The organism is Kitasatospora sp. NPDC048407 (genome assembly GCF_043200475.1).
Classification (GTDB): domain Bacteria; phylum Actinomycetota; class Actinomycetes; order Streptomycetales; family Streptomycetaceae; genus Kitasatospora.
This window is the reverse complement of record NZ_JBICXW010000027.1, coordinates 1-57,013: the sequence shown is the minus strand read 5'-3', so window position 1 is coordinate 57,013 and position 57,013 is coordinate 1. Positions and strand designations below refer to the sequence as shown.

Genomic DNA, 57,013 nt, shown 5'->3' with positions numbered 1-57,013 from the left:
GCGGCGTCGGCGTCCTGCACCGCAACCTGTCGATCGAGGACCAGGTCAACCAGGTCGACCTGGTGAAGCGCTCCGAGTCCGGCATGGTGACCGACCCGATCACGGTCGGCCCGGAGGCCACGCTGGCCGAGGCCGACGCGCTGTGCGCCCGGTTCCGGATCTCCGGCGTGCCGGTCGCGGGCCCGGACGGCAAGCTGCTGGGCATCGTCACCAACCGTGACATGGCCTTCGAGACCGACCGCAGCCGCAAGGTCGCCGAGATCATGACGCCGATGCCGCTGATCACCGGCAAGGTCGGCATCTCCGGCGAGGACGCGATCGCGCTGCTGCGCCGCCACAAGATCGAGAAGCTGCCGCTGGTCGACGACGAGGGCCGGATCAAGGGCCTGATCACCGTCAAGGACTTCGTCAAGGCGGAGAAGTACCCGAACGCCGCGAAGGACGCCGAGGGCCGGCTGCTGGTCGGTGCCGCGGTCGGTGCGTCCGCCGAGGCGTTCGACCGCGCCCAGGCGCTGGTCGGCGCGGGCGTGGACTTCCTGGTGGTGGACACCTCGCACGGTCACTCGCACAACGCGCTGTCCTGGATCTCGAAGATCAAGTCCGCCGTGTCGGTCGACGTGGTCGGCGGCAACGTCGCCACCCGGGACGGCGCGCAGGCGCTGATCGACGCGGGCGTGGACGGCGTGAAGGTCGGCGTGGGCCCCGGCTCGATCTGCACCACCCGCGTGGTGGCCGGCGTCGGCGTGCCGCAGGTGACGGCGATCTGGGAGGCCGCGCAGGCCTGCCAGGACGCGGGCGTCCCGATCATCGGCGACGGCGGCCTGCAGTACTCCGGTGACATCGGCAAGGCGCTGTGCGCCGGCGCCGACACCGTGATGCTGGGCTCGCTGCTGGCCGGCTGCGAGGAGTCGCCGGGCGAGCTGCTGTTCATCAACGGCAAGCAGTTCAAGTCCTACCGCGGCATGGGCTCGCTGGGCGCGATGCAGACCCGCGGCCAGGCCAAGTCCTTCTCCAAGGACCGCTACTTCCAGGCCGAGGTCTCCTCGGACGAGAAGCTGATCGCCGAGGGCATCGAGGGCCAGGTGCCCTACCGCGGCCCGCTGTCCGCGGTGCTGTTCCAGCTGGTCGGCGGCCTGCGCCAGACCATGGGCTACGTCGGTGCCGGGTCGGTCGAGGAGATGCAGACCAAGGGCCGGTTCGTCCGGATCACCTCGGCGGGCCTCAAGGAGAGCCACCCGCACGACATCCAGATGACGGTCGAGGCGCCGAACTACAACGCGCGCTGACCCGAGTCCCACCGGAGCCGCCCGGCCCGCAGTTCACCCTGCGGGCCGGGCGGCTCCGGTGTTCGGTGCGCCCCTGTCGGGGGGCAAAGGGGTCGTACGGGATACTTGGGGGGCGACCGGGGTGACCCGGTCGGGAGATGGAAAGCAGCAGAAGGGCTCGAAGTGACTGAGATCGAGATCGGGCGAGGCAAGCGCGGCCGCCGGGCGTACTCCTTCGACGACATCGCCGTCGTCCCCAGCCGCCGTACGCGTGACCCGAAGGAGGTCTCGATCGCTTGGCAGATCGACGCCTACCGGTTCGAACTGCCGTTCCTGGCGGCGCCGATGGACAGCGTGGTGTCGCCCCAGCAGGCGATCGCGATCGGGCAGCTGGGCGGCCTGGGCGTGCTGAACCTGGAAGGCCTGTGGACGCGGTACGAGGACCCGCAGCCGCTGCTGGAGGAGATCGCGTCGATCGCCGACGAGGCGGACGCGACCCGGCGCCTGCAGGAGGTGTACTCCGCGCCGATCAAGGCCGAGCTGATCAAGCAGCGGATCAAGGAGGTCCGTGACTCGGGTGTGGTCACCGCCGCGGCGCTCTCGCCGCAGCGCACCGCCGAGTTCTCCAAGGCCGTGGTCGACGCCGGCGTCGACGTCTTCGTGATCCGCGGCACCACGGTCTCCGCCGAGCACGTGTCGGGTGCGGCCGAGCCGCTGAACCTGAAGCAGTTCATCTACGAGCTGGACGTCCCGGTGATCGTCGGCGGCTGCGCCACCTACACCGCCGCGCTGCACCTGATGCGCACCGGCGCGGCCGGCGTGCTGGTCGGCTTCGGCGGCGGCGCCGCGCACACCACCCGCAACGTGCTGGGCATCCAGGTGCCGATGGCGACCGCCGTGGCGGACGTCGCGGCGGCCCGTCGCGACTACATGGACGAGTCCGGCGGCCGCTACGTGCACGTGATCGCGGACGGCGGCGTCGGCTACAGCGGCGACATCCCGAAGGCCGTCGCATGCGGCGCGGACGCGGTGATGATCGGTGCCGCGCTGGCCCGCGCCACCGACGCGCCCGGCCAGGGCTACCACTGGGGCATGGAGGCCGTCCACGAGGAGCTGCCGCGCGGCAAGCGGGTCCACCTGGGCACCGTCGGCTCCACCGAGCAGATCCTGGCCGGCCCGTCGCACACCCCCGACGGCACCATGAACCTGTTCGGCGCGCTGCGCCGGGCGATGGCCACCACCGGCTACACCGAGCTCAAGGAGTTCCAGCGGGTCGAGGTCACGGTCAACTCCGGCCACTGATCGCTCCGCTGACTCCGCTGATACGGAAAAGGGCCCCCGCCATACGGCGGGGGCCATTTTTCGATGTGGCGTCAGGACTTGCCGGACTTCACGGTCATGCTGACGCCCAGGAACGCGCCGAGCACGATGAACAGCACCGAGAAGAGGTCGAAGGCTTCCTTCCAGACGTCGACCAGCAGGGAGAAGTGGTCGAAGAGCAGGGTCGTCACCGACATGCTGGTGTGCTCGTGGGCGATCAGGGCGATGCCGAAGATCTCGCCGAAGAACAGGCCGACCACGGTGAGCAGCCCACCGAGCGGCGGCAGCAGCGGGTGCTTGCCGCCGACCTTGCCGAGGGTGGTGCCGATGGCGGCGGCCATGCCGAGCACCAGCCAGACGAACTCGCGGTCGGTGGCCTTGGCGATGAAGCCGTACAGCAGGCCGCAGGCCAGCGTGACGCCGACGCCGGCCAGCAGCGCGAGCGGCACGTTCTTCGGGCCGGCGTTGGCGCCGGCCACCGGGACGCCCGCGCCCCAGGGCTGGCCCTCGGCCGGGGCGGACTGGTCGGCCTGGCCGGGCTGGCCGTATGGGGCCTGGCCGTACGGGGCCGGGGGCTGGCCGGGCTGGCCGTACGGGGCCTGCGGCGGGGCGGCCTGGGCGTAGGGGGCCTGCGGGGGCTGGCCGTACGGAGTCTGGGGTGCGCCGAACTGGCCGGGCGGGGCCTGCGGCGGCTGGCCGTACGGGGCCGGGGGCGGGGTGGCCTGGCCGTAGGGGGCCTGCGGCGGCTGGGCGTAGGGGTTGGTCGGATCGGGCGTGGTCATTTCGGATCCCCCCGTTGTGATGGCATGAAGAGCGCGCAGAGGTTAGCAGGCGCACGGAGCGCTTGGACAGGGGTGCGGCAGGCTTCGGACGATCACCGGTGACGGACCGGTCGGGACCGGTCGTTTTCGGTCGCCGGAGTGGTGCGGAAGAGACACAGGGGGCGCACGGGGCGCGACGCGGGTGGGGGTGGGTGGTCGGGCGGGGCGGCGACAGGGGATGATGGTGCCCCGGCGTGCGACCGCCGCCCGCAGTGGTCCGACAAGCCGTCAGGTCCCGGCCGGGCGACCGGCGAGGGCCGCAACACCATGGGGAGAGCGCACCGATGACGCAGCCGCAGGAACCGACCGGCCGCCTGCTGGCGGACCGTTACCGGCTCGGCGAGGTGCTCGGCCGTGGCGGTATGGGCACCGTGTGGCGGGCCGAGGACGAGATGCTCGGCCGGGTCGTCGCGGTGAAGGAGCTCCGGATGACCGGGGCCGTCGACGAGGCCGAGAAGCGCCGGCTGATCGTCCGCACCCTGCGCGAGGCCAAGGCCACCGCCCGGATCCGGCACACCGCCGCCGTCACCGTCTTCGACGTGGTCGAGGAGGACGGGCGGCCGTGGATCGTGATGGAACTCGTCGACGGCCGCTCGCTGGCCGACGTGGTCCGCGAGGACGGCGCGCTGACGCCGGAGCGGGCCGCCGCGATCGGGCTCGACCTGCTCGGGGTGCTCGGCGCCGCGCACAGCCAGGGCGTGCTGCACCGTGACGTGAAGCCGTCCAACGTGCTGATCGGTGAGGACGGGCGGACCGTGCTCACCGACTTCGGCATCGCCAGCGTCGAGGGCGACACCTCGATCACCTCCACCGGCATGCTGGTCGGCGCGCCCTCCTACATCGCGCCCGAGCGGGCCCGCGGGCAGCGGCCCGGCCCGCCGTCCGACCTGTGGTCGCTCGGCGGCACGCTGTACGCGATGGTCGAGGGCGTCCCGCCGTACGACCGGGGCTCCGCGCTGGCCACGCTGACCGCCGTGATGACCGAGGAACTGCCGCCGCCCCCGCACGCCGGGCCGCTGCTGCCGGTCATCGAGGGGCTGCTGGAGAAGGACCCCGCGAAGCGGATGGACGCGGACACCGCCCGCGAGATGCTGCAGCGGATCGTCGCCGGGGAGGCGCTGCCCGAGCCGAAGCGCGCCGCCGCCGCGAAGCCGGCCGAGCCCGTCGCCGCCGAGACCGCGACCCGGGCGCTGCCCGCCGACCCCGCCGCCGGCGCGGAGACCGCGGTGGTGGCGCGCGGCGGGGATTCCCGCCGGCGCACGCTGCTGGCCGTCGCCGCGGTGGCCGCGGTGCTGGCGCTGGTCGCCGCGCTGGTGGTGCTGTGGCCCGCCGAGAAGGGCGGCGGGGCGAGCGCCCAGGACAGCGGCGGGAACACCGTCGCACCCGTGCAGCCCTCCGAGACCGCGAGCAGCTCGCCGTCCGCGAGCCCGAGTGCCAGTGCGTCGGCGGAGCCGAGCGAGTCGCCCGGGCCGACGCTGAGCCCGGGTCAGGTCCCGGACGGGTACCGGGTCTACAAGGACCCGTCCGGTTTCAGCATCACGCTGCCGGAATGGATGGCCGACAAGGGCGCGGACTACCGCTCCACCAGCCGGCAGTTCGAGGGCAACGGGCTGCGGCTGGTGGTCGACTGGCAGTCGCCCGCCGGGGACAGCGCGCTCAAGGACTGGCAGGCGTCCGACAAGTCCGCGACCATGAAGGACTACCGCCGGATCCGGGTCGAATCGGTGGCCTACCGGGGCTGGAGCAACGCCGCCGACTGGGAGTGGACCTACACCGGCAAGAGCGGCACCCTGCTGCACTCGCTGAACCGCGGCTTCGTCACCGGCAACGGCAAGTACGGCTACGCGATCTACTGGACCATGCCGGAATCCGTGTGGTCCGCGCCGGACGGCTCGCTGGCCCGGCGGATCTCCTTCGAGAGTTTCCAGCCGGCGCCGTGAACCGGACGGAGCGTCTCCGGCGGGTGGACGCAAGGGAGTTGAAAGACCGCACCGGGAGGTGGCGGGTGCGGCCCGGGGCCGTAGGCTGGCGGGACTACGGCGTGAGGAACAGGCATGCGAACGGCCCCGGGGCAGGTGGTGGCCGGGCGGTACCGGGTGACGGACCGTCCGGACGATGAGGTCGGCGTGCCCGCGGTGGACGGGCCCAGCGGCGCCCGGGTGCGGCTGTTCGCCCTGGAACTGCCCGAGTCGCGGGTGCTCGGCGGGACGGCGCCCGCCTACGGGCCGCAGCTGACCGCCCGGGTCGCGCAGGTCGCGGCCGCCGCACCCACCCACCCGCGGCTGCTGCGCGGACTCGCCGCCGGACCCGAGAGTGAACTGCTGTGGGTCGCCGAGGAATCGGTGGCCGGAGCGCCGCTGGAGCGGCTGATGGGCGACGGGCCGCTGTCGCCGTACCGGGTCGCGGAGATCGGCGCCGACCTGGCCGGGGCGCTGCGGGCCGTGCACGGCACCGGACTCACCCACGGCAACGTCACCGCCCGCACCGTGCTGATCTGCGAGGACGGCGCGGCGATGCTCGGCGGCCTGCTGCTCGGCGCCGCCGAAGAAGAACTGTGCGCGGCGCTCGGCGGCGAAGTGCCGCGCCGGGTGTACGAGACGCGCGCGCTCATGCTCGGACCGCTCGCCGAGCGCTGGGCGATCGACGCGGGCGCACCCGCCGACACCTGGGCCCTCGGCGTGCTGCTCTACCGCCTGCTCACCGGCCACGGCCCGTACCCCGAGCACGACCTGCCGACCCTGCTGGCCGCCGTCCGCGACGGCCGCCACCACCCCGCCGACGGGTGCGGCCCGCTGCGGTCGCTGGTCGAGCGGCTGCTGCGCCCGGACGCCGCCGCGCGGCCCGACGCGTTCGCCGTCCAGCAGGAGCTGCGCGAGCTGCTGGTGTTCGCACCCGAGCCGTACCCGGACGGCCCGCCCGCTCCGCCGGTGCCCGCGCCCCGCACCAAGAGCGCTCCGCCGGCGGCCCGGCGGCCGCGCGGCGCCCGCCCGAAGAAGCGGCCGCCGACGGCCAGTCAAGGTGCCGCGCCCGCCGGGCGTCCGCCGCGGATACCCGCGCGACTGCTCGGGCCGCTGGTGGTGGTGGCGGTGCTGGTGCTGATGGTCGCGGCACTCGCCGGGATCGTTCTGGTCGCAGGCTGAAAGCGGTCGGTCACCGTGCGATTCGCAAGCCGGGGTGTGATTCCCGCGCGGCGCCGCGCAGCCTAGGCTTGCCTTCGAACCGTCGGTGCGAGCAGGCACACGAGGTGCCACGACCTCGTCCGACCGACGGTGGGGGGTCATCGAAGGGGGGACGGTCATGGGCGCACAGGACCAGTCGACCGACCGTCTGCTGGCCGGGCGGTACGCGCTCGGCGAGCGCCTGGGACGCGGCGGGATGGGGACCGTCTGGCGGGCCAGGGACGAAATGCTGGACCGGGAGGTCGCCGTCAAGGAATTGACGGTCAGTCACCTCTCGGAAGAGGACCTGGAAATGCTTCAGTCCCGGATGAAGCGTGAGGCCCGGGCCGCCGCCCGGATCAAGCACCCGGGCGTCATCACCATCCACGACGTGCTCGAACAGGACGGCCGGCCGTGGATCGTGATGGAACTCGTCGACGGCCGTGCGCTGTCCGAAGTGATCAGCCAGGACGGCACCCTGAGCCCGCGTGAGGCCGCCGAGGTCGGCCTCCAGCTGGTCGCCGCACTGCACCGCGGCCACCAGCTCGGGGTGCTGCACCGGGACGTCAAGCCCGCCAACGTGCTGATCGAACACGGCACCGGACGCGTCGTGCTGCTCGACTTCGGCATCGCCAAGTTCGAGGGCGCGATGGAGATCACCCGCCCCGGCGACCTGGTCGGCTCACCCGACTACCTGGCCCCCGAACGGGCCCAGGGCCAGCGGCCCGGACCGGCCTCCGACCTGTGGGCGCTCGGCGCGACGCTGTTCCACGCCGTCGAGGGCCAGTCGCCGTTCCGCCGCGACAGCCCGCTCGGCACCCTCACCGCCGTCGTCGACGAGCCGCTCCCCGAATCCCGGCGGGCCGCCGCACTCGGGCCGGTGCTGGCCGCGCTGATGGCCAAGGACCCGGCGGAACGGCCCGGCGCCGACGAAGCCACCAAGATGCTCCGCGAGGTCGCCGCCGGACAGACCGTCAGCATCCGCGTGCCGGCCCAGGCCGGCGAGGAACGGCAGCCCACGCAGGCGGTGCCGCTGGGCGACCGGGTCGAACCTGCCGGGGCGGCTGCCGGGGCGGCCGCCGGGGCCGAGACGGTGACGCCGGGGCGGGTGCCGGTGCAGGGCGGGGCGACGGAGACGGTGGCGCCGGCTGCGGCTGCGGCGCCGGCGCCGGCTCCGGCGGTTCGGGGCGGTCGGAAGCGGCGGATGCTGATGGTGCTGGCCGCCGTGCTGGCGCTGGCCGTCGTGGGTGGAGGCGGGTTCTACTACCTGGACCACCGGCACGAGGGCCGGGGCGGAGAGGTTTCGCCCGGCGTCGTCGACCCCGCGCTGTCGCCTCCTCCCACCGGCTACACCTGGCAGGAGGACCCGGCCGGATTCCGCTTCCCGCTGCCCAGCGACGGCAAGTGGGTGCGCAGCGAGGAGGGCACCCAGATCTACTACTCGCCCGACGGCCGCGACCACTACCTGCAGTTCGCGGTGACGGTCGGTCAGCCGCTCTCGCCGCAGGAGCACCTGCTGCAGCTGGAGGCCTCGCTCAGCAAGAGCCAGCGGGATTTCCAGACCAGCAGCCTGGCCGCCGCGAAGATCAACGACCAGGAAGGCGCGGTGTGGGAGTTCAGCTTCACCACGCCGAGCGGCGTCCGCCGGCACGCGAAGGAGGCGGAGTTCCGGCGCAGTGACGGGACGTCGTACTCGGTGTACGTGTCGGGGCCGGAGAAGGACTGGACGCAGAGCCTGCGGCGCTTCACGACGGTGCTCAACAAGTTCACGCCGACGAAGTGAGACGGCGGCGGGCCGCGACCTGACAGCGGGGGTCGCGGCCACGTGCAGGTCAGTGGCCGTGGCGCGATCTCGCCGACGGGAGTCTTCCGCTTCGCGCCGTTCTCTCCCAGCCCCTGGGGGCTGGGGGAGGTGCCCCGACGTGCCCCTGGCTCGAATGAGTGTTACCGGCGGGTACACAAGCGGGCGTCGAGCGCCTAGGCTGCCCGCATGACGGAGAGCACGAGCCAGGTTCGGCGCAATCCTGTGGCCACGGGTGCGGCGCGTACGGTTGCTTCGGCGGTGCCGGCGGCGGTGGTGGCGCGGTTGGTGAAGGGTGTGACGGCGTCCGGGGAGGGCGTCGCGGAGACCCTGGCGCCGTTGACCGGGGAGGTGCTGGCGGCGCTGCCGGTGTCGGGGACGGCGGATGTGGACCGGGCGTTCACGGAGGCCCGGCGGGCGCAGCCCGCGTGGGCGGCGCTGTCGGTGCGGCACCGGGCGGGGGTGCTGCTGCGGTTCCACGATCTGTTGCTGCGGCGGCAGGACGAGGTGCTGGACCTCATTCAGGCGGAGACCGGGAAGGCCCGGCTGCACGCCTTCGAGGAGGTCATGGCGGTCGCGTCGGCGGCCCGGCACTACGGGCGGACGGCGTCCTCGTACCTGAAGGACCGCCGTCGTGGCGGTGCGGTGCCGGGGCTGACGAGTGCGGTGGAGGCGCGGCGGCCCAAGGGTGTGGTCGGGCAGATCTCGCCGTGGAACTACCCGTTGGAGCTGTCCGTCGGTGACGCGCTGCCGGCGCTGGTCGCGGGCAACGCGGTGGTGAACAAGCCGGACACCCAGACGGCGCTGACCGCGTTGTGGGCGCGGGAGTTGTTCGTCGAGGCGGGGCTGCCGCCGCAGGTGTGGCAGATCGTGCTGGGTGACGGCCCGGTGGTGGGGCCGGAGGTGGTGGAGCGCGCGGACTACGTGGCGTTCACCGGTTCGACCCGTACCGGCCGGGACGTGGCCCGGCGGGCTGCCGAGCGGCTGGTCGGGGCCTCGCTGGAGCTGGGCGGCAAGAACGCCATGCTGGTGCTCTCCGACGCCGACCTGGACAAGGCCGCGGCGGGTGCGGTGCGGGCGTGCTTCTCCTCCGCCGGGCAGCTGTGCATCTCGATCGAGCGGCTGTACGTGCACCGGTCGGTGGCGGACGCGTTCCTGGCGAAGTTCGCGGAGCGGACGTCCGCGCTGCGCCTGGGCGGCGGTCTGGCGTACGGCGCGGACATGGGCTCGCTGGTGTCGGGCCGTCAGCTGGAGACCGTGACCAGGCACGTCGAGGAGGCGGTGAAGGCCGGGGCGACGGTGGTGGCCGGCGGGCAGGCCCGGCCGGACCTCGGGCCGCTGTTCTTCGAGCCGACCATCCTGGACGGCGTCACCCCCGAGATGGCGGTGTGCGCGGAGGAGACCTTCGGCCCGGTGGTGTCGATCTACCGGTTCGACACCGAGGACGAGGCGGTCGCCGCCGCCAACGCCACCCCGTACGGCCTGAACTCCAGCGTGTGGACCAGGGACACCGGCCGGGGCCGCAAGGTCGCGGCCCGGCTGCGCACCGGCACCGTCAACGTGAACGAGGCGTACGCCGCCGCGTACGGGTCGGTGGCGTCGCCGATGGGTGGCATGGGCGACTCGGGGCTCGGCCGGCGGCACGGTGCGGAAGGCATTCTGCGGTACACCGAGGCGCAGACCATCGCCGTGCAGCGGCTGCTGCCGATCGGCCCGTCGATGGGTATGGACGACCAGAAGTTCGCCGAGTTCTTCACCACCGGCCTGAAGGTCATGAAGGCGTTCCGCCTGAAGTAGCAGGGCAGTTGCCGTCGCTTGCCGAGGAGGGGCAGTGTCGTTCGACTACGACGTCGTGGTGGTCGGTTCGGGCTTCGGTGGTTCGGTCGCCGCGCTGCGGCTGACCGAGAAGGGGTACCGGGTCGCCGTCCTGGAGGCCGGGCGCAGGTTCGGCCGCGACGAGCTGCCCGCCACGTCCTGGGACACCCGCGACTACCTGTGGGCGCCCGCCGTCGGCCTGTACGGCATCCAGCGCATCCACCTGCTGCGCAATGTGCTCATTCTGGCCGGGGCGGGCGTCGGCGGCGGTTCGCTGAACTACGCCAACACGCTGTACGTGCCGCCGAAGCCGTTCTTCGAGGACCGGCAGTGGCGGCACATCACCGACTGGCAGGCCGAACTCGCCCCGTTCTACGACCAGGCGCAGCGGATGCTCGGTGTTCGGCTCAACCCGACGATGACGCCCTCGGACGTGCACCTGAAGGCCGCCGCCGAGGCGATGGGCTGCGGCGACACCTTCCACCTGGCCCCCGTCGGGGTGTTCTTCGGCGACGGGCAGGACGGCACCGGCGAGGCCAAGGCCGCGCCCGGCAGCGAGGTCGACGACCCGTACTTCGGCGGGGCCGGCCCGAAGCGCAAGGCGTGCACCGAGTGTGGGGAGTGCATGACGGGCTGCCGGCACGGCGCGAAGAACATGCTCACCGAGAACTACCTGTACCTGGCGGAGCGGGCCGGCGCCGAGATCCTGCCGCTGACCACCGTGAAGCGGCTGCGCCCGCACGGCGACGGCTACGCGGTGGACGTGCTGCCCACCGACGCCCGCACCCGGCGGGCGAAGAAGGCCGGCGCCCGCACCATCACCGCCGAGCGGGTGGTGGTCGCGGCCGGTACGTACGGCACCCAGACGCTGCTGCACCGGATGCGCGAGCGCGGGCTGCTGCCCCGGATCTCCGCCAAGCTGGGCCACCTCACCCGCACCAACTCCGAGGCGCTGGTGGGCGCGCAGACCTCCGACCGGCGTTACGGGGAGCGGCCCGACTTCACCCGCGGCGTGGCCATCACCTCGTCCGTGCACCCCGACGAGAACACCCACATCGAGCCGGTTCGCTACGGCCGCGGTTCGAACGCGATGGGCGCGCTGTCCATCCAGCAGGTCAGCGGGACGGGGCGCGGGCCGCGCTGGCTGCGCTACCTCGGGTCGGTCGGCCGGCATCCGTGGATCTTCGCGCAGTCGATGAACCAGCACCGCTGGTCGGAGAAGACCATCATCGGCCTGGTGATGCAGTCGCTGGACAACTCGCTGACGGTGTCCCTGAAGAACGGCAAGCTGACCTCCCGCCAGGGTCACGGCGCGCCCAACCCGAACTACATCCCGGCGGCGGAGGAGGGGGCGCGGGCGCTGGCCGCGTCGATCAACGGTTTCCCCGGCTCCACCGTCGGCGAGATCTTCGACATCCCGCTGACCGCGCACTTCCTCGGCGGCTGCCCGATCGGCGACAGCGCCGAGACCGGTGTGGTCGACCCGTACCACCGGCTGTACGGCTACCCGGGGATCAGCGTGGTCGACGGCTCCGCGGTCTCCGCCAACCTCGGCGTCAACCCGTCGCTGACGATCACCGCGCAGGCCGAGCGCGCCATGTCGATGTGGCCCAACCGCGGCGAGGCCGACCCGCGCCCCGAACAGGGCGCCGACTACCGGCCCGTCCGGGCGGTGACCCCGGCTCAGCCCGCCGTGCCCGAAGGGGCGTTCGGGGCGTTGCGGCTGCCGCTGCTGGCCGTGCCGAAGGTGCCGCGCAGGGCAACTGACGCCGATTGACATCGCCGGACGGCCGATGGGATAAACGGGCACCCGATCGAACCACCCCCGGGGGGACCGTCATGCCCATCTGCCCGTCCTGCGGAGCGGCTGTCGCCGGTGCCGTGGCGACCTGCGCGAACTGCGGACACCCCACCGGGCCCGCCGTCGTGCCGCCGCCCGCGATCGGGGAAGTGGTGGTGGACGAGACCGCCGCGCCCGGTCCCTCCCCGTGGGGCTCCGGCCGGATACACCAGGACCGGCAGTGGCCGACACCGTCCCGGGGCTGGCTGACCGCCGGCCGGGTGCTGCTCGCCCCGACCGCGCTGCTGGTGGTGCTGGCCACGCTCGGCAGCACCATCGCGGGCCGCGGCGGCAGCGGCGTGGACGACGACCCGGCGGTGCGCTGGACCGTCCACACCTTCCAGATGTGGCTGCAGCTGACGCTGACCGCGTTCGGCACGCCCTGGCGGAACAGCAACTCCAGCAGCTTCGGCTCCTCCACCTCCGGCATCCACGTGCTGCCGTACGCGGTGGCGTTCGGCTGGCTGGCGCTGCTCTGGCTCGGCCAGCGGCTGACCGCCCGGGCCCGCGCCGCGGCCGGCGCCGCCGAGCCGACCGGGCCGGCGGCCGGCGCGCAGGCGCTGCGCACCGGCGCGCTGTCGGCGGTCGCGGTGCTGCTGCTGGGCTGGCTCTCCACCGGCAGTTCGCACGTCGACGAGGATTCGCTCTCGCTGAGCATGCAGGTCACCACCGGTCCGGCGATGCTGCCGCTCGGGCTGTCCGGGTTCCTGGCCGCGGCCGCGGTGGTGCTGGCCGTGGACGGGCAGGGCGCGCTGCGTGCCGAGGCCGCGCGGCGCCGGTGGCTGGGCGGCTGGCTGCTGGCGTGGCAGCACGCGGCGCGGGTGGTCGGGGCGCTGCTGGTGCTGCTCACCCTGGTGTCGGTGGTGATGCAGGTGCTGGTCGACCAGCCGTTCCCGCAGTCCACGTTCCGGGCGCTGACCGTCAACGGCGGCGTGTACCTGTTCGGTGTCGGCAGCGGCGCCCGGGCCGGGGTGGGCGGCCTGCGCGGCGGGCACGAGGGCACCTTCGCGCTGTACGACCTGGGCGCGCACGGCGGGCAGTGGTGGCTGACGGTGGTTCCGGTGCTGCTGGCGGCGCTGGCGCTCGGCTGGTCCGCGCACCGGGGGCGGCTGACCCAGCTGGACCGGGCCCGGCTGGCCGTGCTGTACGCGGTGCTGACGGCGGCGCTGGTGCTCGGCACCTCGATCTGGCTGAGCGAGAGCAGCACCATCAAGGGACAGGTCCACGAGGCCCGGATCGAACTGCTCGGCTGGTCGGTGACCTCGGTGGTGGTCGCGGCCGCGGCCTGGGCGGTGTTCGGCGCGCTGGTGGTGCCGGCCGCGCTCGACGCGGTGCGGCGCACGCCGGTGCCGGTGAGCGTGCCGCTGCCCGCGCAGGCGGCGGACGAGCCGGACGGCATCGTCGGGACGGTCGAACTGGTCGCCGAGGAGCGGCCGCTGGTCGGACAGGTCGACGTACTGGACTCGCACGCTGCCTACCGGCGGCCCGACGCGAGCTGAGCCCGGACCGGGCAGGACGCCGGGCGAGCCCGGACAGGGCAAAGGGCCCCGCGGGGGAACGGGGCCCTTTGTCGGTCAGCACTCGGCGTCAGGGCCGCGCCGGGTGCTGGGTGACGGCGCCGGGGGAGGAGCGCCGTCGGGGAAATGGTTCTGAGCGCGCCCGAGGCCGATGGGCCTCACGGAGCGTGAGAGTCGGGCCGTTCGCGCCAACGGTCCGAGAGTGCGGCGGGGTGTGTGGTGGCCCCCGTCCTGCAGTCATCGTCCTGGACGAGGGCCGTGCCGTGCAACCGATTCGACGCAAATTCGGCCGAGTCCGGTACCGGACACGGCGCCGGGGGACGCCGAAACCGACCGGCCGGGGTGGTAACTGTCCGTGATAGTGGCTTGCGGGGCGCACCGGGGCGTACGCCGGAGCGGTTGGTTGACCCGTGTGCGGCGGCCGGCACCGGTACCGGCCGCCACACCCCGGGTCCGCCCGGTCGCGGACGGGTTCGCTGTCCCCTGCTGACCCGACCGCGGCACCGGGGCGCGGTCCCACGGCGGGCCCGTGCCCGCCACGCGCACCGGTGGACCGGAGAAGAAGATCCACGCGTGGTCCGCCGTACGTGCCGCCCGCACCTGGAGGGTGCCGGCGTCCCGCACGGTCTCCCGGTGCAACGATTCGCCACCCTGCGCGGTCACGGGCGGCTCGGCTGGCAGTCGGGTGAAACGCTCCCGGTAGACTCGGTGGCGACACCCCTTTTGTACCGCCGCCGGAAGGCCGTCCGTGTCCTCTGTACACCCCCAGTCCCCGCCCGAGAACGACACCGTCCTGGTCGTCGACTTCGGCGCCCAGTACGCCCAGCTCATCGCCCGTCGGGTGCGTGAGGCGCGGGTTTACAGCGAGATCGTGCCGAGCTCCATGCCGGTCGCCGAGATGCTCGCCAAGAACCCGAAGGCGATCATCCTCTCCGGCGGTCCGTCGTCGGTGTACGAGGAGGGCGCTCCGCAGCTCGACCGTGCGATCTTCGAGGCCGGTGTTCCGGTGTTCGGCATGTGCTACGGCTTCCAGCTGATGGCCACCGTCCTCGGTGGCACCGTCGACAACAGCGGCGCCCGCGAGTACGGCCGCACCCCGCTGACCGTCACCCGCTCGGGCTCGACGCTGTTCGAGGGCACCCCGGACAAGCACTCGGTGTGGATGTCGCACGGCGACGCCTGCTCGGCCGCGCCGGAGGGCTTCACCGTCACCGCGTCGACCGACGTGGTGCCGGTCGCCGCGTTCGAGAATGACGAGCGCAAGCTGTACGGCGTGCAGTACCACCCCGAGGTGATGCACTCCGAGCACGGCCAGCAGGTGCTGGAGCACTTCCTGTACCGCGGCGCCGGCATCGCCCCGAACTGGACCACCACCAACGTGGTCGAGGAGCAGGTCGCGCTGATCCGTGAGCAGGTCGGCGACAAGCGCGCCATCTGCGGCCTGTCCGGTGGCGTGGACTCCGCCGTCGCCGCCGCCCTGGTGCAGCGCGCCATCGGCGACCGCCTGACCTGCGTCTACGTCGACCACGGCCTGATGCGCAAGGGCGAGACCGAGCAGGTCGAGAAGGACTTCGTCGCGGCCACCGGCGTCAAGCTGATCGTGGTCGACGCCGAGGAGCGCTTCCTGACCGCGCTGAAGGGCGTCTCCGACCCCGAGACCAAGCGCAAGATCATCGGCCGCGAGTTCATCCGGGTCTTCGAGCAGGCCCAGGCCGACATCATCGCCGACGAGGGCCCCGCCGTGGAGTTCCTGGTCCAGGGCACCCTGTACCCGGACGTGGTGGAGTCCGGCGGCGGCACCGGCACCGCCAACATCAAGTCCCACCACAACGTCGGCGGCCTCCCCGAGGACCTCGAGTTCCAGCTCGTCGAGCCGCTGCGCAAGCTGTTCAAGGACGAGGTCCGGATGGTCGGCCAGGAGCTCGGCCTGCCCGCCGAGATCGTCCAGCGCCAGCCGTTCCCCGGCCCCGGCCTCGGCATCCGCATCGTCGGCGAGGTCACCAAGGAACGCCTGGACCTGCTCCGCGACGCCGACGCCATCGCCCGCGAGGAACTGACCCTCGCCGGTCTCGACTCCGAGATCTGGCAGTGCCCCGTCGTGCTGCTCGCCGACGTCCGCTCGGTCGGCGTCCAGGGCGACGGCCGCACCTACGGCCACCCGATCGTGCTGCGCCCGGTCTCCTCCGAGGACGCCATGACCGCCGACTGGTCGCGCCTGCCCTACGAGGTGCTGGCGAAGATCTCCACCCGGATCACCAACGAGGTCAAGGACGTCAACCGCGTCGTCCTGGACGTCACCTCCAAGCCGCCGGGCACCATCGAGTGGGAGTGATCCCACCCCCGGCAACCGTGTGACCGCGCCGCCGCTCCCCGACCGAGGGAGTGGCGGCGCCGTCATGTCCGGGCGGCACCCGGCACAATCGGACCCGGTCCTGTCGGCGGTCGGCGGGCGGCGCGAGGAGAGGGCAACAGCGATGGCGACGGGCACGGGCACAGGCCTGCACGAAGGCCGGAGCACGGAGACACAGACCTGGCAGTGGAAGGCGACGGCCTCCCGCCTCGCCCTGCTGCCGCTGCGGCTGTTCCTGGGGGCGACCTTCGTCTACGCCGCCTTCGACAAGCTCTCCGACGCGCACTACCTGGCCGGCCCCGGCGACGCCGCCTCCTTCTACGCGCAGACGCAGGCCGCCAAGGCCGGCAGCCCGCTCGGCTGGGCGCTCGCCCCCGCCCTGGACTCGCCCACCTTCTTCGGCCTGCTGATCGCCTTCGGCGAGCTCGCGGTGGGCCTGGGCACCCTGTTCGGCCTGTGGGGACGGGTCGCCGCCCTCGGAGGCGCGCTGCTCAGCGCCACCCTCTGGCTGACCGTCAGCTTCCACACCACCCCGTACTACCTGGGCAACGACCTCGCCTACCTGATGGCCTGGACACCGCTGCTGCTGGCCGGCACCCCCTACCTGTCGGTGGACGGCTACCTCGCCGCCCGGGCCGCCCGGGACCGCGCCCGCGGCCTCGCCGAGGACGCGGTGCGCCGCCGCGCCCTGCTGGACGGCGGCATCGCGGCCGTCGCGCTCGGCGGCGCAGGCCTGCTGTCCGGCTCGCTCACCGCCGCCTTCGGCCGCGACGGGATCGCGCCCGCCGCCGCCCCCGGCACCACCGGCGCGGCCCCGCAGTCCGCGGCGCCGGCGGTGGGCGTCCCCGCCGCGCAGGTCCCGGTCGGCGGCTCCGCCACCGTCAAGGACCCCACCAGCGGCGACGCCGTGTACATCGTCCAGCCGTCCGCCGGGAAGTACGCCGGCCTGTCCTCGGTGTGCACCCACTCCGGCTGCGCCGTCAACCCACCCAAGGACGGCCAGCTGTACTGCCCCTGCCACGGCTCCAAGTTCGACGCCGCCACCGGCGCGGTGATCAACGGGCCGGCCACCAAGCCGCTGCCCACCTACGCCGTCACCAAGAACGGCGAGCAGCTCGAACTCGGGCCGCAGCAGGGCGCCTAGGGTCTGTCCTAGTCCAGCGTGTGATTGTCGTCGCGGGCCCCGCCCCGGCCGCGCCTGGAGACCGCCACCAGCGCGCCGCCGAGGCCGCCCGCGCCGAGCACGATCAGCGCCAGCGGCAGCACGAACCGGCTGTTCACCTCCTGGTCGTTCACCGACGCCACCAGGTACAGCACCGCCAGCGCCGTGAACAGTCCGCCCGCGACCAGCGCGTACAGATCGAACTGATGCTTCCTCATCACCGCTCCACCCTGATGTCACCGATGCCCATGGTCACCGTCAGCTCCAGCGCCCCCTTGGACGGCTGCCCCTCCGGGACCTCGATCACCACGTTCTCGTTGGTCGCCGGGCCGCTGTACTCCTGACCGTCCGGCAGGCTCACCGAGCCCACCCCGTCGCGCAGCTTCAGCCGCAGCTCCACACCGTCCGGCACCCGCACCACCGCGTTGCCCATGCCGACCCGCAGCTGGGTGTCGAGGACGCCGCCCTTCGGGTCCAGCGCCGACAGGTCGAGCCGGACGTCGCCGACGCCCGCCGTGTACCGCGAGTGCAGGTTGTCCGCGCTCGCCGTCCACTGACGGTCGCCGACGGTGTCCGCGACCGTCACCGAGGTACCGCCCGCGACCACCAGGCCCGCCGTCAGCAGCAGCGACAGGAAGGTCAGCCCGCGGGTGCGCCCCCAGCGGGCGCTGAGCACCATCGCCAGGCCCAGCGGCAGCAGCGCCACCGCCAGCACCGACGACCAGCGGTGGCTGCCGTGGTCGCTCACCGCCACCGCCCAGGCCGCGCCCAGCGACAGCAGCACCGCCGATGCCCCCAGGCCCGACCGCCCGCGCTCCGCGCGCCGCTTGGCCTTCCACTCGCGGTGGCGCGCCATGTTCTCCCGGTGCCGCTCCATCGCCTCCCGCTGCGCCAGGTGGCGCTGCTCGGCACGCTCCCGGTACTGCGCCATGCTCTGTTCCATGCGCTCCTGGTAGCCCGACGGCGCGGCGGGCTCCTTGCGCAGCGGGTCGCCCTCCGGCAGGTCGGTGCGCTGCCACCAGGGCCGGGCGGGCGCGCCGGGCGGCGGCGTCGCGCCGTACGGGTTGCGCTCCGGGTGCCGCGGGTCCCACAGGTAACCGGACGGGCCGGCCGGGGGCGTGTCCCCGGGGACGGCGCCCGCCGCGTGCTCCTCGTTCCGGGTGGCGATCCGTTCGTGGAGGTCGGCGGTGCGGGCCTGCCACTCGCCGCGCAGGTCGCGGCTCATCGCCTCGCCCCAGGTCTTCCAGTCCGCGAAGGTGCCGGACGGGTCCAGCCGGTCGTACGGGCCGCCGGCCGGCTTGGGGCCCGCGGTCTCGTCGCCGCTGAACCGGCGGCGGCGCTCCGGGTCGTGGCGCAGCGCCAGGAACACCAGCGCGGCCAGCATCAGCACCGGGAACAGCTGGTCGCCGTCGTTCATCGAGGAGAAGAACACCCCGGTGCCGATCACCGTCAGCAGCACCGCGCCGATCGACTGGCCGTCCACCCGGCCGGTCAGCACGCGCTGGAGTTCGGTGCGGCCGCCCTCGCCGTCGGTGGCCTCGCGCGGCACCACCAGCCAGGCCAGGCCGTACAGGAACAACCCGAGCCCGCCGGTCAGGCCGAGCACCGCGATCACCACCCGGAACACCACCGGGTCGATGTCCAGGTAGCGGCCGAGCCCGCCGCACACGCCCGCCACCACCCGGTGCCGGGAGGAGCGGGTCAGCGCCGGGCGCGGTTCGGTGGGGGCGCCCGGTGCGTCTCCCGGGATCTGGTCGTCCGTCATACCCCCCATCCTTCCGGGCCGCCGGGCCCCGCCCAACCGTCCGGAGCCCCGGAGCGACCCTGAACTGTCCCTGAGGCGGGCTCCGGGCCGAACCCTGATGCGCCGCCGACCGGGCACCTGCGACCATCGGTGCCGTGGCAGCACCCGACACCAGAACCACCGAGACCGCCCCGACCGACACGCCGGCCGGTGCGCCGCCCTACCGGCGGCTCTACCGCAGCCCGCACGGCCGGATCCTCGGCGGCGTCTGCCAGGGACTGTCGGTGCACCTCGGGGTGCCCGTCACCTGGGTGCGGGTGGCGTTCATCGTGCTGTTCTTCTCCCAGGGCATCGGCACGCTGCTGTACGCCGCGTTCTGGGTGGTGGTGCCGCTCGGCATCGGCGAGGCCGCCCCCGGCGCCCCCACCCGCACCGGGCCGCCCGCCGCCGGCGCCGGCCGCGTCGGGCGGCTGCGCGGCCTGCTGGAGCGCACCTTCCACGGCGAGGACGGCGCCCCCGGCACCTTCCCCGCCGACCTGCAGGCCGGCCCCGCCTCCGCCCCGGCCACCCCGGCGGCCGCCGGGCAGCGCGGCGGCAGCCTCGGCCAGCTGTTCGCGCTGATCGGCCTGGTCATCGGCGTGATGGCGCTGCTGTCCGCGCTCGGCATCCAGACCGCCAAGCCGTACGTGTGGCCGCTGCTCGCGGTCGGCGTCGGTGTCGCCCTGGTGTGGCGGCAGGCCGACGACTCGCGCTGGCAGAACTGGTTCGGCCTGGAGCCCGGCAGCCGCAAGGGCGCCTATCTGCGGGTCGCCGCCGGTGTGCTGCTGGTGGTGGCCGGCATCATCGGCTACTTCGTGACGCAGGGCGTCGACTCGCCGATCGCCCTGGTGATCGAGTCCTCGCTGGCCGTGGTGGCGGGCGTGCTGGTGCTGGCCGGCCCGTCGATGCTGCGGATGTGGCAGGACCTCGGAGCCGAGCGCACCGCCCGCATCCGCGCCCAGGAGCGCGCCGAGATCGCCGCCCACATCCACGACTCGGTGCTGCACACGCTGACGCTGATCCAGCGCCGGGCCGAGGACCCCAAGGAGGTGCTGCGGCTGGCCCGCGCCCAGGAACGCGAACTGCGCCTGTGGCTGTACCGCCCCGAGGCCGCCGCCGAGGCCGCGCCCGATACCCTCGCCGAACACCTGCGGGCGATCGTCGCCGAGGTCGAGGACCGGCACGGCGTCCACATCGAGCTGGTCTGCGTCGGCGACTGCCCGATGGACGAGAAGATCGCCTCGCAGATGCAGGCAGCCAGGGAAGCCATGGTGAACGCCGCCAAGTACGGTGGCGGGGGACCGGTCCAGGTCTACGCGGAGGTGGAGGGGAGGACGGTGTCGGTGTTCGTTCGCGACCACGGCCCCGGCTTCGACCCCGACGACCTGCCCGAGGACCGGATGGGCGTACGCGAATCGATCATCGGCCGGATGCGGCGCAACGGCGGCACCGCACGGGTGCGGCCCGCGCCGGACGGCGGGACCGAGGTCGAGCTGGAGATGGAGAGGGCGGCAGATGACTGAGATAGCGGCACCCGAGAGGCGTGCCCGGGTGGTCCTGGTGGACGACCACCGGATGTTCCGTACCGGTGTGCGCGCCGAGATCGGGCGCACCGAGGAGACCGGCATCGACGTGGTCGGCGAGGCCGACGACGTGGAGTCGGCGGTCCGGGTGGTCGCCGAGACCCGGCCCGACGTGGTGCTGCTCGACGTCCACCTGCCCGGCGGCGGCGGTGTCGAGGTGCTGCGCCGCTCGGCGGGTGTGGAGGGGGTGCGCTTCCTCGCGCTGTCGGTCTCCGACGCCGCCGAGGACGTCATCGGCGTGATCCGCGGTGGCGCCCGCGGCTACGTCACCAAGACCATCACCGGTACCGACCTGGTCAAGGCGATCTTCCGGATCTCCGACGGCGACGCGGTGTTCTCGCCGCGGCTGGCCGGCTTCGTGCTCGACGCCTTCGCCGCCACCGACACCCCGCCGGTCGACGAGGACCTCGACCGCCTCACCCAGCGCGAGCGCGAGGTGCTGCGGCTGATCGCCCGCGGCTACGCGTACAAGGAGATCGCCAAGCAGCTGTTCATCTCGGTGAAGACGGTGGAGAGCCACGTCTCCGCGGTGCTGCGCAAGCTGCAGCTGTCGAACCGGCACGAACTGACCCGCTGGGCCACGGCCCGCCGGCTGATCTGAGTCGCCCGGGCCACGGGCCGGTCCGGGCCCGTGCCCGCCCTGTGGTGGGCGTCTCAGGCCCTCGATATTCGTGTGATATTTGTACGGATGCGTTCGAGCCGAGCGTGGCGATCGTCCGAACAAGGGGACCAGGGTGGGAATCAAGAAGGCGTCCGCGTCGGACATCGGTCCGTGGCTGCGGACGAGGGCGCCGATACCGGTCCTCGTGGCCGCCGTGCTCATGTACTTCTTCACCGTCTACAACGCGCGCCACAGCGGGATAAACATGATGGACAACACGTTCATCGTGAAGGCCGCGCAGACCTTCGTGGACGGGGGCTCGCCGTACGAGGACAAGCGGTTCCTGTACTTCCCCAGCGCCGTCCTGGTCGCCGCCCCGATGACCTTCGTCCCCCCGTACTGGCTGGGCTGGCTGGTGCCGGCGCTGACCACGGGCATGGTGATGCTCGGCTGGTTCTTCGCGGTGCGGATCTTCCGGGTGTCGGTGTTCAGCCGGCTGTCGGTGTTCGGCGTGCTGTTCCTCTGCTTCTTCGGCCCGTTCCGGAACCTGGCGCAGCTGGGCAACTGGACGGCCTACTCGGCGCTGGCGCTGCCGGCGGCCCTGCTGCTGGCCAGCCGGGCGCGCTGGGTGTGGGCGGGCGTGGTGGTCGGCCTGGCGATAGCGACCAAGCCGATGCTGGTGCCGTTCGCGCTGATCTTCCTGATCGCCCGCCGGCCCAAGGCGTTCGCGGTGGCCGCCGCCGTCCCGCTGGCCCTCTGCGGCGTGGCCGCGGCGATAATGCCGCAGCCCGGCCTGTTCTTCACGAAGACACTGCCGTTCCTGCTGCACGGGCAGGACGAGTTCGCCAGGCCGTACGACGCCTCGCTGGGCACCCTGCTGGCGCGGGTGCACTTCCCGAGCGTGGTGGCGTCGGGCGTGGCGGCGCTGCTGGCGCTGGCGCTGCTGGTCGGCGCGTGGCGGCGCTGGAACCGGGGCGACGCGGAGGACATCCGGCTGGTCGAGACCGGCGTCATGCTGATGGTGGCGGCCAACATCGTCCTCAAGCCGGCCTTCGACCACTACCTGCTGGTGACGCTCCCGGTGCTGCTCGCCTCGGTGATCCGGTCCGGCTCGGTGGCCCGTTCGTCGTGGCTGTGGGTCGCGCTGATCCCCCGGATGGCCGGGTTCACCCTGCCCTGGTTCGACGTGGTCGAGCACTGGGCGTACTCGGTGGCCGCGGTGAACGTGACCGTCGCGCTGCTCCTGCTCGACCGGGCGTTCCGGCCGGCCGCGGTGAAGAGCGCCGAGGTGCCGGACGGGCCGGCCGCGATGGACCCCGCCGTCCCTTCCCTCGGCGAGGAGATGCTTTCCGCCACGGCACAGCCGGTGCGTTGAGCACGGTGTGACCGTGATGTATCCGGTATGGAGGGATGCCGATCTTTGCCCGCCTGTGGGTGTTTTTGGGGTGACAGGAGCGCGTAAGGTCTGCTGAGGTCGGCCGGTCCGCAGTGCGGGTCGGCCTTGGCCCTTTCGCATTCCCTCGCGTCGAGAGTCCGTCATGCCTGCTGTGCCCATGCCGTCCCTCCCGGCTATAGCCGAGCCCGCTCCGATCGAGACCCCCGCGGTCAGACCGCGCCTGTACGTCCTGGACGGGCTGCGGCTGATCGCCTCGCTCGGAGTGGTCGCCTTCCACTGGACGGGTGTCGACATCCACCCGAACGTCTGGGCGGGAACCCCGCGCGCGCTGATGCCGACCATCCACTCGATCGGCTCCTACGGGTGGCTGGGTGTCCAGCTGTTCTTCCTGATCAGCGGCTTCGTCATCTGCATGTCCTGCTGGGGCAAGTCGCCGCGGGCGTACTTCAGCTCCCGGGTGGTGCGACTCTTCCCGGCGTACTGGATCGGCGTCCTGCTGACCACCGCCGTGGTCAACTACTGGCCGACCGCGCGCACGGACCGCAAGCCGATGAGCGTCAGCGACGTGCTGACCAACCTCACCATGCTGGAGCGCCCGCTCGGCGTCACCGAGGCGGACGGCGTCTACTGGACGCTCTGGATCGAGCTGCGGTTCTACATCGTGTTCGCGATCATGGTCGTGCTGGGTCTGACGTACCGCCGCCTGGTGGCGTTCTGCATGATCTGGACCACACTCGTGGTGATCTCCGCGAACGTCGACAGCCCGCTGTTCGGCTACCTGGTCCAGCCCCAGGACGCCCCTTACTTCATCGCCGGCATCGTGCTGTACCTGATCTACCGGTTCGGGGCGAACCCGCTGCTGCTCGGCATGGTGGTGTTCGAGTGGCTGATAGCCCAGAACCGGCTCCACATCACCCAGGGCGGCTACGAGTACGAGGTGCACCACGCGCTCTCCTGGCCCGTCATGGCCACCCTGTCCGGCGCCGCGTTCCTGGTGATGCTCGGGGTGGCGATGGGCGCCTTCAACTCGATCCGCTGGAAGTGGCTGACCGTGGCCGGCGCCCTGACCTACCCGGTCTACCTGCTGCACCAGGAGATCGGCTGGGCGATGATCCGGCTGGCCCGTCACCAGGGCATCGGCCACAAGACGACACTGCTGCTCTGCCTGATCTTCATCCTGGCCCTGTCCTGGGTGGTGCACCGCTACGGAGAGCGGCCGCTGTCCAAGCTCCTCAAACGGCTGATGGACGCGAAGACGCTCTCCCTCCCGAAGGCGGACCCGCCCGTCAAGCGGCGCGAACAGGCCCCCGAAGCGGCCGCGGACGACCAGGTGCTGGCCTCGCATTCATAAGCGGAGCCCGATGGCAACTAGGGTGTGGCGGGTATCGACCGCCGCCCGAAAGCCAGAGGAAGTACGTATGGGTAGTAGCACGGTGACACATGGCGCCACGGAGGCGCCGGGGGAAGTGCACCGCAGCCCGCTCCGGCAGCGCGGGGACGCCGGGGCAGCCCTGCTCCGGCGCACCTTCTGGCTCTGGCCGGCCCTGCTCACCCTCGGGCTGGGCGTCCACGGCAGCTGGCGGCCGGAACTGTGGCGTGACGAGCTGGCGACCTGGAGCGCCGCCACCCGCAGCACCGGCGAGCTGTTCGCCCTGCTGGGCAACGTGGACGCGGTGTCGGGGCTGTACTACCTGCTGATGCACTTCTGGGTGTCGGCGTTCGGCGACTCGGCCACGGTGCTCCGGCTGCCCTCCGCGCTGGCCATGTCCGGCGCCGCGGTGTTCGTCGCGCTGACCGGCCGCAAGCAGTTCGACACCAGGACCGGCCTGGTCGCCGGCCTGCTGTTCGCCGTCCTCCCCAGCGTGTCGCGGTACTCCCAGGAGGCCCGCTCCTACGCCTTCGCGGTGCTCGCGGTCGCCGCCGCGACCTGGTTGCTGCTGCGCGCCCTGGAACTCCCGACCTGGCGGCGCTGGCTGCCGTACTCGGTGGCCGTCGCCCTCGCCGGACTGTTCCACATGATCGCGCTGTGCGTGCTCGCCCCGCACGCCGTCGTGGTGCTGCTGCGCTGGTGGCGGGAGCGCGGCCGGGCGCTGCTGATCGGGTTCCCGGTGGCGGTGCTGGTCGCGCTGCTGCCGGTGGTACCGCTGGTGCTGCTCGGCCGCCGCCAGGTGGGCAGGCAGATCTCCTGGCTGCACGCGCCCACGCTGCAGGACTTCACCAACATGTGGCACGGCCTGTTCCAGTCGCCGCTGGTCAGCGGCTGCGTGCTGGCACTGGCCGTGCTGCCCGCGGCCTGGCCGAAGGGCCGCCGTCGGGCGTTCGAGATCGGCCTGATCGCGGCACTGCCGATCGTGGTGATCTGGTTCGTCTCGCAGGGGCAGACCGCCTACTTCCTCGACCGCTACCTGCTGTTCACCGTCCCCGCCTGGGTGGTGCTGGCCGCCGCCGGCCTGACCGCCCTGCGCCCTCGGGTACTGATCGCGATCGGCCTGATCGGCACGGCGCTGCTCGGCGTCCAGGACCAGCGGAACACCCGGATGCGGACCGCGCACGAGTGGGCCGACGAGCAGGGCGCCGCGAAGATCATCGCCGCGGGCTACCGGCCCGGCGACGGTGTCGCCCCGGTGCGCGGCAGCGACGCGTTCATGATGCTCGACTTCGCCCTCGACTACTACCTGCCCGAACGGGTGAAGCCGAAGGACGTGTTCATCACCGAGAGCCCGGTGCAGCACAAGGACCTGTACTCGGTCGCCTGCAAGGACCCGGCGGCCTGCGCCGCGGGCGTCGACCGCATCTGGGTGGTCACCTACGGCTCCCCCGAGGACCCGTACAAGAACATGTCCGAGGGCGAGGTCAAGGTGCTCTCCGGCGAGTACAAAACGATCCAGACCAAGCAGGTGAAGGGGATCACCGTAACCCTGGTCGAGCGCAGCAAAGCCGTGCAGTGAACGGTTTCTGACGGATCGTCCGCTGCATTTGTCAGTTCGTCGCGAACCGAGGAGGATCGGCGCAGCCGCGGGCAACGGCCCGCCTGCGACCGGTCTCGGAGGACTCTTCGGTGAGCACTGACCTCTCCCGTGCCGACGGCCGGACGGCGGATTCCGGCAGGGGCGCGCCGCGGCGATCCGCGCTGCGGGGGCGGGTCGGGCTGAGGGCCGCCGCCCCCGCGCTGCTGGGGTACATCGCGGTGCGGGCGGTCGGCGTGCTGGTGCTGGTCGCGTGGGGAGCGCGCCGGAACGTGGGTGCGTTAACCCGACTGAGTGAACTCTGGGACGCGCTGTTCTACCAGCAGATCGCCGAGCACTGGTACGCCGGGGTGGCCCCGGTGCCCGGACCGTACGGCCCGTACGAGGCGTACGCGTTCTTCCCCGGCTACCCCGCGGCGATCCGCGCCGTCGCCTGGGCGACCCCGCTGTCCTACAGCCAGGCGGCGCTGGCGGTGGCCTGGCTGTCCTCGGTGGTCGCCGCCTGGGGGATCTTCGCGGTGGGCACGCGGATCTACAACCGCAAGGTCGGCGTGCTGGCGGCCGTGCTGTGGGGCGTGCTGCCGGTCGCGGTGGTCGAGAGCATGGCCTACTCGGAGCTGATGTTCACCGCCTTCGCCGTCTGGGCGGTGTACGCGGCGATGACCCGCAGCTGGATCGTCGCGGGAACGCTGTCGCTGCTGGCCGGCCTGTGCCGCCCGACCGGGATCGCGGTGGCGGCGGCGATCGGCTGCGCGGCCCTGTGGGAACTGGTCACCCGCCGGGGCCCGGACGCGCCCGCCTGGTGGCGGCCGGTGCTCGGCGGGCTGATCGCCCCGCTGGGGTTCGTCGGCCACGTCGCCTGGGTCGGCTGGGTCAAGGGCAGCTGGGACGGCTACTTCAAGGTCCAGGAGGCCTGGCAGTCGAAGTTCGACTTCGGCCGCAGCACCGCGCACTCCTTCATCAGGCTGCTCGGCCGGGTCGAGACCGTGTGGTTGCCGCAGGTCGTGGTGGCGGTGGTGCTGGGCGTGGCCGTGCTGCTGTTCGGGATCTCGGTGATCCAGCGGCAGCCGCTCGTCGTGGTGCTGCTGAGTGCGTTCACCCTGCTGCTGGCGCTCGGGGACGCCGCGTACTTCACCTCCCGGGCCCGGTTCCTGCTGCCCGCCATCGGCCTGCTGCTGCCGCTCGCCACGGCGCTGTCCCGGGTCCGGACCAGGGCGACCCTGCTGCTGCTGCTCGCCGGCGCCGCACTCGGCTCGGCCGCGTACGGCGGGTTCCTGGTGTTCATCTACCCGGACGCCCCGTAGCGGGCCGGTCCGCCGGGTCGGTTTCTCGCGACCGGCCGGGGATGTCGGCGGGTAGCCATAGACTCGAAGGGCCATGACTAGCCTCTTCGATGACCTCCCGCTCCCCGGCTTCGAGCGTCCTGCCGTCGGGTCGAGCCGCCGCCCCGAAGCGGCGCAGCAGCCGCCCCTGACGCTGTGGTCGGACGAGGAGGCGCCGCCCGCGGACGAGCCGTACGACGAGCCGTACGAGCCGCCGTACGACCCCGGGTACGGCGCGGAGGAGAGCATCCCCGACGGGCTGTTCGAAACCGACCACGCCGCCGAGAGCGCGCGCGACGCCTGGCACCGCAACGGCGCGGAGCGCACCGTGGTCGACCCGGCGCAGCTGCTGGAAGGCATGAACGACCCGCAGCGCGAGGCGGTGCTGCACCACGGCTCGCCGCTGCTGATCGTGGCCGGCGCCGGCTCCGGCAAGACCCGGGTGCTGACCCACCGGATCGCCCACCTGCTGGCCGCCCGCGGCGTCCAGCCCGGCGAGATCCTGGCGATCACCTTCACCAACAAGGCCGCCGGCGAGATGCGCGAGCGGGTCGAGGCACTGGTCGGCCCGCGCGCCAAGGCGATGTGGGTGTCGACGTTCCACAGCGCGTGCGTCCGCATCCTGCGCCGCGAGGCGAAGCTGCTGAACATGAGCTCCAGCTTCTCGATCTACGACTCGGCGGACTCGCAGCGCCTGATGTCGCTGGTCTGCCGTGACCTGGACCTCGACCCGAAGCAGTTCCCGCCGAAGTCGTTCACCGCGAAGGTGAGCAACCTCAAGAACGAGCTGATCGACGAGGAGACGTACGCCGACCAGGCGGCGAACCCGATGGAGAAGAAGCTCGCCGAGGCGTACTTCCTCTACCAGCGGCGTCTGCGCGAGGCCAACGCGCTGGACTTCGACGACATCATCATGACCACCGTCAACCTGCTGCAGGCGTTCCCGGACGTCTCCGAGCACTACCGGCGCAGGTTCAGGCACATCCTGGTCGACGAGTACCAGGACACCAACCACGCCCAGTACACGCTGGTGCGGGAGTTGTCCGGCGGCTCGGCCGCGCACGCCCCGCGGATGACCGCGGACGGCGACTTCGTCGACCCGGCGGAGGCCCGGCTGGCGCAGATCGCGCCCGCCGAGCTGTGCGTGGTCGGTGACGCCGACCAGTCGATCTACGCCTTCCGCGGCGCCACGATCCGCAACATCCTGGCGTTCGAGGAGGACTACCCGAACGCGACGACGATCCTGCTGGAGCAGAACTACCGCTCCACGCAGACCATCCTGACCGCCGCCAACTCGGTGATCGAACGCAACACCAACCGCCGCAAGAAGAACCTGTGGACGGCCGGCGACCAGGGCGAGCAGGTGGTCGGCTACGTCGCCGACGACGAGCACGGCGAGGCCCAGTTCATCGCCGACGAGATCGACCGGCTCACCGACGCCGGCCACGCCCGCCCCGGTGACGTGGCGATCTTCTACCGCACCAACGCACAGTCCCGGGTGTTCGAGGAGGTGTTCATCCGGGTCGGCCTGCCGTACAAGGTGGTCGGCGGGGTGCGCTTCTACGAGCGCAAGGAGGTCAAGGACGTCCTCGCGTACCTGCGGGTGCTGTCCAACCCGGAGGACACCGTGCCGCTGCGCCGGATCCTCAACGTGCCCAAGCGCGGCATCGGCGAACGCGCCGAGGCGATGATCGACGCGCTCGCCGCCCGCGAACGGATCTCCTTCGCTCAGGCGCTGGGGCGGGTCGACGAGGCGTACGGAATAGCGGCACGCTCCGCCAACGCGGTGAAGAAGTTCAACGACCTGCTGGCCGGGCTGCGCCAGGTCGTCGAGTCCGGGGCCGGGCCGGCCGCGGTGCTGGAGGCCGTCCTGGAGGAGACCGGGTACCTGGCCGAACTCCAGGCGTCCACCGACCCGCAGGACGAGACCCGGGTGGAGAACCTCCAGGAACTCGCCTCCGTGGCCCTCGAGTACGAGAAGGACCCGGGGGAGCGGCCCGAGGGCGACGAGGGCCCGCCGGTCGGCTCGCTCGCCGACTTCCTGGAGCGGGTGGCGCTGGTCGCCGACTCCGACCAGATCCCCGACGACGAGGACGGTGCCGGGGTGATCACGATGATGACCCTGCACACCGCCAAGGGCCTGGAGTTCCCGGTGGTGTTCCTCACCGGCATGGAGGACGGGATCTTCCCGCACATGCGGGCGCTGAACCAGGTCAAGGAACTGGAGGAGGAGCGGCGGCTCGCGTACGTCGGCCTCACCCGGGCCCGGCAGCGGCTCTACCTGACCAGGTCGGTGCTGCGCAGCGCCTGGGGGCAGCCGTCGTACAACCCGGCGTCCCGGTTCCTGGAGGAGATCCCGGAGAACCTGATCCAGTGGAAGCGCACCGGCGCGGCGGCCGTGCCCGCCTCCCGCTTCTCCTCGTCCAGCTCGTCCAGCTCTTCCGGTTCTTCCGGCGGACGTAGCAGCAGCTTCTCGGCGAGTGCCTCGCCGAAGGCCGGCTGGGGCAAGTCGGCGCGCACCATGGTGGACCGGGAGGTGGTGGCGCTCACCGTCGGCGACCGGGTCAGCCACGACAGCTTCGGTCTGGGCACCGTGGTCGCCACCCAGGGCGTCGGCGACAAGGCCCGAGCCACCGTCGACTTCGGCACCGCCGGGCGCAAGGAACTGCTGCTGCGCTACGCCCCGGTCGAGAAGCTCTGACGGGAAGCGCTGAAAGGCGGTCAGCGCGGGTCGAGCCCGTGGGCGAGCAGCCACGGCACCGGGTCGACGGGGACGTCGCCGTCGGGCCGCACCTCGAAGTGCAGGTGCGGCCCGGTGCTGTTGCCGGTGTTGCCCGACCAGCCGATCACGTCACCGGCCCGGACCGGGCCGTGCAGGATCCGGTAGGAGCGCAGGTGCCCGTACACGGTGCGGGTGCCGTCGGGGGCGGTGACCGTCGCCATCCGGCCGTACGCCGGGTGCCAGCGGGTGCTGACGGTGCCGTCGGTGACCGCCAGCACCGGGGTGCCGGACGGGACGGGGAAGTCGATGCCGGTGTGCCGCGCCGCCCAGTGCGCGCCGGGCTGGCCGAACACCGCGCTCAGGCCGCGCAGCGCCACCGGCAGCGAGAAACGCCGCTCCTCCGCCTGACGTGACGCCAACCCGGCGACCTCGTTCGAGGGCTGGCGTTCCGCGCGGTCGGCGCGGTCGGTGTGCTCCGGCCCGGGACGCGGGGCGCCCTGCCTGGTCGGATCGCCGGGCCGCGGGACGGCGCCCGCCAGGCGCTGCTGCGGCGGGTGCGCCGAGACGACGGCGGCCGCGAACACACCCAGCGCCGCCACCGAGGGCAGCGCCACCGCCAGCACCGCCGTCCTGGTGGCGCTGCGGGCCCGCGCCCGGCGGTGGGCACGGGCGGCGGCACGGCTGCTGGGGACCACGGCTGTCACACCTCGCGGTGGCTCGGGGACGTACGGCAAGAACCGGTCGAGACTGTAGCGGTGCGGCGACAGAGCGGACAAAGCGTGCATTTCAGCGGGCGTGGCGCATCGGCGGCCGGGGCTCGCAGAGCGTGTGGGCTGTGATTTTCCCCTCCTCTGGAGGGGCGGGAAAGGACGGCAGCCCCGCCGGGCCGCTACCCTCCCCTCAGATCTGTTAAAAGTGGTTAACACGCCCCCGCGACGAGGTCGGCCGGGTGGTGGACGACGTGGTCCAGGAGGCAGTGATGGTTGTGTCAGGGCCGATCCGAGTGGTGGTCGCCAAGCCCGGTCTCGACGGGCACGACCGGGGCGCCAAGGTGATCGCGCGGGCGCTGCGCGACGCCGGCATGGAGGTCATCTACACCGGCCTCCACCAGACCCCCGAGCAGATCGTCGACACGGCGATCCAGGAGGACGCGGACGGCATCGGCCTGTCCATCCTGTCCGGCGCGCACATGACGCTCTGCGCCAAGGTGATAGAGCTGCTGAAGGAGCGCGACGCGGCCGACATCAAGGTGTTCTGCGGCGGGATCATCCCGGACGCCGACATCGCCGAGCTGAAGACCCTCGGCGTCGCCGACATCTTCACCCCCGGCACCCCCACCCAGGACGTGGTGAGCTGGGTCGAGGCGAACCTGCGCACCGCCAGCTGAACCCGCCGCAGCGGCCCCGGGCGACAACTCGCCCGGGGCCGCTGTGTTCTACCGGGTCAGTCGGTCAGCTCGGCGAGCATCGCCTGGCGGAAGCGCAGGGTGCCGGCGAGCCGGGTGAAGGTGTCGGACCAGGCGGTGTCGGGCGAGGTGTCGGCGGCCAGCGCCTCGACCGCCGGGGCGGTCTCCGGGGCGAGCGCACGCTCGGTCATGCCGAGGACGCCGCTGTGGCTCCACGGGTACGAGCCGAGTTCCGCGGCCCGCTTGAGGGCGGCGACCACGGCGGTGGACAGCGGCGGCGTCCACGGGGTGGCGCAGGCACCGAGCAGCTGGAAGGCGTCGCCGAGGCCGTGGGTCTGCACGAACGCGGCCGTCCAGGAGGCGCGTTCGGCGGGCGACAGGACGGCCAGCAGCTTCGCGGGCGCGCCCGGGGTGCGGCCCTCGCGGCCGGGGCGGGGCGGGGCGCCGAGCAGCGCCCGGGCCCAGCCGGCGTCCTGCTGGCGGACGGCGGCGCGGGCCCAGGCCTCGCGCAGGTCCTCCGCCCACTCGGCGCCGCCATCGCTGTCCGTGTCCCGGGTGGGTACGGCGAGCAGCTGTTCGGGGGTCAGGCCGGTGTCGGCGGTCCACAGCGCGAGCGGGGCGGCGGCCGCGACCTCGCCGAACCACCAGGCCCGTTCGCCGCGCCCGGTGGGCGACTTGACGGGTATGCCGTCGCGCTGCATGGCCGGGTCGCAGGCGGCGGGCGGCGTGATGTACAGCCACCCGTCCTCGTACCGGACGGCCTCCCGGGCGCGGGCGGCCATCCGGGCGGCGAGCGCCGAACCGGGCAGCGTGGAGAGCAGCTCGGCGGCGGTGGCGCGGACGTTCTTGGAGCGGTCGCCGAGCGCGGCCTCCAGGAACTCCTCGTCGGAGGCGGACAGCCCGTCCTGCAGCGCGTCGAGGAACAGCACCCGGTCCTCGGCCCGCTCGGTGGACCAGGTGGAGACGAGCAGGGCCAGGCCGGCCGCCGGGTCGGTCCGGCGCAGCCGGGTCAGGTGGGTGACGCGTTCGGCGAACAGGCCCTCCTGCCAGAGGCGTTCGCCGGGCTCTCCGGTGGTGTCGTGGTCGGCGGCGGTGCGGGTGACGTACCGCCAGTCGGGGTTCTGCGGGGCCAGCCAGCGGCCGAGCGGGCCGGCCAGCGTGACGGCGTCGGCACGCAGTTCGGAGCGGGCCCGGGCGGAGTCCAGCAGCGCCGGGACGAGCGCGGGCGGCAGTCGGTAGCCGTGCGCGCGGGCCGCGGCGAGCCACTGCGGGAGCAGCTCGGCCAGGTTGGCGGTGGAGCCGTGGCCGCCGCGGGTGCCGAGCAGCACGGCGAGCCGGCGGGCGGCGGGTTCGGGCAGCGCCGGGCGGGTGTCCTCCGGGGCGGGCGCGGGGGTGTCGACGGCGGGCCCGGGCAGCGCGCCGGCCCGGCGGCGGACCGCCGCGAGGGCGGCCAGGTCGAGCAGCGCGGTGGCCGGCTCGGCGCGGTCCACGGACCCGGCGAGCGGCGTGCCGGGCTCGGGCAGCGGGCGGCGGTCGGTGCCGAGCAGGGCCGCGCCCTGTAGCTCGGCCCACTGGTCGGCGGCGACGGCGGGGGCGGTCATGCGCGGCCTCCGGCCGGACGGGCGGTGGTGCGGTGACGGCGGCCCCAGCCGCTGGCGGTGGCGGCGCGGCGGGCGGCGTGGTGCAGGCAGATGCGTCGGACGGCGGCGCGCTGGCGGGTGCGGGTGCAGGACATGTGGTTCCTCCGGTTGACGGGCCGTCGGGAACGCCGGGGAGCGCCGATGGGCCGGTCGGTCGGGTGTGGTGGCTTTGCGTTCGGCCGGCATCGGGGCGCGGCCGGGCACGCCGAAGCCGTGACGTGGCGTCAGGGTGGTTCGGCGGCGGTGATGGGAGTGTCAGCCGAGGCCGACGGGGCGGCGCTCGGCGTCCCAGGCGGTGACCGGTGTGAAGCCGGCGTGACCGCACTCGCCGAACAGGGTGACGGGGTGGCCGGCGGAGACCGCGGCGAGGCGCCACAGCGCGGCGTCGGCGAGCGCGCCGCGGCGCACCGGCAGGGTGTGCCGGCCGTCGGTGAGCTGCCAGCCTTCCGCGGTGAGGACGGGCACGACGTCGGTGAGGACGGCGGGCCAGCTGTCCAGCCACGGATCCTCGGCGACGGCGGTGCCGTACGCGGCCAGCGCCTCCGCCGGGGACAGCCCGGCGGGCACGGCGGCCGGGGCCGGCTCGGGGCTGCCGTAGCGGGTGCCGAGGACGGCACGCAGCGGGCGGGCGCCCGGGTGGAAGGCCAGGTCGGCCTCCAGCAGGCGGCCGGTGGGCAGTGCCAGGTCCGGCGCCTGGCCGGGGCGGCCGAAGGCCAGCAGCAGGGCGTCGCGGCCGGTCTTCGCGCCGCGCAGCCACACCCGGCGGGTGGTGAGCCGCTCGTCGGCGGTGTCGCGGCTGCCCAGCACCTGCCAGCGGTCGCGGACGGTCGGCCCGGCGAGCAGTTCGGCGGTGTCGGTGGTGAAGCCGATTCGGGTGCGGACGGTGGCGGCGAGCGCCTCCGGCAGGGTGTCGATCCGGCCGTACGCGCCGGCCAGCAGGTGCAGCATCGCGTACTCCTCCAGCAGGGCGTCCTGCGGGGTGTCGGCCAGCGCCCGGACCCGGCCGGCCAGGCCCGGGGCCTGCGCGTCGACCATCCGGGCGGCGACCTCGTCCCACGCGCCGGCCGGCGGCGGGTCGGCGAGGCCCCGGCGGACCCCGTCGGCCAGCCGCAGCCGCAGGTCGAGCGCGCCCGCGGCGACCCGCGCGGAGCGCTTGGCGGCCCGCTTGCGGGCGGCCTCCGGGTCGGCGTCGGCGGCCTTCGCCTGCTGCTTGGCCGCCTTCTCGGCGGCGGCCTCGCTGCGGCCGTTCAGCCACTCCGACACCCAGTCCGGCGGCTCGGCGGCCGCCGTGACGGCCTCCGGCCCGGCCGCCCACAGCAGCAGCAGGCCCAGGGCGTGCTTGCACGGGAACTTCCGGCTCGGACAGCTGCACTTGTAGGCGGGGGTGCCGAGCTCCACCGCCGTCCGGTACGGCGTGCTGCCGCTGCCCTTGCACAGGCCCCACAGCGCGCCCTGCCCGGTGCCGGTACCGCTCCACGGGGCGGGCCCGGAGAGCTTGCCCGCGGCTTTCAGGGACGCCGGGTCGGGGGCCAGGGAAAGGACGTGTTCGGTGCTCCAGCGTTCCTCCATGCCCACGACGCTAGGCGGTGCCACTGACAGTTGAGGGTCGGTCAGGGCGCGCCCGGCGGTCCGACCTTCTCCGGACGGGGACTCGTCAGGCCGGCGCCAGCGGGCAGCCCGAGTCGACGCGTTCGACCAGGTCGGCGCGGAGCGCGGCGAGTTCGGCGGTGCGGGCGTCGATCAGTGCGATCTTCTGCCGCAGCAGCTCGGAGAGCCGCTCGGCGGCGTCCGGCGCGCCGTCCAGCTCGGCGCCGGTGCGGGCGATCTCGGCGAGCGTGAAGCCGAGCGCCTGCGCGGTGCGGACGTACCGCAGCCAGGGCACCGCCTCCGGCGGGAAGTCGCGGTAGCCGTTCGGCAGCCGGCGGGCCGTCAGCAGGCCCGTGCGCTCGTAGAAGCGCACCGCGTCCCGGCTCAGCCCGGCCTGCTCGGCGAGTTCCCCGATCCTCATGTCCCTGCCCCCGTCGGCGACTTGACCTTGGACAGTACTCCAGGGTCGAGCCTGGGGCGGTCCGCGCCGAAGAAGGAGACCGCCCGATGACGCCCCTCCGTACGGTCCGTGCCAGCGCCTGGTACGACCTGCTGGTCACCGCCCCGTTCGCCACCCCCTGGACCTTCGCCCTCGCGCACCGGGCGCTGTCCACCGCCGGGCGGGCCCTCGGGCTCGGCGAACTGCCGCCGCCGGAGCCCGTACTGACGCTGTTCGCCAACCTGATGGGCTCGCTGGTGGTGGTGTGGGCGCTGCTGCGGCTGCTGCGCCCGCTGCCGGTGCACGGGCTGTACGACGGTGCGGCCAGGGTGCTGTTCGCCTGCTGGCAGGCCTGGGCGCTGGCGCACGGCGCGACCGGACTGCTCTGGGGCTTCCTCGCCGTCGAGGTGGCGTTCGGCGCGGCCCAGCTCTGGCCGTTCGTCGCCAACCGTGCTGCCGCAGTGCGGAGTTGAGTCAGGCGGTGGCGCGGCCCGCGGCTTGCAGCAGCCGCCACCAGTCGTCCCATTCGAGGTCGTCCACGGCGGCCTCGACCAGCTCGGGGAAGCGGGGCCCGGCCGCCCACTCGGACACGAACACCTCGAGGCTGTCGGCGATCCGTTCCAGGCGGCACCCCTGGTACCAGAGGCCGCCGTCGTCGCGGACCGCCCAGACGCCGCCGTCCGCCGTGTCGAGCAGCAGCGGGGCCTCGTTGACGAAGCCGATGTTCAGGTAGTGCCCGGCGTCCGGGATCCCGGCGGCCAGAGCCAGCACCTCCAGGCCCTGGAAGAACCCGATCCGCCCGGCGGAGTGCAGGGACGCCCGCACGCCGAAGCAGGGCCCGTCGCTCAGTGCCAGCAGCCGGCGCAGGTCCGCCGGCAGTTCGTCGGACAGCTCCTCGGCAGGAGCGCCCGCGGGGAGGCCGACCGCCGCGAGGTCGAAGTTCTCCCGCCGGGCCCGCGTCAGTGTCGCGAAGAGCTGTTCCATGGTCCGGTCCCTCGCGTCGTGCGGCATTCGCGGATTCTTCCACGGCGTGGCCGACGTGCCGTCAGGAGCCGGTCCGGTTGTCAGTGGCAGACGGCAAAGTAGTGGTTGCACGGGGCGAACGGGAGTTCGTTCTCCCAGGTCAGCGCCGTGCCATTCCTTCTTCGCGCCCTTTCTGCGCAGTGTTCTGACGTCCCGTGAGATCGGAGCAGTCGATGACCACCGAGACGACCAGCGAGGTCCTGCGGCAGCACGCCGAGGACGCGTTCGCCGAGGAGCTGGCCGCCCTCGCCCGGCACGACGACCGGGCCCGGCCGGAGCGCTGGCGGCTGTCGCCGTGGGCGGTCGCCACCTATCTGCTGGGCGGCGAGCTCGCCGACGGCACCGTGATCACGCCCAAGTACATCGGCCCGCGCCGGGTGATCGAGGTCGCCGTCACCACGCTGGCCACCGACCGGGCGCTGCTGCTGCTCGGCGTGCCCGGCACCGCCAAGACCTGGGTGTCCGAGCACCTGGCCGCCGCGATCTCCGGCGACTCCACGCTGCTCGTCCAGGGCACCGCCGGCACCCCCGAGGAGGCCGTCCGCTACGGCTGGAACTACGCGCAGCTGCTCGCCCACGGGCCCAGCGAGGACGCCCTGGTGCCGTCCCCGCTGATGCGCGCCATGCGGGACGGGCAGATCGCCCGGGTCGAGGAGCTCACCCGCATCCCCGCCGACGTGCAGGACAGTCTGATCACCATCCTGTCCGAGAAGACCCTGCCGGTGCCCGAACTCGGCACCGAGGTCCAGGCGGTGCGCGGCTTCAACGTGATCGCCACCGCCAACGACCGCGACCGCGGCGTCAACGAGCTCTCCTCCGCGCTGCGCCGCCGCTTCAACACCGTGGTGCTGCCGCTGCCCGCCACCCTCGAGGAGGAGGTGGAGATCGTCACCCGCCGGGTCGGCCAGCTCGGCCGCTCCCTCGACCTGCCCGAACTGCCGGGCGGCGCCGAGGAGATCCGCCGGGTGGTCACCGTCTTCCGCGAGCTGCGGGCCGGCCTGACCGCCGACGGCCGCACCAAGGTGAAGACCCCCAGCGGCACGCTGTCCACCGCCGAGGCGATCTCGGTGGTCACCAACGGGCTCGCGCTGGCCACCCACTTCGGCGACGGCGTGCTGCGGGCCGGCGACGTCACGGACGGCATCGTCGGCGCCGTGGTCCGCGACCCGGTCGCCGACCGCCAGGTGTGGCGCGAGTACGTGGAAGGCGTGGTCCGCGACCGCGACGGCTGGAAGGACTTCTACCGGGCCGCTCGGGAGGTCTCCGCGTGAGTGCCCAGGTGACGCTGCTCGGGGTGCGCCACCACGGCCCCGGCTCGGCCCGCGCGGTCGCCGCCGCGCTGGCCGCCCTGCAGCCCGACGCGGTGCTGATCGAGGGCCCGCCGGAGGCCGACGAACTGACCGGGCTGGCCGCCGAGAAGGACATGGTGCCGCCGGTCGCCCTGCTCGCCCACGTCAGCGACGACCCGGCGCGGGCCGCGTTCTGGCCGGTCGCCGAGTTCTCCCCCGAATGGGTGGCGCTGCGGTACGCCGCGGACGCCGGGGTGCCGGTCCGCTTCATCGACCTGCCCGCCGGGCAGAGCCTCGCGCTCGGCCCGCGCGGATCGAACCCGGATGCGACAAACGAGGCCGACGGCGCGTCAGAAGGAGTGGAGGAGGGGTCGGGAGTGCCGGGGGGCACTTCCGGGCCCGCCCCCGCCGCTGTCCCCGTCGACCCGATCGCCGAACTCGCCGCCGCCGCCGGGCACCCCGACCCGGAGGCCTGGTGGGAGGACGTGATCGAGCACCGCACCCCGGGCGACAATGCGCTCGAACCGTTCGCGGCCGTCGCCGAGGCGATGACCGCGCTGCGTGAGCACCACCCCGTCGAGCGGCGCGACGAGATCCGCGAGGCCGCCATGCGGCAGCAGATCCGGGCCGCCCGCCGGGCCGGGCACCGCACCATCGCGGTGGTCTGCGGCGCCTGGCACGTCCCCGCGCTGGCCGTCATGCCGACCGTCGCGCACGACCGGGCGCTGCTCGCCGAACTCCCCAAGAAGCTGAAGACCGAAGTCACCTGGGTGCCGTGGACCCACCGCCGGCTGTCCCAGCACACCGGCTACGGCGCCGGCATCGACTCGCCCGGCTGGTACCAGCACCTGTACACCACGCCCGAACAGCCGCTCGCCCGCTGGATGACCAAGGTCGCCGAACTGCTGCGCGCCGAGGACCACCCGGTCTCCTCCGCGCACGTCATCGAGGCGATCCGGCTCGCCGACACCCTCGCCGCGATGCGCGGCCGCCCGCTGCCCGGCCTCACCGAGACCCTGGACGCGGTGCGCGCCGTCATGTGCGACGGCTCCGACCTCGCCCTCGCGCTGGTCCACGACAAGCTGGTGGTCGGCGACGCACTCGGCGAAGTCCCCGACGGCGCGCCCGCGGTGCCACTGCAGCGCGACCTGACCCGCCTTCAGCGCACCCTGCGGCTCAAGCCCGAAGCGACGACCCGCGAACTCGTCCTCGACCTGCGCAAGGACCTCGACGCCGAACGCTCCCGACTGCTGCACCGGCTGCGACTGCTCGGCCTGCACTGGGGCCGGCCGGTCCGCGACAGCGTGCAGTCCACCGGCACCTTCCGGGAGACCTGGCAGCTCGCCTGGGAACCCGAGTTCTCCGTCCGCCTGGTCGAAGCCGGCCAGTGGGGCACCACCGTGCAGGGCGCCGCCACCGGCAAGGCCGTCGCCGAGGCCGCCACCGCCGAACTCACCGCGCTCACCGAACTCGCCGAACACTGCCTGCTCGCCGCGCTGCCCGACGCACTGCCCGAGGTGATGCGACGGCTCGCCGACCGTGCCGCGCTCGACACCGACGCCGGACACCTCGCCACCGCGCTGCCCGCCCTGGTCCGCACCCTGCGCTACGGCGACGTCCGGGCCACCGACACCAGCGCCCTCACCGCCGTCGCCCTCGGCCTCGCCGAGCGCCTCTGCGTCGCCCTGCCCGCCGCCTGCACCGGACTCGACGCCGACGGCGCGAGTGCTCGTCGCACCGAACTCGACGCCGTCCACCAGGCGATCGCGCTGCTCTCCTCCACCGAGGTCGGCGAACAGTGGGCCGGCACCCTCACCGCGATCGCCGCCCGCGAACCGCACGGCGGCCCCGCCACCGGCGTCCCCGGCCTGCTCCGAGGCCGCGCCGTCCGACTCCTGCTGGACGACGGCCGGATCGACACCGAGGAAGCCGGCCGACGCCTCGGCCTGGTCCTCTCCGTCGCCTCCGGCCCACTGGACGCCGCCGGCTGGGTCGAAGGCCTGGTCTCCGGCGGCGGCGCGCTGCTCCTCCACGACCCGGCGCTGCTCGGCCTGCTCGACACCTGGCTGTGCGGCGTCCCCGCCGACACCTTCACCGACCTGCTGCCGGTACTGCGCCGCACCTTCTCCTCCCTGGAGACGGGCGTCCGCCACACCATCGGCTCCCGGGTCGCCGCCGGACCACTGAACACTTCCGTGGTGGACAGCGGCCCGGACGTCGAACTGGACGCGGAGCGGGCGGACGCGACGACGTCCGTGCTGGCGCTGCTCCTCGGCGTGCAGCAGCCGGTCATCCCGCGCCAGGCGGACCGCCGCGCCGGCTGACATGTCGTAGGCGGGCGGCAGGATCGGTGTTGTTCCCACCGCGTGGGCGGCCCGCAGGGCGCAACTCGCTGCGCTGCCCCGAGTTGTTCCGGTGTCTCGCGCAGCTCCCCGCCGGCCGGGGCGGCCCGCAGGGCGTACTTGCGGGGCTGTCCCGATCTTCCCCTTGTTTCCTTCCGCTTCGCGCAGTTCCCCGCGCCCCTGACGGGGCGCGGGGTCGGGCGGGGCGTCCATCAGCCGAGCTGAGGAGCGATTCAGATGACTGTCCGTCAGGACGATGAGCGGATGCGTCGGTGGCGGCTCGTGCTGGGGGCCGACGGGGACGGGACCGGGGTGCGGCTTTCGCGGCGGGACGCGGCGATGGATGGGGCGCTGGGGGCGCTGTACCGGGAGGACGGGAAGCGGTCGGCGGGGCTCGGGGGGTCCGCGCCGCAGGTGGCGCGGTGGCTGGGGGACATCCGGGAGTACTTCCCGACCAGCGTGGTGCAGCTGATGCAGCAGGACGCGATCTCCCGGCTGGGGCTGGACCGGCTGCTGCTGGAGCCGGAGATGCTGGCCGCGGTGGAGCCGGACGTGCACCTGGTGGGGACGCTGCTGTCGCTGAAGCACGCGCTGCCGGAGACCACCCGGGAGACCGCGCGGATGGTGGTCGGGAAGGTGGTCGCGGAGCTGGAGCGCAGGCTGGCCGACAAGACCCGTTCCACGCTGGGCGGGGCGCTGGACCGCAGCGCGAAGGTGAACCGTCCCAAGCACCGGGACATCGACTGGGACCGGACCATCCGGGCGAATCTGTCGAAGTACCTGCCGGAGTACCGCACGGTGGTGCCGGAGCGGCTGGTCGGTTACGCGCGGGCGCAGCGGGCGGTGAAGAAGGACGTGATCCTGTGCATCGACCAGTCCGGGTCGATGGCGCCGTCGGTGGTGCACTCGGCGGTGTTCGGCGCGGTGCTGGCGTCGATGCACAGCCTGGACACCCGGCTGGTGGTGTTCGACACCTCGGTGGTGGACCTGACGGAGCAGCTGAGCGACCCGGTGGACGTGCTGTTCGCGACGCAGTTGGGCGGCGGCACCGACATCAACCGGGCGCTGGCGTACTGCCAGTCGAAGATCACCCGCCCGTCCGAGACCATCGTGGTGCTGATCAGCGACCTGTACGAGGGCGGCATCCGGGACGAGATGCTGAAGCGGGTGGCGTCGATGAAGGCGTCGGGGGTGCAGTTCATCGCGCTGCTGGCGCTGTCCGACGAGGGGGCGCCGGCCTACGACCACGCGCACGCGCAGGCGCTGGCGGCGCTGGGGGCCCCGGCGTTCGCCTGCACTCCGGACGCGTTTCCGGACATCATGGCGGCCGCGATCGAGAAGCGTCCGCTGCCGGTGCCGGACCGGCAGTAGCGGCCGACGCCACCCGTGCGGGTGATCCTGTGGTGCGGCAGACCGTCGTGCGCGGGTGGCCCGGGACACGCCGGGCCGGGCCGGCTGTGACGGTTCTCACGAAGGTCGAGCAGGTCCCGGGCGAAACATGCCCGCCGTCCGGGGATAACCTGCCATGCGGACGTGACGCGCGTGTAGATCCACGATGCGCCCGGCAACTGGGTGGGCCGCAAGGCCGTACATCTGCGTACCCGCTCAGCGCCGACGACCCGCAGCGAAGATCCTGCCGTGGCACGCTCGTAGAGACACATTCCGCGACCACGAACAAGGACAAACACGTGGACCTGTTCGAGTACCAGGCGAGGGACCTCTTCGCCAAGCACGGCGTACCCGTGCTTGACGGCGATGTCATCGAGACCGCCGCAGACGCTGCCGCCATCGCGGAGCGCTTCGGCGGCCGAGCCGTCGTCAAGGCTCAGGTGAAGGTGGGTGGCCGAGGCAAGGCCGGTGGCGTGAAGCTCGCGTCCGACCCGCAGGACGCCGTGGCCAAGGCCGAGGCGATCCTCGGTATGGACATCAAGGGCCACACCGTCCACAAGGTGATGCTGGCGCAGACCGCGGACATCAAGGAGGAGTACTACGTCTCCTTCCTGCTCGACCGCACCAACCGCACCTTCCTGGCCATGGCCAGCGTCGAGGGCGGCGTGGAGATCGAGGTCGTCGCCGAGGAGAACCCCGACGCGCTCGCCAAGATCCCGGTGGACGCCAACGAGGGCGTGACCGCGGAGAAGGCCGCCGAGATCGTCGCTGCCGCGAAGTTCCCGGCCGAGATCGCCGACCAGGTCGCCGACGTCCTGCAGAAGCTCTGGGTCGTCTTCGTCAAGGAGGACGCCCTCCTGGTCGAGGTCAACCCGCTGATCAAGTCCGGCGACGGCAAGATCATCGCCCTGGACGGCAAGGTCTCCCTCGACGAGAACGCCGAGTTCCGCCAGCCGGAGCACGAGGCACTCGAGGACAAGGCCGCCGCGAACCCGCTGGAGGCAGCGGCCAAGGCGAAGGGCCTGAACTACGTCAAGCTCGACGGCCAGGTCGGCATCATCGGCAACGGCGCGGGCCTCGTCATGAGCACCCTGGACGTCGTCGCGTACGCCGGTGAGAACCACGGCGGCGTGAAGCCGGCCAACTTCCTCGACATCGGCGGCGGCGCGTCCGCCGAGGTGATGGCGAACGGCCTGGAGATCATCCTGGGCGACACCGACGTCAAGTCGGTCTTCGTCAACGTCTTCGGTGGCATCACCGCGTGCGACGCGGTCGCCAACGGCATCGTGCAGGCCCTCGCGCTCCTCGAGAGCAAGGGCGAGGCCGTCACCAAGCCGCTGGTCGTCCGCCTGGACGGCAACAACGCGGAGCTGGGTCGTCAGATCCTGACCGACGCCAACCACCCGCTGGTGCAGCAGGTGGACACCATGGACGGCGCCGCTGACCGCGCCGCCGAGCTGGCCAACAAGTAAGGAAGGGGACTTAACACCATGGCTATCTTCCTTACCAAGGACAGCAAGGTCATCGTCCAGGGCATGACCGGCTCCGAGGGCATGAAGCACACCCGCCGCATGCTCGCCTCCGGCACCCAGATCGTCGGCGGCGTGAACCCGCGCAAGGCCGGCACCACCGTTGACGTGGACGGCACCGAGGTCCCGGTGTTCGGCACCGTGGTCGAGGCGATGGAGAAGACCGGTGCCGACGTCACCGTCATCTTCGTCCCGCCGGCGTTCACCAAGTCCGCCGTCGTCGAGGCGATCGACGCCGAGATCGGCCTGGCCGTGGTCATCACCGAGGGCGTGCCGGTGCACGACACCGCCGCGTTCTGGGCCCACGCCGGTGCCAAGGGCAACAAGACCCGCATCATCGGCCCGAACTGCCCCGGTCTGATCAGCCCCGGACAGTCCAACGCGGGCATCATCCCGGCCAACATCACCGGCGCCGGCAAGATCGGTCTGGTGTCGAAGTCCGGCACCCTGACCTACCAGCTCATGTACGAGCTGCGCGACCTCGGCTTCTCCTCCGCCGTGGGCATCGGCGGTGACCCGGTCATCGGCACCACCCACATCGACGCCCTCAAGGCGTTCCAGGAGGACCCGGAGACCGAGCTGATCGTCATGATCGGCGAGATCGGCGGCGACGCCGAGGAGCGTGCCGCGGCCTACATCGCCGAGCACGTCACCAAGCCGGTCGTCGGCTACGTCGCGGGCTTCACCGCGCCCGAGGGCAAGACCATGGGCCACGCCGGCGCCATCGTCTCCGGCTCCTCCGGCACCGCCCAGGCGAAGAAGGAGGCCCTCGAGGCCGCCGGCGTCAAGGTCGGCAAGACGCCGTCCGAGACCGCCCGCCTGGCCCGCGAGCTGATCGCCGCCGCCAAGTAAGGCAACGCCGCTTCGGCACGAAGGCGCCGTCCACCCCCGGGGTGGGCGGCGCCTTCGGCGTCCGGGCGCTGTCGTGGGTGGTGGGCCCGGTCAGGACCCGTGCGGCCGGCAGTGCGCCAACGGCACGCACTTGCCGGCCAGCGGCGGCGGCAGCCGGTGGTGCGCCGGCGGCGGGAGCAGCGGGCGGCGGGGCGCCCGGAACGGACCCGGCGGCAGCGCGTCGATGCTGCTCGTACCGTCGTCCTCGTCGTCGCCGTCGGACGGCTCCACCGACGGCAGCTCCCGGGCCGGCGGGCCGACCAACCGGGCCGGCACCCCCGGCGTCGGACCGCACCACGGCGTCCGCAGGCCCGGCGCGCCGGCCCCCGCCGCCGGACCCGCACTGCCCGAACCCGCCGCCGTGCAGGCCGTCGCCGCCGGCTGGCCCGGGCGCAGCAGATCGGCCGGGCCGACCCCCAGCAGGGTGGCCGCCACGGCCGCGCCCACCGCCACCGTCAGGGTGGCGGCCGCGCCCGTCAGCAGGCCGGTGTGCAGGCGGCTGTCGGCCACCAGCAGGGCCGGTGGCGGCAGCCAGGGGCCCGGGCAGCCGTGCACCGCCGCCAGGTGCAGCAGCTCGCCCAGCCGCTCCACGAACTCCGGGTCGGCCGGGTCGCCGACCAGCGCCGGGACGTCCCGGGCCAGCGACGCGCGCGCCGAACGCACCCGGGCCTCGGCCGCCGCCGTACTCGACTCCGCCTCCACCGCCAGCTGCTCCACCGACAGCCCCAGCGTGTCGTGCAGCACCAGTGCCCGGCGGCGCGGCCGGGACAGCCGCTGCAACGCCTTCAGCAGCGCCCGGTCCCGGGGCGTCAGCCGGGTCGGCGGCTCCGGAACGACCGGCTCGGCGACCTTGATCCGGCGCCGCGCCGCCCGCCGCAGCACCCTGGCCCGGCGCGGGCCGCCACGGTGCCACGGCGACAGCGCCAGGTCGAACGCCGCCGACCGCACCCACCCCTCCGGGTCCGCCGCCGACGACACCTCCGCCCAGCGCCGCCCGGCCGCCCCCAGCGCGAGGTGCACGCAGTGCACGGCGCGGTGCCGGTGGCCGGTCAGCAGGAAGGTCTGCTGCACCAGGCGGGTGTGCACCAGGGCGGCGAAGTCGGCGAACCCGGAGGGGGCCTCGGGCTCGGCGGACGGGGCGTGGTGGGCGTGGGGGGCTTCGGGGCTGGTGGGCTCGTGCTTCGGCGGGCGGACGGGGGCGGGTGCCGGTGCGGGTGCCGGTGCGGGGGAGTCAGGGGTCGGGTCGGTGCCCGGTGTTGCCGCCCGGGGGGCCTTGGCGGGCTTGCGCTTCGGGCGGCGGACGCGGCCTGACGTCGGTGAGGCCGGTGAGGCCGGGGCGGACGGGGCGGACGGGGCGGACGGGGCGGACGGGGCGGACGGGGCGGGCGTGGTCGGTTCGGGAGCCGGGGTAGCAGGGGTTCCTTCCGCTGCGTTCGCCGTTGCTGCCGGGGCGGCACTCTCGTATCCCGACGGGGCCGGGGCGGTGGCGAGGGCGGCGGCTTCCTCGGGAGTGCGGGCGCCGAGTTTGCGGGTGGCGCGGTTGAGGTGGGCGCGGGCGGTGGCGGGGGCGATACCGAGGTTGCGGGCCATGGTGCGCAGGTCGTCGCCGGCGGCGAATCGGGTCAGCGCCTGGGCCTCCCGCGGGGAGAGGCTGCGCAGCAGGTCGCGGGTGCGGGGGGAGCCTCCGGTGGTGCGCCCGGGCCCGGCGGTCGAAGGTGAAGTCACCGCAATCCTCCGCTGCGAATCCGTCCCGGCGATAGGCACATGTACTGATAATCCGGGACACGGCGAAGGTTTGCGCGTTGACACCCCGTAACGCGCGACCTTGGCAGCATGTGGCCCATGACGCAGCTGATGGGCCGTCCGATTCTCGGCCTGCCGAGCGAACTCGACAGTCGTTCCTCCCTCGCCGATCTGCTCGCCGGAGTACGTACCGCGCTGCTCACCCTGTCGGTGGTCGCGTTACCGGTGTTCGGCCTGTGGGTGCTGGCCCCGTACGGCGACGACACGGCGCAGGGCGCGGCCAGGACGGCGTTCGGGCTCTGGCTGCTCGGCCACGGCGCGCCGCTCGCCCGGGGGCCGGAGGCCGCGCCGGTGACGGTCACCCCGCTGCTGCTCACGGCGGTCATCACCGTGCTGGTGGTGCGGGCCGGACGCCGGGTGGCCCGGCGCTCCCGGGGGCGCGGGTTCGTCCGCTGGCGCTCCCCGTTGGCGATGTACGCCGGGTACCAGCTGGTCGCGGCCGGCGCCGTCGCGCAGTGCGCCGACCCGGAGGCCGCACTGTGCTCCCGGGGAATGCTGGACCTGCTGGCGGTCGCGGGGCTGACGGCCGGTGCGCTCGGCTACGGGCTGTGGACCGGACTCGGCCGGCCCGGGCAACTGCGGCGGCTGCCGCTGCCCGCCGCGCTGTGGCCGCCGGACGGAGCCGAGCCGGCGGCCCTGCGGGCGCTGGGCGGGTGGGCGGGCGCGCTGCTGGCCGGCGGCGGGGCGGTGTTCGGGGCGGCGCTGCTGCTCGGCTCGGCCGGACAGAGCGCGCAGCGGCTCGGCGGCGGCGCCGCCGGATGGCTCGGCATGCTGCTGGCCTGCGTGGCACTGGTGCCCAACGCGCTGCTCTGGGCAGCGGGTTACGCGCTCGGCCCGGGCTTCGCGGTCGGCGCGGGAAGCCACGCCGGGCCGCTGGGCACCCGGCTCGGCGCCGTCCCCGACTTCCCGCTGCTCGCCGTGCTGCCCGACCGGCGCGGCCCCGACTGGCACCTGCTGGCCTGCGCGGCACCCACCGCCGCCGCGGTCGTCGCCGCGCTGCTGCTGGGTCGCGCCGCCACTCGTTGGAGTGCACTGCAGACCGCCACTGTCGCCGCCGCCACCGCGCTGGCCGCAGCCCCGCTCGGCGTGCTGGCCGGCTGGTCCTGCGGAGGCGCGCTCGGCACCCGGCGGATGGCCGAACTCGGACCGGTGCCCTGGCAGTTCGGCCTGGCGCAGAGCGCCTGGCTGCTGGCCCTGGCGGTGCCGGGCGCGCTGCTCGCCCGCTGGTGGCACACCCGCGACGGGGCGGGCCCGACGGTGCGCGTGCGGGTCGGCGTGTACCGGCTGGTCTGCCGCCTTGCCGCGTAGCGCGGTGGCGCCTGCCCGCCCACCCGCCCGCCCGTGACCCCGCCGCCGAAGTGGACCCGGGGCATTCCGCTGCGCGGGGCTGGGGTGGGAGATGGGCGAGTGGACTCGGGGCGGTTCGCTGTGCGGGGCTCGGCGGTGCGCGTGCGGGTAGGCGTGTACGGGCTGGTGTGCCGCCTTGCCGCGTAGCGCGGCGACGCCCGCCCGCCCGTGGCCCCGCCGCCGGAGTGGACCTGGGGCATTCCGCTGCGCGGGGCTGGGGTGGGAGATGGGCGAGTGGATTCGGGGCGGTTCGTTGCGGGGGGCTCGGCGGTGCGCGTGCGGGTAGGTGTGTACGGGCTGGTGTGCCGCCTTGCCGCGTAGCGCGGCGACGCCTGCCCCCCGCCCGCCCGCCCGTGACCCCGCCGCCGAAGTGCACGCACGCCAACCCGCTGCGCGGGCCTTCACGCGAGCCCCGCGCAGCGGGTGTCGGCCGGGTTTCGGCCCCGGCCCCGTGCAGCGGCCGGGCTTCCGTCTCAGCCTCGCGCAGCGGGTGTCGGCCGGGTTTCGGCCCCGGCCCCGTGCAGCGGCCGGGCTTCCGTCTCAGCCGCGCGCAGCGGGTGTCGGCCGGGTTTCGGCCCCGGCCCCGTGCAGCGGCCGGGCTTCCGTCTCAGCCGCGCGCAGCGGGTTTCGGCCGGGCTTCTGCCCCAGCCCCGCGCAGCGGACCGCTCGGGGCTCACCTTGGCGGCGGGGTCACGGGTGGGTGGGTGGGCAGGCAGGCAGGGTCGCGGTCACGCGTCGCGGCGGCGGAGCGTGCGCAGGCCCGCCGCCGTGGCGGCGGCCGTCCATGCGGCCATCAGCAGCAGGCCGACGCCGTGGTTGTAGTGGATGTCCGGCGCGTCCTGCAGGCGCATGGCGTACAGGCCGGCCCGGTCGGGGAGGAACTGGGCGGCGTCGCGGATCCCGGGGACGGCGGACAGTGCGGTGGTGCCGAGGAACACCAGGGGGGAGAGCAGGCCGAGTGCGGCGGTCTGGTTGCGCAGCACGGTGGTCAGTGACAGGCACAGCACCAGCAGCAGCGGGTGGTAGAGCACCCCGGCCGCGAGTGCCCGCCAGCTGCCGGGGGCGGACAGGTCGAGGCCCACCGAGGCGGCGGTGACGGCGAGTTGGCCCGCGACGGTGAGCAGGCCGACGGCCAGGCCCAGGCCCGCGCCGAGCAGCAGTTTGCCGCGGTAGAAGCGCACCCGGTCGGGGACGGCGGCCAGTGAGGTGGTCAGGGTGCCGGAGGCGTACTCCTGGCCGACCAGCAGGATGCCCAGGCAGACCACGGCGACCTGGCCGAAGTTGAGCCCGTAGAACAGGCCCTCCATCGGGTCCTCGGTGAGCGAGGTGTCGGTGCGGCCGTAGGCGAACTGGACGGCGGCGGTGATGCCGGCGCTCAGTGCGACCGCCAGCAGCGGCGTCGTCCACAGTGAGCGCAGGGTGGTGAACTTGGCCCATTCGGCGCGCAGCGGGTAGGTGCTCATGCCGCCACCGCCCGGTACTCGACGGCGTCCGCGGTCATCCGCATGAAGGCCTCCTCCAGGGAGTCGTGGGTGACGGACAGTTCGATCAGCACCACCCGGTGGGACGCGGCCAGCGCGCCCAGTTCGCCCGGGTCGGCGTCCGGTACGTCGTAGGCGCCGTCGCCGAGCGGCACCGCCGCGGGGTGGGCGTCGGCGAGCAGGGCGGCCAGGGCGGCGGGGTCGACGGCCCGGACCCGGACCCGGCGGTGGCCGTGTTCGGCGAGGAACGCGCTGGTGGAGGTGTCGGCCAGCAGCCGGCCCCGGCCGATCACCACCAGGTGGTCGGCGGTCTGCGCCATCTCCGCCATCAGGTGCGAGGAGACCAGTACCGCGCGGCCCTCGTCGGCGAGCCGGCGCAGCAGTGTCCGGATCCACCGGATGCCTTCCGCGTCCAGGCCGTTGACCGGTTCGTCCAGCAGCAGCGCGGCGGGGTCGCCGAGCAGGGCGGCCGCGATGCCCAGGCGCTGGCGCATGCCGAGCGAGAAGGTGCGGATCCGGCGTCCGGCGGCGTCGGTGAGGCCGACCAGGGCGAGTACTTCGTCGATCCGGCGGGTGGGCAGGGCGTGCGTGGCGGCGATCCAGCGCAGGTGGCCGGTGGCGGTGCGGCCGCCGTGCACGGCCTGGGCGTCCAGCAGGGCGCCGACCCGGCGCAGCGGTTCGGCGAGGCGCTCGTAGGGGCGGCCGTCGACCAGGGCCGTGCCGGAGGTCGGCCGGTCCAGGCCGAGCACCGTTCGCAGGGTGGTGGACTTGCCCGCGCCGTTCGGCCCGAGGAAGCCGGTGACCCGGCCCGCCTCCACCCGGAAGCTGAGGCCGTCCACGGCCCGGCGCTCCCCGTACGTCTTGGTCAGGTCGCGAATCTCGATCACGGCTGTGCTCCTCCCGCTCGGTATGACCTTCAGTCAATCGGCAGGCGGGAGGCGGCAGATCCCGCCCGGGAGTGGTTCGTCTCCCTCTCGGGAGGGAGGATGGCGTGATGCCCGCTCTGTTCGCCCCGCTGCTGCTGCCCGCGACCTGGGCCCGCTGGCTGCACCTGCTGGTCGGTACGGTGTTCGCCGGGATGGTGCTGCTGGTCTACCCGGGGACGGAGGGCGTCTCGACCGGGCGGGCGCTGCTGCTGAGCGGCGCGGTCGACGTGCCGCTGCTGTGCCTGGTCGCGCTGGTGCCGGCGGTGCGGCGCGCGGAGGGCGTGCAGGCGCGGCTGCTGCTGGTGCCGGCCCGCGAGGAGTCGATCGGCGTCGCCCCGTCGGCGAGTTGGGCGGACCGCGGGCGGACGGCGCTCTGGCTGGTCGCCCGGGTGGCGCTCGGCATGGCGGCGGGCGCCGTGTCGGCCGCGGCGTTCGAAGCGGCCGCGCGGTGGCCGGTGCTCGCGGTGCCGCTGCTGTGCGCGCTGCTGTGGCTGGTGGTGCTCGCCGGACGGCTCCAACTCGCCTTGGCCGTACGGCTGTTGGGTCCGTCGGCGGCGGAGCGGCTGGCCGCGGCGGAGCTGCGCGCGGAGCGGCTGCTGGAGCGTAACCGGCTGGCCCGCGAGCTGCACGACTCGATCGGGCACGCGCTGACAGTGACGGTCCTCCAAGCGGGCGCGGCCCGGGAGGTCGCCGATCCGGCGTTCCGGGAGCGGGCGCTGGAGGCGATCGAGACCACCGGCCGCCGCGCGCTGGACGACCTGGAGCGGATGCTGGTGCTGCTGCGCGAGGCCCCCGAGGCGGCCGCCACCGAACAGCCCGGCCTGGACCGGGCCGAGGAGCTGTTCGCCGCCGCCCGCGCCGCCGGCAGCCCCGTCGACGCCGACCTGGACGTCCGCGCCGACGGGTTGCCGGGCGTGCTGTCCCGCGAGGCCTACCGGATCGTCCAGGAGGGCATCACCAACGCGCTGCGGCACGCGCCGGGCGCACCGGTCCGGATCAGGGCGCTGACCGCGGCCGGCGCGCTGGAACTGTCCTGCCGCAACGCCCTGACCGGCAAGGGCAGTGGGCGCCGGGGCGGCGGCAAGGGCCTGCGCGGCGTGTGCGAACGCGCGGTGCTGCTCGGTGGCGACTGCGAGGCCGGCCCGGACGGAACGGACTGGGTGCTGCGGGTGCGGCTGCCGCTACGGTTGGGCCGGTGACGGTGATCGAGGTGCTGCTGGTCGACGACGAGGAGCTGATCCGGGCCGGCCTGCGCGCCGTCCTGGACGCCCAGGACGGCATCTCCGTCGTCGGTGAGGCCGAGGACGGCGCCCAGGCCCTCGGCCTGGTCCGCTCGCTGCGCCCCGACGTGGTGCTGATGGACGTCCGGATGCCCGGCCTGGACGGGCTGGCCGCGACCCGGGCGATCCTGCGCGCCGCCGACCGGCCGCCGAAGATCCTGGTGGTCACCACCTTCGAGGCCGACGACTACGTGTACGAGGCGCTGCGGGCCGGCGCGGACGGCTTCCTGCTCAAGCGCTCCCGCCCGGCGGAGATCGTCCAGGCGGTGCGGCTGGTCGCGGCCGGCGAGTCGCTGCTGTTCCCGGCGTCAATCCGCCGCCTCGCCGCGGCCCGGGCCGAGCGGGCGGCGGACGGCGGGGCGGTGGCCCGGGCCGGCCTGACCGAGCGGGAGGGGCAGGTGCTGCGGCTGATGGCGCGCGGCCTGTCCAACGCGGAGATCGGTGAGCGGCTGCACCTGGGCGTGCAGACCGTCAAGACGCACGTCAGCAGCCTGCTCGGCAAGCTCGGCGCGCGCGACCGCACCCAGGCGGTGATCGCCGCCTACGAGTCGGGCTTCGTCTCCCCGGCCGCCGACTCCTGTCCGGCCGTCGACGAGGCCTGAGGGCAGGTCACTCCGCCGGGCCTTCGTAGATCGTGGTCACCCAGGTGGGGACGTCGTTGCCGCAGCTGTGCACGCCCTCCTTGGTGATCGCGGAGTTCACGCAGTCCAGGTAGTCGTGGTACGCGAACTGCATGGTGAACGTCGCCAGCGACATCACCAGCGCCAGACCGCCGGTGAGCAGCGCGCTGAGCGCCGCCGGGACCTGCGGGCGGACCGGGCGCGGCGCGAACGGGTCGGTGACCGGCTCGGCGGGCACACGCAGCACGGTGACGGCGTACCAGACGGCGAGCAGGGAGAGCGGGAAGCCGATCCAGTACTGGCCGAACAGCACCGACAGCAGCGCGGCGAAGCCGGACAGCAGGGCGTTGCGGGCGGCGCGGTGTGCCGGGTCGGACAGGTCGAGGCGGGGCCCCTGCGGGCCGGGTTCGGGGCGCGGGCCCCACTGCGGCGGCTGTGGGCGCTCGCCGTCCGGCTGTCCGTCCGTCCGGTCGCCGGACTCGGGCCGTTGCGGGACGCGGGGACGCCAGGGCTGGTCCGGGGCGCCGGGCGGAGGGGGCGCGAAGGGGTTGCGCTCGCCGCTGTCCTCGCCGCTGCTCATGGTGTCGGCCGTTTCTGCTCGTCGGTTTGTCCGCCCGGCGGTGGGGGAGTGGGCGGTCCGTCAATGATCCCCCAACCGGTCGGCGGCTGTACGGCACCCCGCCAGACCGCTGCCGGGCGGCCGGGAGATCCCCGTCTCAACTACGCGCGTAGCGTTGCGGGGTGGTTACGAGTGGCCTCCCACCAGCCGTTATCGTGGTGACGGTCGGCAGCTCCCGACGGTTCCCCGGGCCCCGCAGCGCCGCGGCCGCCCGCGCCCGTCGACGGCTCCCGACCTGCCGCCGCCCGTAGTGGCCCCACCGACGGTGGACGTACCAGCGGGCGACACCGACCTTCGGAGACTCGCGCCGTGGCTGCCGCTGACGCCCAAGTGTTCCCGCCCCGCACCCCCGGACCGGCCCGGCTGGTGGTCCTGGTCTCCGGCTCCGGCACCAACCTCCAGGCGCTGATCGACGCCGCAGCCGACCCCGCGTACGGGGCGGAGATCGTCGCCGTGGGCGCCGACCGCGACGGCATCGCCGGGATCGAGCGTGCGGAGAAGGCCGGTATCCCGGTGTTCGTCGAGCGGGTCAAGGACCACGCCGACCGGGCCGGCTGGGACGCCGCGCTGGCCGCCGCCGTCGCGTCGTACGAACCCGACCTGGTGATCAGCGCCGGGTTCATGAAGATCGTCGGCCCCGCGTTCCTCGCCGCCTTCGCCGGACGCACCGTCAACACCCACCCCGCGCTGCTGCCCGCCTTCCCCGGCGCCCACGGCGTTCGCGACGCACTGGCGTACGGCGTGAAGGTCACCGGCTGCACCGTGCACCTGGTGGACGCCGGCGTGGACACCGGGCCGATCCTCGCCCAGGGCGCGGTGGAGGTCGAGGACACCGACCACGCCGACGGCGGCGAGGCGCTGCACGAGCGCATCAAGACTGTCGAGCGCAAGCTGCTCGTCGAGGTCGTGGGCCGGCTGGCCCGCGAAGGACACCGCATCGAGGACCGAAAGGTATGGATCCCGGCATGAGCGCCGCTCCCTCCGCCAACGCCCCCGTCTCCGAGAACGTACGCCCGATCCGCCGCGCGCTGATCAGCGTGTACGACAAGACCGGTCTGGAGGAGCTCGCCCAGGGCCTGCACGCCGCCGGTGTCGCCATCGTCTCCACCGGGTCCACCGCCGGGCGGATCGCCGCCGCGGGCGTCCCGGTCACCGAGGTCTCCGAGCTGACCGGCTTCCCCGAGTGCCTGGACGGCCGGGTCAAGACCCTGCACCCGCGGGTGCACGCCGGCGTCCTCGCCGACCTGCGCCTGGAGTCGCACCGCGCGCAGCTCGCCGAGCTCGGCGTCGAGCCGTTCGACCTGGTCGTGGTGAACCTGTACCCGTTCACCGCCACCGTCGCCTCGGGCGCCACCCCCGACGAGTGCGTCGAGCAGATCGACATCGGCGGCCCGTCGATGGTCCGCGCCGCCGCCAAGAACCACCCCTCGGTGGCCGTCGTGGTCGACCCGGCCCGCTACGCGGACGTGCTGACGGCCGTCCAGGGCGGCGGCTTCGACCTGCTGACCCGCAAGCGCCTGGCCGGTGCCGCGTTCGCGCACACCGCCGCGTACGACGTCGCCGTGGCGAGCTGGTTCGAGGAGTCGGGCTACACCGAGTCCGAGGCCGCGTTCCCGGCCTTCCTCGGTGACACCTGGGAGCTCGGCAACGTCCTGCGCTACGGCGAGAACCCGCACCAGCAGGCCGCGCTCTACACCGACGGCACCGGCGGCCTGGCGGGCGCCGAGCAGCTGCAGGGCAAGGAGATGTCCTACAACAACTACGTGGACACCGACGCCGCCCGCCGCGCCGCCTACGACCACGCGGGCCCGGCCGTCGCGATCATCAAGCACGCCAACCCGTGCGGCATCGGCACCGGCGCGGACGTCGCCGAGGCGCACCGCAAGGCGCACGCCTGCGACCCGGTCTCCGCGTACGGCGGCGTGATCGCCGTCAACCGCCCGGTCACCGTCGAGCTGGCCGAGCAGATCGCCCCGATCTTCACCGAGGTCGTCGTCGCCCCCGGCTACGAGGACGGCGCCCTCGAGGTGCTGGCCAAGAAGAAGAACCTCCGGGTGCTGCGCGCCCCCGAGGCCCCCGCCGACGCGCTGGAGTCGCGCCGCATCTCCGGCGGCCTGCTGCTCCAGCAGGTCGACCGCGTCGACGCCGAGGGCGACGACCCGTCGACCTGGACGCTCGCCACCGGTGAGGCGCTGTCCGCCGACGAGCTGGCCGAACTCGCCTTCGCGTGGCGGGCCTGCCGGGCCGTCAAGTCCAACGCGATCCTGCTCGCCAAGGACGGCGCCTCGGTCGGCGTCGGCATGGGCCAGGTCAACCGGGTCGACTCCTGCAAGCTGGCCGTCACCCGGGCCGGCGAGCGGTCGGTCGGCTCCTACGCCGCCTCCGACGCGTTCTTCCCGTTCGCCGACGGCCTGGAGATCCTGCTGGCCGCGGGCGTCAAGGCCGTGGTCCAGCCCGGCGGTTCGATCCGCGACGAAGAGGTCATCGCCGCCGCCGAGAAGGCCGGCGTGACCATGTACTTCTCCGGGACCCGGCACTTCTTCCACTGACCGGCCGGTCCCGAACACCGAGGGCCCCGCACTCCGTCTCCGGAGTGCGGGGCCCTCGGGCGTTGCCGGTGAGCGTTACTTCTTGATCACCACGGTGCCGGCGGCACGGTCGTGCCAGCCCTGCAGCTTGCCGGAGTTGTCGAAGAACGGCGACAGGAAGACCAGCACCTGGCCGATGCCGCACAGGAAGGCGCCGACCTGCGGGATGACGAAGCGGACGAAACCGCCGCCCACGCCCGGGTTCTGGCCGGTGTTCTCCTTGACCACGCGCAGACCCAGGGCCATCTTGCCCAGGGTGGCGCCCATCAGACCGACCATCAGCCACTCGTAGAGCAGGTTGAAGACGGCGACCACGGCCATGAAGGAGAAGATCGCGGCGAGGAAGCCGGCGGACGCCTGGGCCTGCTCGTTCACGCAGCTCTGGTACGACGCGGTGCCGTAGGTGTAACCCGAGCAGTCCTTGACCTTGTCCGCCATACCGATCGCACCGGCCAGGCCCAGGGCCATCGCGATACCGAGGACCACCGAGGTGATCAGGCCGTCCAGCAGGCGGGCCGCGAAACGCTGGCCCATGGTGGCGACGCGCACCATGCCGATGTTGGCGATGTTGATGTAGCCGTTGTTGGCCTGGATCGTGCCGGGCGCCTGCGGGTAGCCGTAGCCGTAGGCCTGCTGCGGCGGGACCTGGCCCTGCGGGTAGCCGTAGCCGGGCTGCTGCGGCGGCTGCTGCGGGTAGCCGTAGCCGGGCTGCTGCTGCTGGCCGTAGGGGTTGTTGGGGTCGGGCGGGTAGCTCATCGATGCCTCCGGGCAGGAAGGAGCGTGGACGGAACGAAAAAATCCTGGGGACGGGTGGGCAGGGGACACGCCGACCGCGTCGGAGAGTAGCGGACGAGTCCGACGGAGAGGGGATCAACAGTCAACCTCGGACCCTCCGTTCAGAGCGCGAGAAAGCCGAAGCGGGCCAACTCCCAGGCCCAGGCGGCCATCGCGGCCGCGCCGAGCAGCAGGTTCCGGCGGCCGTACGACAGCCGGCGCCACCAGCGGCCCGGGCCCAGCGGCGCGAACAGCAGCGCCGCCACCGCCACCACCGTCACCGGGTTCGCCGCCAGCGCGGCCCCCCAGTGCGCGTGGCCGGCCTCGATGAACACCGTGGTGCTGCCGCAGAACGGGCACGGCACGCCGGTCGTCGCCCGCAACGGGCAGAGCACGCCCGGGTCGTGGGCGTCGTGCACCGCCGCCACCGCGAGCGCCGCCCCGGCCGCAGCGGCCAGCCGCACCAGTACCCGCAGCACCACGCCCGGCACCGTCCCGGCCGACCGCCGCCAACGGGCCGTCAGCACGCCGCCGGACAGCGCCGACGGACGGGACGTCACCGGCACGGCCGGCCCGGGAGTCGCGGGTTTCATGACCTGGACTGGAGGACGATGAACCCGATCGTGAGCAGCACGGACAGCGCGCCCAGCACGATGCCGCCGATCGCGGCGGTCCGGCCCGTACCGCCCAGCTGCGCCGACTGGTTCAGCCCCGAGACGCCGAGGCCCACGCCGACCAGGCCCACCACGCCGCCGTAGACGCAGGACAGCAGGATCGCGATGAAACCGAGCACCACCGAAGTCGTGGCGTGGTTGTTGCTCACCGCCATCGGAACGTTCGGCGGGTACGGGTGCGAGGGATGCGGCTGCTGCGGGTAGCCGTAACCGGGTTGCTGCGGCGGCTGCGGTGCCTGGGGATAGCCGTACGGCTGCTGCGGCGGCGGGCCCGGCGGTCCGCCAGCCTGGCCGTAACCGCCGTACGGATCCGGCTGGTACGGATTGCTCACTTGTCGATTCCCCCGACTGTGTTCGTCCCCCGCTGCCGGACGGTCCGTCACCAGGACCTGGGCGGCGGTACTTGCCTTGTCATCGTGAGCCTTGGCGCCGCACGCTGTCCAGCCACATGCAGGCCACCGCCACGAACGTGGCACAACCGCAACCCCCCGGCACGCTCCGTGTCCGCCAGGGACGCTCCGTGCACGCCCGCCCGGCGGCGCGGCGCGGACTCCCGATCCGGAAGAATGGAGACATGACTGCCCAGATTCTCGATGGCAAGGCCACCGCGGCCGCGATCAAGTCCGAACTCGCCGTCCGCGTGGCGGCCCTCAAGGAACGGGGCATCGTCCCCGGCCTCGGCACCGTCCTGGTCGGCGACGACCCGGGCAGCCGGTGGTACGTCAACGGCAAGCACAAGGACTGCGCGGAGATCGGCATCGCCTCCATCCAGCGCGAACTCCCCGCCACCGCCAGCCAGGAGGACGTCGAGAACGTCGTCCGCGAGCTCAACGCCGACCCGGCCTGCACCGGCTACATCGTCCAGCTGCCGCTCCCCAAGGGCCTGGACCAGAACCGCGTCCTCGAACTCATGGACCCCGACAAGGACGCCGACGGCCTGCACCCGACCTCGCTCGGCCGCCTCGTCCTCGGCATCGACGGCCCGCTGCCCTGCACCCCGCTCGGCATCGTCGAACTGCTGCGCCGCCACGACGTCGCCATCGACGGCGCCGAGGTCGTGGTCGTCGGCCGCGGCATCACCGTCGGCCGCTCCATCGGCCTGCTGCTCACCCGCCGCAGCGAGAACGCCACCGTGACGCTGTGCCACACCGGCACCCGCGACCTCGCCTCCCACCTGCGCAAGGCCGACATCGTCGTCGCCGCCGCGGGCGTCCCGCACCTGGTCAAGCCCGAGGACGTCAAGCCCGGCGCGGCCGTGCTGGACGTCGGCGTCTCCCGCAGCGAGGGCAAGATCGTCGGCGACGTGCACCCCGGCGTGGCCGAGGTCGCCGCCTGGATCTCCCCCAACCCCGGCGGAGTCGGCCCGATGACCCGCGCGATGCTCCTCAACAACATCGTCGAGGCGGCCGAGCGCCGCGCCGGCGTCTGACACCGGTGCCCGGCGTCATGAAGCGCGCCCGCCGCCGACCCGTCACCACCGAGGGCACCCTGCCCCCGGAAGGCTCGGCGGCGGCCCTCGGCCGCGGCCACACCCTCCCGATGCGACAGTGGCCGATCACCCTGGTGCTCGCCGTCGCCGCTCTCGGCCTGCTGGTCACCTGGGCCGGAAACTTCCGGCTCGGCCTGCTCGCCGTCGGCGTCGCACCCCTGCTCGGCGCCCTGCTGCGACTCGGTCTGCCGGACGTCGGCATGCTCGCCGTCCGCAGCCGGTTCACCGACATCACCCTGATGTTCATCCTGGGCGGGGTGATCGTGCTGCTCACCCTGGTGGCGCAGCCCAACCCGTGGCTGAACGTCCCGATACTCGACAACATCGGACGGCTCATCGGGCACCCGGTGCACTAGCGCCACCAGGGGGGGGGGGGGGGGGGGGGGGGGGGGGGGGGGGGGGGGGGGGGGGGGGGGGGGGGGGGGGGGGGGGGGGGGGGGGGGGGGGGGGGGGGGG

General features: G+C 73.5%; 47 protein-coding genes and 1 pseudogene (1 of these 48 cut by a window edge). 32 read left to right on the top strand and 16 right to left on the bottom strand.

Translation table 11 applies throughout. The annotated features are described in order from the left end of the window. Together guaB and ACGFWJ_RS32385 are read left to right on the top strand one after the other, a co-directional pair. Positions 1-1,286, top strand: partial view of an IMP dehydrogenase gene (gene guaB, locus ACGFWJ_RS32390; protein ID WP_387644559.1) — the 3' portion only. Its footprint begins 217 nt before the window's first position; the window shows 1,286 of its 1,503 coding nt (coding positions 218-1,503); its start codon lies off the left edge, out of view; the stop codon is at positions 1,284-1,286. 162 nt (positions 1,287-1,448) lie between these two features. Continuing rightward, entirely contained in the window at positions 1,449-2,567 is a 1,119-nt protein-coding gene (locus ACGFWJ_RS32385) for a GuaB3 family IMP dehydrogenase-related protein (RefSeq protein WP_387644562.1), read from the top strand. A 71-nt stretch (positions 2,568-2,638) separates the two neighbouring features. Here ACGFWJ_RS32385 and ACGFWJ_RS32380 read toward each other — a convergent pair whose 3' ends face one another. After that, the gene (locus tag ACGFWJ_RS32380; protein WP_392955813.1) at positions 2,639-3,367 is read right to left on the bottom strand and encodes a hypothetical protein; all 729 of its coding nucleotides are present in this window, start codon (positions 3,365-3,367) and stop codon (positions 2,639-2,641) included. 323 nt (positions 3,368-3,690) lie between these two features. Here ACGFWJ_RS32380 and ACGFWJ_RS32375 point away from each other — a divergent pair, with 323 nt between their 5' ends. The 9 genes and pseudogenes from ACGFWJ_RS32375 to ACGFWJ_RS32335 all read left to right on the top strand — a co-directional run bounded on the left by ACGFWJ_RS32375 (position 3,691) and on the right by ACGFWJ_RS32335 (position 17,031). Continuing rightward, entirely contained in the window at positions 3,691-5,346 is a 1,656-nt protein-coding gene (locus ACGFWJ_RS32375; protein WP_392955811.1) for a serine/threonine-protein kinase, read from the top strand. A gap of 114 nt (positions 5,347-5,460) precedes the next feature. Then, a complete protein-coding gene (locus ACGFWJ_RS32370) occupies positions 5,461-6,546 on the top strand; it encodes a protein kinase (protein ID WP_392955809.1) in 1,086 nt (361 codons plus the stop codon). 157 nt (positions 6,547-6,703) lie between these two features. Next, positions 6,704-8,347: a serine/threonine-protein kinase gene (locus ACGFWJ_RS32365; protein ID WP_392955807.1), complete on the top strand. Its 1,644-nt coding sequence runs from the start codon at positions 6,704-6,706 to the stop codon at positions 8,345-8,347. A gap of 207 nt (positions 8,348-8,554) precedes the next feature. Then, a complete protein-coding gene (locus tag ACGFWJ_RS32360; protein ID WP_392955805.1) occupies positions 8,555-10,162 on the top strand; it encodes a succinic semialdehyde dehydrogenase in 1,608 nt (535 codons plus the stop codon). Between the two features lie 34 nt (positions 10,163-10,196). Then, positions 10,197-11,957 (top strand): GMC oxidoreductase, encoded by a 1,761-nt coding sequence (locus ACGFWJ_RS32355; RefSeq protein WP_392955803.1) that lies wholly within the window; start codon positions 10,197-10,199, stop codon positions 11,955-11,957. Between the two features lie 62 nt (positions 11,958-12,019). Continuing rightward, the gene (locus ACGFWJ_RS32350; RefSeq protein ID WP_392955802.1) at positions 12,020-13,519 is read left to right on the top strand and encodes a hypothetical protein; all 1,500 of its coding nucleotides are present in this window, start codon (positions 12,020-12,022) and stop codon (positions 13,517-13,519) included. Positions 13,520-14,285: 766 nt separating this feature from the next. After that, entirely contained in the window at positions 14,286-15,869 is a 1,584-nt protein-coding gene (gene guaA / locus ACGFWJ_RS32345; protein ID WP_387644582.1) for a glutamine-hydrolyzing GMP synthase, read from the top strand. A 142-nt stretch (positions 15,870-16,011) separates the two neighbouring features. Then, positions 16,012-16,530: pseudogene (locus ACGFWJ_RS32340) on the top strand (DoxX family membrane protein); the annotation flags it as partial. Positions 16,531-16,560: 30 nt separating this feature from the next. Further along, positions 16,561-17,031, top strand: coding sequence for a ubiquinol-cytochrome c reductase iron-sulfur subunit (locus ACGFWJ_RS32335; protein ID WP_392955847.1), 471 nt, complete (start codon positions 16,561-16,563; stop codon positions 17,029-17,031). Positions 17,032-17,039: 8 nt separating this feature from the next. Here ACGFWJ_RS32335 and ACGFWJ_RS32330 read toward each other — a convergent pair whose 3' ends face one another. Beyond that, on the bottom strand, positions 17,040-17,267 hold the full coding sequence (locus ACGFWJ_RS32330) for a hypothetical protein (RefSeq protein WP_387644585.1): 228 nt from the start codon (positions 17,265-17,267) through the stop codon (positions 17,040-17,042). Further along, positions 17,267-18,814 carry a PspC domain-containing protein gene (locus tag ACGFWJ_RS32325; RefSeq protein WP_392955799.1) on the bottom strand — a complete coding sequence of 516 codons (1,548 nt, stop codon included), beginning with the start codon at positions 18,812-18,814 and terminating at the stop codon, positions 17,267-17,269. Before ACGFWJ_RS32325 ends, ACGFWJ_RS32330 begins: the two co-directional genes overlap by 1 nt. A 134-nt stretch (positions 18,815-18,948) precedes the next feature. Between ACGFWJ_RS32325 and ACGFWJ_RS32320 the strand changes: the two genes are divergently transcribed. From ACGFWJ_RS32320 to pcrA, 7 genes are all read left to right on the top strand, one after another. Further along, the gene (locus tag ACGFWJ_RS32320; protein WP_392955797.1) at positions 18,949-20,355 is read left to right on the top strand and encodes a PspC domain-containing protein; all 1,407 of its coding nucleotides are present in this window, start codon (positions 18,949-18,951) and stop codon (positions 20,353-20,355) included. Continuing rightward, entirely contained in the window at positions 20,348-21,016 is a 669-nt protein-coding gene (locus ACGFWJ_RS32315) for a LuxR C-terminal-related transcriptional regulator (RefSeq protein ID WP_387644591.1), read from the top strand. The genes ACGFWJ_RS32320 and ACGFWJ_RS32315 overlap by 8 nt, the downstream gene beginning before the upstream one ends. 133 nt (positions 21,017-21,149) lie before the next feature. Then, positions 21,150-22,391 carry a glycosyltransferase family 87 protein gene (locus ACGFWJ_RS32310; RefSeq protein WP_392955795.1) on the top strand — a complete coding sequence of 414 codons (1,242 nt, stop codon included), beginning with the start codon at positions 21,150-21,152 and terminating at the stop codon, positions 22,389-22,391. 163 nt (positions 22,392-22,554) lie between these two features. After that, positions 22,555-23,763 carry an acyltransferase family protein gene (locus ACGFWJ_RS32305; RefSeq protein ID WP_392955793.1) on the top strand — a complete coding sequence of 403 codons (1,209 nt, stop codon included), beginning with the start codon at positions 22,555-22,557 and terminating at the stop codon, positions 23,761-23,763. A 67-nt stretch (positions 23,764-23,830) separates the two neighbouring features. Continuing rightward, positions 23,831-25,360, top strand: coding sequence for a glycosyltransferase family 39 protein (locus tag ACGFWJ_RS32300; RefSeq protein WP_392955791.1), 1,530 nt, complete (start codon positions 23,831-23,833; stop codon positions 25,358-25,360). A gap of 110 nt (positions 25,361-25,470) precedes the next feature. Further along, complete coding sequence (locus ACGFWJ_RS32295) at positions 25,471-26,682, top strand: hypothetical protein (RefSeq protein WP_392955789.1); 1,212 nt, start codon at positions 25,471-25,473, stop codon at positions 26,680-26,682. 73 nt (positions 26,683-26,755) lie between these two features. Continuing rightward, positions 26,756-29,401 carry a DNA helicase PcrA gene (gene pcrA / locus ACGFWJ_RS32290; protein WP_392955787.1) on the top strand — a complete coding sequence of 882 codons (2,646 nt, stop codon included), beginning with the start codon at positions 26,756-26,758 and terminating at the stop codon, positions 29,399-29,401. Between the two features lie 20 nt (positions 29,402-29,421). On the opposite strand, the gene ACGFWJ_RS32285 is transcribed toward pcrA, so the two are convergent. After that, complete coding sequence (locus ACGFWJ_RS32285) at positions 29,422-30,117, bottom strand: M23 family metallopeptidase (RefSeq protein WP_392955785.1); 696 nt, start codon at positions 30,115-30,117, stop codon at positions 29,422-29,424. A 284-nt stretch (positions 30,118-30,401) separates the two neighbouring features. Between ACGFWJ_RS32285 and ACGFWJ_RS32280 the strand changes: the two genes are divergently transcribed. Next, positions 30,402-30,809 (top strand): cobalamin B12-binding domain-containing protein, encoded by a 408-nt coding sequence (locus tag ACGFWJ_RS32280; RefSeq protein ID WP_387644611.1) that lies wholly within the window; start codon positions 30,402-30,404, stop codon positions 30,807-30,809. A 56-nt stretch (positions 30,810-30,865) separates the two neighbouring features. On the opposite strand, the gene ACGFWJ_RS32275 is transcribed toward ACGFWJ_RS32280, so the two are convergent. The 4 genes from ACGFWJ_RS32275 to ACGFWJ_RS32260 all read right to left on the bottom strand — a co-directional run bounded on the left by ACGFWJ_RS32275 (position 30,866) and on the right by ACGFWJ_RS32260 (position 34,475). Then, positions 30,866-32,428 (bottom strand): DUF5691 domain-containing protein, encoded by a 1,563-nt coding sequence (locus tag ACGFWJ_RS32275; RefSeq protein WP_392955783.1) that lies wholly within the window; start codon positions 32,426-32,428, stop codon positions 30,866-30,868. Then, the gene (locus tag ACGFWJ_RS32270) at positions 32,425-32,562 is read right to left on the bottom strand and encodes a hypothetical protein (protein ID WP_387866039.1); all 138 of its coding nucleotides are present in this window, start codon (positions 32,560-32,562) and stop codon (positions 32,425-32,427) included. The genes ACGFWJ_RS32275 and ACGFWJ_RS32270 overlap by 4 nt, the downstream gene beginning before the upstream one ends. 160 nt (positions 32,563-32,722) lie before the next feature. Beyond that, the gene (locus ACGFWJ_RS32265; protein ID WP_392955781.1) at positions 32,723-34,036 is read right to left on the bottom strand and encodes an SWIM zinc finger family protein; all 1,314 of its coding nucleotides are present in this window, start codon (positions 34,034-34,036) and stop codon (positions 32,723-32,725) included. Positions 34,037-34,121: 85 nt separating this feature from the next. Beyond that, positions 34,122-34,475, bottom strand: a complete 354-nt coding sequence (locus ACGFWJ_RS32260) for a MerR family transcriptional regulator (protein WP_392955779.1) — start codon at positions 34,473-34,475, stop codon at positions 34,122-34,124. Positions 34,476-34,561: 86 nt separating this feature from the next. On the opposite strand from ACGFWJ_RS32260, the gene ACGFWJ_RS32255 reads away from it, so the two are divergent. Beyond that, positions 34,562-34,966, top strand: a complete 405-nt coding sequence (locus ACGFWJ_RS32255) for a hypothetical protein (RefSeq protein ID WP_392955777.1) — start codon at positions 34,562-34,564, stop codon at positions 34,964-34,966. Between the two features lies 1 nt (position 34,967). Here the strand turns inward: ACGFWJ_RS32255 and ACGFWJ_RS32250 are convergent, their stop codons facing one another. Next, a complete protein-coding gene (locus tag ACGFWJ_RS32250; protein WP_392955775.1) occupies positions 34,968-35,477 on the bottom strand; it encodes a hypothetical protein in 510 nt (169 codons plus the stop codon). A 212-nt stretch (positions 35,478-35,689) separates the two neighbouring features. Between ACGFWJ_RS32250 and ACGFWJ_RS32245 the strand changes: the two genes are divergently transcribed. The 5 genes from ACGFWJ_RS32245 to sucD all read left to right on the top strand — a co-directional run bounded on the left by ACGFWJ_RS32245 (position 35,690) and on the right by sucD (position 42,917). Further along, positions 35,690-36,787, top strand: a complete 1,098-nt coding sequence (locus ACGFWJ_RS32245) for an AAA family ATPase (protein ID WP_387644634.1) — start codon at positions 35,690-35,692, stop codon at positions 36,785-36,787. Further along, positions 36,784-39,129: a DUF5682 family protein gene (locus ACGFWJ_RS32240; RefSeq protein ID WP_392955773.1), complete on the top strand. Its 2,346-nt coding sequence runs from the start codon at positions 36,784-36,786 to the stop codon at positions 39,127-39,129. The genes ACGFWJ_RS32245 and ACGFWJ_RS32240 overlap by 4 nt, the downstream gene beginning before the upstream one ends. A gap of 255 nt (positions 39,130-39,384) precedes the next feature. Further along, a complete protein-coding gene (locus ACGFWJ_RS32235; RefSeq protein ID WP_392955771.1) occupies positions 39,385-40,518 on the top strand; it encodes a VWA domain-containing protein in 1,134 nt (377 codons plus the stop codon). 317 nt (positions 40,519-40,835) lie between these two features. Beyond that, a complete protein-coding gene (gene sucC / locus ACGFWJ_RS32230; protein WP_380473359.1) occupies positions 40,836-42,008 on the top strand; it encodes an ADP-forming succinate--CoA ligase subunit beta in 1,173 nt (390 codons plus the stop codon). Positions 42,009-42,026: 18 nt separating this feature from the next. Then, positions 42,027-42,917 carry a succinate--CoA ligase subunit alpha gene (sucD, locus tag ACGFWJ_RS32225; RefSeq protein ID WP_380361954.1) on the top strand — a complete coding sequence of 297 codons (891 nt, stop codon included), beginning with the start codon at positions 42,027-42,029 and terminating at the stop codon, positions 42,915-42,917. 90 nt (positions 42,918-43,007) lie between these two features. Here sucD and ACGFWJ_RS32220 read toward each other — a convergent pair whose 3' ends face one another. Beyond that, a complete protein-coding gene (locus ACGFWJ_RS32220; RefSeq protein WP_392955768.1) occupies positions 43,008-44,681 on the bottom strand; it encodes a LuxR C-terminal-related transcriptional regulator in 1,674 nt (557 codons plus the stop codon). Between the two features lie 117 nt (positions 44,682-44,798). On the opposite strand from ACGFWJ_RS32220, the gene ACGFWJ_RS32215 reads away from it, so the two are divergent. Next, positions 44,799-46,067, top strand: a complete 1,269-nt coding sequence (locus tag ACGFWJ_RS32215) for a DUF6350 family protein (protein WP_392955766.1) — start codon at positions 44,799-44,801, stop codon at positions 46,065-46,067. A gap of 767 nt (positions 46,068-46,834) precedes the next feature. On the opposite strand, the gene ACGFWJ_RS32210 is transcribed toward ACGFWJ_RS32215, so the two are convergent. After that, on the bottom strand, positions 46,835-47,569 hold the full coding sequence (locus ACGFWJ_RS32210; RefSeq protein WP_392955764.1) for a hypothetical protein: 735 nt from the start codon (positions 47,567-47,569) through the stop codon (positions 46,835-46,837). Next, positions 47,566-48,474 carry an ABC transporter ATP-binding protein gene (locus tag ACGFWJ_RS32205; protein ID WP_392955762.1) on the bottom strand — a complete coding sequence of 303 codons (909 nt, stop codon included), beginning with the start codon at positions 48,472-48,474 and terminating at the stop codon, positions 47,566-47,568. The genes ACGFWJ_RS32210 and ACGFWJ_RS32205 overlap by 4 nt, the downstream gene beginning before the upstream one ends. A 107-nt stretch (positions 48,475-48,581) precedes the next feature. On the opposite strand from ACGFWJ_RS32205, the gene ACGFWJ_RS32200 reads away from it, so the two are divergent. Together ACGFWJ_RS32200 and ACGFWJ_RS32195 are read left to right on the top strand one after the other, a co-directional pair. Further along, a complete protein-coding gene (locus ACGFWJ_RS32200) occupies positions 48,582-49,712 on the top strand; it encodes a sensor histidine kinase (protein ID WP_392955760.1) in 1,131 nt (376 codons plus the stop codon). After that, positions 49,709-50,395, top strand: coding sequence for a response regulator (locus ACGFWJ_RS32195; RefSeq protein ID WP_387866063.1), 687 nt, complete (start codon positions 49,709-49,711; stop codon positions 50,393-50,395). Before ACGFWJ_RS32200 ends, ACGFWJ_RS32195 begins: the two co-directional genes overlap by 4 nt. A gap of 7 nt (positions 50,396-50,402) precedes the next feature. Here ACGFWJ_RS32195 and ACGFWJ_RS32190 read toward each other — a convergent pair whose 3' ends face one another. Beyond that, positions 50,403-50,993, bottom strand: coding sequence for a hypothetical protein (locus ACGFWJ_RS32190; RefSeq protein WP_392955758.1), 591 nt, complete (start codon positions 50,991-50,993; stop codon positions 50,403-50,405). 348 nt (positions 50,994-51,341) lie between these two features. On the opposite strand from ACGFWJ_RS32190, the gene purN reads away from it, so the two are divergent. Together purN and purH are read left to right on the top strand one after the other, a co-directional pair. Further along, positions 51,342-52,001 carry a phosphoribosylglycinamide formyltransferase gene (gene purN / locus ACGFWJ_RS32185; protein ID WP_392955756.1) on the top strand — a complete coding sequence of 220 codons (660 nt, stop codon included), beginning with the start codon at positions 51,342-51,344 and terminating at the stop codon, positions 51,999-52,001. Then, positions 51,998-53,581 carry a bifunctional phosphoribosylaminoimidazolecarboxamide formyltransferase/IMP cyclohydrolase gene (gene purH, locus ACGFWJ_RS32180; RefSeq protein WP_392955754.1) on the top strand — a complete coding sequence of 528 codons (1,584 nt, stop codon included), beginning with the start codon at positions 51,998-52,000 and terminating at the stop codon, positions 53,579-53,581. Before purN ends, purH begins: the two co-directional genes overlap by 4 nt. A gap of 75 nt (positions 53,582-53,656) precedes the next feature. On the opposite strand, the gene ACGFWJ_RS32175 is transcribed toward purH, so the two are convergent. From ACGFWJ_RS32175 to ACGFWJ_RS32165, 3 genes are all read right to left on the bottom strand, one after another. Further along, entirely contained in the window at positions 53,657-54,376 is a 720-nt protein-coding gene (locus ACGFWJ_RS32175; RefSeq protein ID WP_392955752.1) for an RDD family protein, read from the bottom strand. 140 nt (positions 54,377-54,516) lie between these two features. Beyond that, on the bottom strand, positions 54,517-54,987 hold the full coding sequence (locus ACGFWJ_RS32170) for a DUF2752 domain-containing protein (RefSeq protein ID WP_392955750.1): 471 nt from the start codon (positions 54,985-54,987) through the stop codon (positions 54,517-54,519). Next, the gene (locus ACGFWJ_RS32165) at positions 54,984-55,400 is read right to left on the bottom strand and encodes a hypothetical protein (RefSeq protein WP_392955748.1); all 417 of its coding nucleotides are present in this window, start codon (positions 55,398-55,400) and stop codon (positions 54,984-54,986) included. Before ACGFWJ_RS32165 ends, ACGFWJ_RS32170 begins: the two co-directional genes overlap by 4 nt. Positions 55,401-55,642: 242 nt before the next feature. Here ACGFWJ_RS32165 and ACGFWJ_RS32160 point away from each other — a divergent pair, with 242 nt between their 5' ends. Together ACGFWJ_RS32160 and ACGFWJ_RS32155 are read left to right on the top strand one after the other, a co-directional pair. After that, on the top strand, positions 55,643-56,497 hold the full coding sequence (locus tag ACGFWJ_RS32160; RefSeq protein WP_392955746.1) for a bifunctional methylenetetrahydrofolate dehydrogenase/methenyltetrahydrofolate cyclohydrolase: 855 nt from the start codon (positions 55,643-55,645) through the stop codon (positions 56,495-56,497). A 17-nt stretch (positions 56,498-56,514) separates the two neighbouring features. After that, positions 56,515-56,913, top strand: coding sequence for a DUF3017 domain-containing protein (locus ACGFWJ_RS32155; RefSeq protein WP_392955744.1), 399 nt, complete (start codon positions 56,515-56,517; stop codon positions 56,911-56,913). Positions 56,914-57,013: the final 100 nt, after the last annotated feature.

Coding starts and splice junctions, on each gene's coding strand:
- ACGFWJ_RS32380 (WP_392955813.1), bottom strand. CDS start 3,367: ATGACCACGCCCGATCCGACCAACCCCTACGCCCAGCCGCCGCAGGCC.
- ACGFWJ_RS32375 (WP_392955811.1), top strand. CDS start 3,691: ATGACGCAGCCGCAGGAACCGACCGGCCGCCTGCTGGCGGACCGTTAC.
- ACGFWJ_RS32370 (WP_392955809.1), top strand. CDS start 5,461: ATGCGAACGGCCCCGGGGCAGGTGGTGGCCGGGCGGTACCGGGTGACG.
- ACGFWJ_RS32365 (WP_392955807.1), top strand. CDS start 6,704: ATGGGCGCACAGGACCAGTCGACCGACCGTCTGCTGGCCGGGCGGTAC.
- ACGFWJ_RS32360 (WP_392955805.1), top strand. CDS start 8,555: ATGACGGAGAGCACGAGCCAGGTTCGGCGCAATCCTGTGGCCACGGGT.
- ACGFWJ_RS32350 (WP_392955802.1), top strand. CDS start 12,020: ATGCCCATCTGCCCGTCCTGCGGAGCGGCTGTCGCCGGTGCCGTGGCG.
- ACGFWJ_RS32330 (WP_387644585.1), bottom strand. CDS start 17,267: ATGAGGAAGCATCAGTTCGATCTGTACGCGCTGGTCGCGGGCGGACTG.
- ACGFWJ_RS32325 (WP_392955799.1), bottom strand. CDS start 18,814: ATGACGGACGACCAGATCCCGGGAGACGCACCGGGCGCCCCCACCGAA.
- ACGFWJ_RS32315 (WP_387644591.1), top strand. CDS start 20,348: ATGACTGAGATAGCGGCACCCGAGAGGCGTGCCCGGGTGGTCCTGGTG.
- ACGFWJ_RS32305 (WP_392955793.1), top strand. CDS start 22,555: ATGCCTGCTGTGCCCATGCCGTCCCTCCCGGCTATAGCCGAGCCCGCT.
- ACGFWJ_RS32300 (WP_392955791.1), top strand. CDS start 23,831: ATGGGTAGTAGCACGGTGACACATGGCGCCACGGAGGCGCCGGGGGAA.
- pcrA (WP_392955787.1), top strand. CDS start 26,756: ATGACTAGCCTCTTCGATGACCTCCCGCTCCCCGGCTTCGAGCGTCCT.
- ACGFWJ_RS32280 (WP_387644611.1), top strand. CDS start 30,402: ATGGTTGTGTCAGGGCCGATCCGAGTGGTGGTCGCCAAGCCCGGTCTC.
- ACGFWJ_RS32275 (WP_392955783.1), bottom strand. CDS start 32,428: ATGACCGCCCCCGCCGTCGCCGCCGACCAGTGGGCCGAGCTACAGGGC.
- ACGFWJ_RS32270 (WP_387866039.1), bottom strand. CDS start 32,562: ATGTCCTGCACCCGCACCCGCCAGCGCGCCGCCGTCCGACGCATCTGC.
- ACGFWJ_RS32265 (WP_392955781.1), bottom strand. CDS start 34,036: ATGGAGGAACGCTGGAGCACCGAACACGTCCTTTCCCTGGCCCCCGAC.
- ACGFWJ_RS32260 (WP_392955779.1), bottom strand. CDS start 34,475: ATGAGGATCGGGGAACTCGCCGAGCAGGCCGGGCTGAGCCGGGACGCG.
- ACGFWJ_RS32255 (WP_392955777.1), top strand. CDS start 34,562: ATGACGCCCCTCCGTACGGTCCGTGCCAGCGCCTGGTACGACCTGCTG.
- ACGFWJ_RS32250 (WP_392955775.1), bottom strand. CDS start 35,477: ATGGAACAGCTCTTCGCGACACTGACGCGGGCCCGGCGGGAGAACTTC.
- ACGFWJ_RS32245 (WP_387644634.1), top strand. CDS start 35,690: ATGACCACCGAGACGACCAGCGAGGTCCTGCGGCAGCACGCCGAGGAC.
- ACGFWJ_RS32235 (WP_392955771.1), top strand. CDS start 39,385: ATGACTGTCCGTCAGGACGATGAGCGGATGCGTCGGTGGCGGCTCGTG.
- sucD (WP_380361954.1), top strand. CDS start 42,027: ATGGCTATCTTCCTTACCAAGGACAGCAAGGTCATCGTCCAGGGCATG.
- ACGFWJ_RS32215 (WP_392955766.1), top strand. CDS start 44,799: ATGACGCAGCTGATGGGCCGTCCGATTCTCGGCCTGCCGAGCGAACTC.
- ACGFWJ_RS32210 (WP_392955764.1), bottom strand. CDS start 47,569: ATGAGCACCTACCCGCTGCGCGCCGAATGGGCCAAGTTCACCACCCTG.
- ACGFWJ_RS32200 (WP_392955760.1), top strand. CDS start 48,582: ATGCCCGCTCTGTTCGCCCCGCTGCTGCTGCCCGCGACCTGGGCCCGC.
- ACGFWJ_RS32190 (WP_392955758.1), bottom strand. CDS start 50,993: ATGAGCAGCGGCGAGGACAGCGGCGAGCGCAACCCCTTCGCGCCCCCT.
- purH (WP_392955754.1), top strand. CDS start 51,998: ATGAGCGCCGCTCCCTCCGCCAACGCCCCCGTCTCCGAGAACGTACGC.
- ACGFWJ_RS32175 (WP_392955752.1), bottom strand. CDS start 54,376: ATGAGCTACCCGCCCGACCCCAACAACCCCTACGGCCAGCAGCAGCAG.
- ACGFWJ_RS32170 (WP_392955750.1), bottom strand. CDS start 54,987: ATGAAACCCGCGACTCCCGGGCCGGCCGTGCCGGTGACGTCCCGTCCG.
- ACGFWJ_RS32160 (WP_392955746.1), top strand. CDS start 55,643: ATGACTGCCCAGATTCTCGATGGCAAGGCCACCGCGGCCGCGATCAAG.
- ACGFWJ_RS32155 (WP_392955744.1), top strand. CDS start 56,515: ATGAAGCGCGCCCGCCGCCGACCCGTCACCACCGAGGGCACCCTGCCC.